Origin of the sequence: Methylocystis sp. JR02 (assembly GCF_030063565.1) — a bacterium.
GTDB classification, from domain to species: Bacteria; Pseudomonadota; Alphaproteobacteria; order Rhizobiales; family Beijerinckiaceae; genus Methylocystis; species Methylocystis iwaonis.
Map to the genome: position 1 here is coordinate 1 of NZ_JASIRC010000003.1, position 57671 is coordinate 57671.

General features: G+C 59.2%; 40 protein-coding genes and 8 pseudogenes (1 of these 48 running past the window's edge). 22 read left to right on the forward strand and 26 right to left on the reverse strand.

All coding sequences use genetic code 11. The features are described 5' to 3' along the window. The coding region (locus tag QNA11_RS19825; protein ID WP_349362231.1) for a YdeI/OmpD-associated family protein at window positions 1-644 on the forward strand (644 nt) is incomplete at its 5' end. An 80-nt stretch (window positions 645-724) separates the two neighbouring features. Here the strand turns inward: QNA11_RS19825 and QNA11_RS19830 are convergent. Then, window positions 725-1216 carry a MarR family winged helix-turn-helix transcriptional regulator gene (locus tag QNA11_RS19830; RefSeq protein ID WP_283484495.1) on the reverse strand — a complete coding sequence of 164 codons (492 nt, stop codon included), beginning with the start codon at window positions 1214-1216 and terminating at the stop codon, window positions 725-727. A 102-nt stretch (window positions 1217-1318) separates the two neighbouring features. Here QNA11_RS19830 and QNA11_RS19835 point away from each other — a divergent pair, with 102 nt between their 5' ends. The 3 genes and pseudogenes from QNA11_RS19835 to QNA11_RS19845 form a co-directional block, all read left to right on the forward strand. Then, window positions 1319-1672, forward strand: a complete 354-nt coding sequence (locus tag QNA11_RS19835; RefSeq protein ID WP_283484496.1) for a DUF1428 domain-containing protein — start codon at window positions 1319-1321, stop codon at window positions 1670-1672. Between the two features lie 203 nt (window positions 1673-1875). Beyond that, window positions 1876-2617, forward strand: a pseudogene (locus tag QNA11_RS19840) (IS6 family transposase). 146 nt (window positions 2618-2763) lie between these two features. Beyond that, window positions 2764-3221: pseudogene (locus QNA11_RS19845) on the forward strand (DDE-type integrase/transposase/recombinase); the annotation flags it as partial. 25 nt (window positions 3222-3246) lie between these two features. Here QNA11_RS19845 and QNA11_RS19850 read toward each other — a convergent pair. Then, window positions 3247-4140, reverse strand: coding sequence for a helix-turn-helix transcriptional regulator (locus tag QNA11_RS19850; RefSeq protein WP_283484497.1), 894 nt, complete (start codon window positions 4138-4140; stop codon window positions 3247-3249). Window positions 4141-4250: 110 nt separating this feature from the next. On the opposite strand from QNA11_RS19850, the gene QNA11_RS19855 reads away from it, so the two are divergent. Continuing rightward, a complete protein-coding gene (locus QNA11_RS19855; RefSeq protein WP_283484498.1) occupies window positions 4251-4760 on the forward strand; it encodes an SRPBCC family protein in 510 nt (169 codons plus the stop codon). A gap of 200 nt (window positions 4761-4960) precedes the next feature. On the opposite strand, the gene QNA11_RS19860 is transcribed toward QNA11_RS19855, so the two are convergent. The 4 genes from QNA11_RS19860 to QNA11_RS19875 form a co-directional block, all read right to left on the reverse strand. Next, window positions 4961-5545, reverse strand: coding sequence for a carboxymuconolactone decarboxylase family protein (locus tag QNA11_RS19860; protein WP_283484499.1), 585 nt, complete (start codon window positions 5543-5545; stop codon window positions 4961-4963). Between the two features lie 912 nt (window positions 5546-6457). Beyond that, the gene (locus QNA11_RS19865) at window positions 6458-7132 is read right to left on the reverse strand and encodes a M15 family metallopeptidase (RefSeq protein ID WP_283484500.1); all 675 of its coding nucleotides are present in this window, start codon (window positions 7130-7132) and stop codon (window positions 6458-6460) included. A 43-nt stretch (window positions 7133-7175) separates the two neighbouring features. After that, complete coding sequence (gene scpB / locus QNA11_RS19870; RefSeq protein WP_283484501.1) at window positions 7176-7865, reverse strand: SMC-Scp complex subunit ScpB; 690 nt, start codon at window positions 7863-7865, stop codon at window positions 7176-7178. Beyond that, window positions 7862-8905 (reverse strand): DUF1403 family protein, encoded by a 1044-nt coding sequence (locus QNA11_RS19875; RefSeq protein ID WP_283484502.1) that lies wholly within the window; start codon window positions 8903-8905, stop codon window positions 7862-7864. Before QNA11_RS19875 ends, scpB begins: the two co-directional genes overlap by 4 nt. Before the next feature lie 233 nt (window positions 8906-9138). On the opposite strand from QNA11_RS19875, the gene QNA11_RS19880 reads away from it, so the two are divergent. Further along, the gene (locus QNA11_RS19880; RefSeq protein ID WP_283484503.1) at window positions 9139-10230 is read left to right on the forward strand and encodes a tyrosine-type recombinase/integrase; all 1092 of its coding nucleotides are present in this window, start codon (window positions 9139-9141) and stop codon (window positions 10228-10230) included. A gap of 229 nt (window positions 10231-10459) precedes the next feature. Here QNA11_RS19880 and repC read toward each other — a convergent pair whose 3' ends face one another. From repC to QNA11_RS19905, 5 genes and pseudogenes are all read right to left on the reverse strand, one after another. Further along, complete coding sequence (repC, locus tag QNA11_RS19885; protein WP_281932556.1) at window positions 10460-11821, reverse strand: plasmid replication protein RepC; 1362 nt, start codon at window positions 11819-11821, stop codon at window positions 10460-10462. A 247-nt stretch (window positions 11822-12068) separates the two neighbouring features. After that, a complete protein-coding gene (gene repB, locus QNA11_RS19890) occupies window positions 12069-13088 on the reverse strand; it encodes a plasmid partitioning protein RepB (RefSeq protein ID WP_281932559.1) in 1020 nt (339 codons plus the stop codon). Beyond that, window positions 13085-14269, reverse strand: a complete 1185-nt coding sequence (gene repA, locus QNA11_RS19895; RefSeq protein ID WP_281932561.1) for a plasmid partitioning protein RepA — start codon at window positions 14267-14269, stop codon at window positions 13085-13087. The genes repB and repA overlap by 4 nt, the downstream gene beginning before the upstream one ends. Before the next feature lie 257 nt (window positions 14270-14526). Further along, window positions 14527-15466 (reverse strand): annotated as a pseudogene (locus QNA11_RS19900) (DUF2493 domain-containing protein). A gap of 379 nt (window positions 15467-15845) precedes the next feature. Further along, window positions 15846-17024, reverse strand: coding sequence for a Fic family protein (locus QNA11_RS19905; protein ID WP_281932563.1), 1179 nt, complete (start codon window positions 17022-17024; stop codon window positions 15846-15848). A gap of 476 nt (window positions 17025-17500) precedes the next feature. Between QNA11_RS19905 and QNA11_RS19910 the strand changes: the two genes are divergently transcribed. Continuing rightward, a complete protein-coding gene (locus QNA11_RS19910) occupies window positions 17501-17734 on the forward strand; it encodes a hypothetical protein (protein ID WP_281932564.1) in 234 nt (77 codons plus the stop codon). Window positions 17735-18214: 480 nt separating this feature from the next. Here the strand turns inward: QNA11_RS19910 and QNA11_RS19915 are convergent. Further along, window positions 18215-20001 (reverse strand): annotated as a pseudogene (locus QNA11_RS19915) (thiamine pyrophosphate-requiring protein). 564 nt (window positions 20002-20565) lie between these two features. On the opposite strand from QNA11_RS19915, the pseudogene QNA11_RS19920 reads away from it, so the two are divergent. Beyond that, a pseudogene (locus QNA11_RS19920) lies at window positions 20566-20751 on the forward strand (DDE-type integrase/transposase/recombinase); the annotation flags it as partial. 631 nt (window positions 20752-21382) lie between these two features. Here the strand turns inward: QNA11_RS19920 and QNA11_RS19925 are convergent. From QNA11_RS19925 to QNA11_RS19935, 4 genes and pseudogenes are all read right to left on the reverse strand, one after another. Beyond that, entirely contained in the window at window positions 21383-21688 is a 306-nt protein-coding gene (locus QNA11_RS19925; RefSeq protein WP_281932567.1) for a hypothetical protein, read from the reverse strand. Window positions 21689-21930: 242 nt separating this feature from the next. Continuing rightward, on the reverse strand, window positions 21931-22146 hold the full coding sequence (locus tag QNA11_RS19930) for a CsbD family protein (RefSeq protein WP_281932568.1): 216 nt from the start codon (window positions 22144-22146) through the stop codon (window positions 21931-21933). Further along, a pseudogene (locus QNA11_RS20860) lies at window positions 22106-22543 on the reverse strand (response regulator); the annotation flags it as partial. The pseudogene QNA11_RS20860 and the gene QNA11_RS19930, both read right to left, overlap by 41 nt. A gap of 27 nt (window positions 22544-22570) precedes the next feature. After that, window positions 22571-23265 (reverse strand): IS6 family transposase gene (locus QNA11_RS19935; RefSeq protein ID WP_281932569.1). Its coding sequence is split into 2 segments (ribosomal slippage): window positions 22571-23172 and window positions 23172-23265, totalling 696 coding nucleotides; the frame shifts between segments, so codons are not numbered across the junction. Window positions 23266-23413: 148 nt separating this feature from the next. Between QNA11_RS19935 and QNA11_RS19940 the strand changes: the two genes are divergently transcribed. Then, complete coding sequence (locus QNA11_RS19940; protein ID WP_281932570.1) at window positions 23414-24811, forward strand: alpha-L-arabinofuranosidase family protein; 1398 nt, start codon at window positions 23414-23416, stop codon at window positions 24809-24811. Here QNA11_RS19940 and QNA11_RS19945 read toward each other — a convergent pair. After that, window positions 24794-25570: an IS6 family transposase gene (locus tag QNA11_RS19945; RefSeq protein ID WP_413661935.1), complete on the reverse strand. Its 777-nt coding sequence runs from the start codon at window positions 25568-25570 to the stop codon at window positions 24794-24796. The genes QNA11_RS19940 and QNA11_RS19945 overlap by 18 nt on opposite strands. 134 nt (window positions 25571-25704) lie before the next feature. Here QNA11_RS19945 and QNA11_RS19950 point away from each other — a divergent pair, with 134 nt between their 5' ends. Continuing rightward, window positions 25705-29727, forward strand: a complete 4023-nt coding sequence (locus tag QNA11_RS19950) for a chemotaxis protein CheB (RefSeq protein WP_281932571.1) — start codon at window positions 25705-25707, stop codon at window positions 29725-29727. Window positions 29728-29949: 222 nt separating this feature from the next. Continuing rightward, on the forward strand, window positions 29950-30150 hold the full coding sequence (locus tag QNA11_RS19955) for a hypothetical protein (protein ID WP_283484504.1): 201 nt from the start codon (window positions 29950-29952) through the stop codon (window positions 30148-30150). Window positions 30151-30226: 76 nt separating this feature from the next. Here the strand turns inward: QNA11_RS19955 and QNA11_RS19960 are convergent, their stop codons facing one another. Further along, the gene (locus QNA11_RS19960; RefSeq protein WP_283484505.1) at window positions 30227-31564 is read right to left on the reverse strand and encodes an alpha/beta fold hydrolase; all 1338 of its coding nucleotides are present in this window, start codon (window positions 31562-31564) and stop codon (window positions 30227-30229) included. Window positions 31565-32164: 600 nt separating this feature from the next. Continuing rightward, complete coding sequence (locus QNA11_RS19965; RefSeq protein ID WP_281932574.1) at window positions 32165-32506, reverse strand: hypothetical protein; 342 nt, start codon at window positions 32504-32506, stop codon at window positions 32165-32167. A 1017-nt stretch (window positions 32507-33523) separates the two neighbouring features. Here QNA11_RS19965 and mgtA point away from each other — a divergent pair. Beyond that, window positions 33524-36301: a magnesium-translocating P-type ATPase gene (gene mgtA, locus QNA11_RS19970; RefSeq protein WP_281932575.1), complete on the forward strand. Its 2778-nt coding sequence runs from the start codon at window positions 33524-33526 to the stop codon at window positions 36299-36301. Between the two features lie 816 nt (window positions 36302-37117). Here the strand turns inward: mgtA and QNA11_RS19975 are convergent. Beyond that, a complete protein-coding gene (locus tag QNA11_RS19975; protein ID WP_349362232.1) occupies window positions 37118-41413 on the reverse strand; it encodes a chemotaxis protein CheB in 4296 nt (1431 codons plus the stop codon). A 671-nt stretch (window positions 41414-42084) separates the two neighbouring features. On the opposite strand from QNA11_RS19975, the gene QNA11_RS19980 reads away from it, so the two are divergent. The 3 genes from QNA11_RS19980 (at window position 42085) to QNA11_RS19990 (ending at window position 43056) form a co-directional block, all read left to right on the forward strand. Beyond that, entirely contained in the window at window positions 42085-42447 is a 363-nt protein-coding gene (locus QNA11_RS19980) for a response regulator (protein ID WP_281932577.1), read from the forward strand. A gap of 221 nt (window positions 42448-42668) precedes the next feature. Further along, window positions 42669-42824 carry a DUF3309 family protein gene (locus QNA11_RS19985; RefSeq protein WP_281932705.1) on the forward strand — a complete coding sequence of 52 codons (156 nt, stop codon included), beginning with the start codon at window positions 42669-42671 and terminating at the stop codon, window positions 42822-42824. An 88-nt stretch (window positions 42825-42912) separates the two neighbouring features. Next, window positions 42913-43056, forward strand: coding sequence for a DUF3096 domain-containing protein (locus tag QNA11_RS19990; RefSeq protein ID WP_281932578.1), 144 nt, complete (start codon window positions 42913-42915; stop codon window positions 43054-43056). An 84-nt stretch (window positions 43057-43140) separates the two neighbouring features. On the opposite strand, the gene QNA11_RS19995 is transcribed toward QNA11_RS19990, so the two are convergent. Then, the gene (locus QNA11_RS19995; RefSeq protein ID WP_281932579.1) at window positions 43141-44208 is read right to left on the reverse strand and encodes an AI-2E family transporter; all 1068 of its coding nucleotides are present in this window, start codon (window positions 44206-44208) and stop codon (window positions 43141-43143) included. A 226-nt stretch (window positions 44209-44434) separates the two neighbouring features. Between QNA11_RS19995 and QNA11_RS20000 the strand changes: the two genes are divergently transcribed. Next, window positions 44435-44626, forward strand: a complete 192-nt coding sequence (locus tag QNA11_RS20000; protein ID WP_281932580.1) for a CsbD family protein — start codon at window positions 44435-44437, stop codon at window positions 44624-44626. Between the two features lie 375 nt (window positions 44627-45001). On the opposite strand, the gene QNA11_RS20005 is transcribed toward QNA11_RS20000, so the two are convergent. Next, window positions 45002-46795 carry an ABC transporter ATP-binding protein/permease gene (locus QNA11_RS20005; RefSeq protein WP_281932581.1) on the reverse strand — a complete coding sequence of 598 codons (1794 nt, stop codon included), beginning with the start codon at window positions 46793-46795 and terminating at the stop codon, window positions 45002-45004. A gap of 529 nt (window positions 46796-47324) precedes the next feature. On the opposite strand from QNA11_RS20005, the gene lysM reads away from it, so the two are divergent. After that, complete coding sequence (lysM, locus tag QNA11_RS20010) at window positions 47325-47765, forward strand: peptidoglycan-binding protein LysM (RefSeq protein ID WP_281932582.1); 441 nt, start codon at window positions 47325-47327, stop codon at window positions 47763-47765. A gap of 196 nt (window positions 47766-47961) precedes the next feature. Here lysM and QNA11_RS20015 read toward each other — a convergent pair whose 3' ends face one another. Next, the gene (locus QNA11_RS20015) at window positions 47962-48258 is read right to left on the reverse strand and encodes a hypothetical protein (RefSeq protein ID WP_281932583.1); all 297 of its coding nucleotides are present in this window, start codon (window positions 48256-48258) and stop codon (window positions 47962-47964) included. A gap of 371 nt (window positions 48259-48629) precedes the next feature. Here QNA11_RS20015 and QNA11_RS20020 point away from each other — a divergent pair. Beyond that, a pseudogene (locus QNA11_RS20020) lies at window positions 48630-49310 on the forward strand (IS6 family transposase). Between the two features lie 347 nt (window positions 49311-49657). Here the strand turns inward: QNA11_RS20020 and QNA11_RS20025 are convergent. Continuing rightward, window positions 49658-50167: an IS6 family transposase gene (locus QNA11_RS20025; RefSeq protein ID WP_283484507.1), complete on the reverse strand. Its 510-nt coding sequence runs from the start codon at window positions 50165-50167 to the stop codon at window positions 49658-49660. Window positions 50168-50530: 363 nt separating this feature from the next. On the opposite strand from QNA11_RS20025, the pseudogene QNA11_RS20030 reads away from it, so the two are divergent. The 4 genes and pseudogenes from QNA11_RS20030 to QNA11_RS20045 all read left to right on the forward strand — a co-directional run bounded on the left by QNA11_RS20030 (window position 50531) and on the right by QNA11_RS20045 (window position 55187). Continuing rightward, window positions 50531-51557: pseudogene (locus QNA11_RS20030) on the forward strand (IS110 family RNA-guided transposase). A gap of 592 nt (window positions 51558-52149) precedes the next feature. Further along, window positions 52150-52767 (forward strand): hypothetical protein, encoded by a 618-nt coding sequence (locus tag QNA11_RS20035; protein ID WP_283484508.1) that lies wholly within the window; start codon window positions 52150-52152, stop codon window positions 52765-52767. A 37-nt stretch (window positions 52768-52804) separates the two neighbouring features. After that, window positions 52805-54160, forward strand: coding sequence for a transposase (locus QNA11_RS20040; RefSeq protein WP_283481505.1), 1356 nt, complete (start codon window positions 52805-52807; stop codon window positions 54158-54160). A 100-nt stretch (window positions 54161-54260) separates the two neighbouring features. Beyond that, the gene (locus tag QNA11_RS20045; protein WP_349362233.1) at window positions 54261-55187 is read left to right on the forward strand and encodes a cytochrome B6; all 927 of its coding nucleotides are present in this window, start codon (window positions 54261-54263) and stop codon (window positions 55185-55187) included. A gap of 836 nt (window positions 55188-56023) precedes the next feature. Here QNA11_RS20045 and tnpC read toward each other — a convergent pair. Then, on the reverse strand, window positions 56024-57559 hold the full coding sequence (gene tnpC, locus QNA11_RS20050; RefSeq protein ID WP_281932585.1) for an IS66 family transposase: 1536 nt from the start codon (window positions 57557-57559) through the stop codon (window positions 56024-56026). A gap of 70 nt (window positions 57560-57629) precedes the next feature. Then, window positions 57630-57671, reverse strand: the 3' end of a protein-coding gene (gene tnpB / locus QNA11_RS20055; RefSeq protein WP_165056354.1) for an IS66 family insertion sequence element accessory protein TnpB. It continues 315 nt past the right edge of the window; the window shows 42 of its 357 coding nt (coding positions 316-357); its start codon lies beyond the right edge, outside the window; the stop codon is at window positions 57630-57632.

The following is a 57671-nucleotide window of genomic DNA, read 5'->3' on the forward strand; positions in this document are numbered from 1 at the left end:
GCATTTTGGATGGATTGGCGACGTGTTATTACGGCGCAATGCCCGCCGACGAACTACCCCTGCTGACTTTCTCAAGCGCACCGGCGTTCACGCGTTGGTTGGCGTCTCAGCAAGACGACTCTCCGGGTGCTTGGCTGAAATTCTCCAAGAAAGGCGCGCCAGAGCCGACAATCAGCAAGTCGGACGCCATAGACCTTGCCCTCGCTTATGGCTGGATTGGTGGGCAGTTGGGAAGCGTGGACAAGTTTTACTTCAAGACGCGGTTCACCCCACGCAAGCCAAACAGCGCTTGGTCCAAAATAAATTGTGCCCGTGCCGAGCGGCTAATCGTGTCCGGCCAGATGACCCAACAAGGGCTGGCACAAGTTAACGCAGCAAAAGCGGACGGGCGATGGGAAGCCGCGTACGCGTCACAGAGCAGCGCCACCCCCCAAGCCGATTTGAAGGCAGCGTTGGATGCGGACCCATGCGCGCGTGAGATGTGGGACGCTTTGGACTCGGCAAACCGCTACGCCATCATCTATCGGGTCCACCAAGCGAAGACTGCCGAAAAGCGTGCAGCGAAGATCATCGAGTTTTTAGCAATGCTTCGTCGCGGCGAGACCATCCACCCTCGCCGCGTCGCTCGTGGCTCAAATTCATAAATTTAGATTTCTGCAATATGTCACGCGTCAGTCAATAGTGTCGGTTTCATGCGGATTTGCCAATCGGCTCGAAGAATCCGTCAGGAATCGGTTTCGTCATCGGAAATATCCTTCTGCTGCGGAGGGTGGTTGAGGATATCGAGCGCCTTGCGGATGTCCGGTCCCAGACCGGCAAGCTCGGCATCGATTTTGGCGTGTCCCACCCGCCAGATCGACAGTGCAGCATGGAGCACGGCATGACCCTTCGCGGTGAGCGCAGGGCGGCGGATGCGCTTATCGCGATCATCGCGACGGACGTCGATCAACCCGTCGCGCTCCAATCCCTTGAGCGCGGCGCTCATGGTGGTCTGGTCCATGCCGAGAAATTCGGAAAGTTGGCCGAGCGACATCGGGTTCGGCGCGTTCAGCGGCATCATCAGCGAGAACTGGTTGTTGGTGATACCCAGCGGGCGGAACATCGCATCGAACCGCCGCGCAAGCCGGCGTGCTGCACGCTGCGCGGCGAAGCACAGGCAGGTATCGCGCACATGCAGCACATCCGCCAAGGAGAGTGGGCCGTTCGGTTCGGTCATCGTGGTTTGACTCGATCTATATATATTGATATCAATGTTTGCTCGGGCAGGCAAGACTCTGCGTGAGATCAAGACAGCCCGCGTGAAACAGGGAGAGTTCTCATGTATATCAGCGGTTGGGTTGTGCCGGTTCCCACGGCGAAGAAGGCCGATTTTAAGGCTTGGGTGGACAGGGCCTGCGCCTTCTTCAAGGCGGGCGGCGCGCTCGAAGCTGTCAACGGCTGGGGCGATTTCGTGCCGGACGGCCAACTTACCTCGCTGCCCATGGCGGTGAAACTGGAACCTGGCGAAACCGTGGTCTTCGGCTGGATCACGTGGCCGGACAAGGAAACCCACGAGAAAACCATGGGCGCCATGCGCGGGCATCCGGAGCTGGGTATGTCCGGTACTCTCCCGCTCCCCGTCGATGGCCGCCGCATCATCTTCGGGACCTTCACTGAACTTAATCGCGCGTGAGGATGTCGGGTCAGGTTTTGTCGCATATTTTTGAGTTTCGCAAACGGCGCAACGAGCGGGAAGGGAACCTAGCGAAGAGGTTCTGGTGCGAACGGCGCATCTCCGCAGCGTGCGTCCGTGTCAATGCTCCCACGCCGTCAACAGCCTACACGGCACCGTCAAGTTAACGCGGTCTGGAGGATCGGCGCGGTAGAAGGGCTGTCATGCCGAACAATCCCACCCTTTATCGCCGCCATCGTTTCCCGCCAGAGGCTATCGCCTACGCCGTTTGGCTCTATTTCCGCTTTCCCCTCAGTCTGCGAATGGTCGAGGAGATGCTCGCCATGCGCGGAATTGAGGTGACTCTCGAAACCATACGTCAATGGGCTGAAAAGTTCGGGCGTCAGTTCGCTGCTGACATTCGCCGTCGCGCCCCGCGGCGAGGCGACAAGTGGCATTTGGACGAGGTTGTCGTCTCGATCGCTGGCAAGAAACACTGGCTCTAGCGCGCGGTCGACTAGGATGGATTCGTTCTTGAGTTCTTGTTCAAAGCCGGCGTGACCGCAAAGCCGCTCGCCGCCTCATGCGCAAACTCCTGCGAAAGACGGCCACAGCGCCGCGCGTCATAATCACAGACAAACTGCTTTCTTATGGCGCGGCGCGCAAGGACATCGCGCTGAAGGTCGAGCATCGCCAGCACAAAGGCTTGAACAACCGCGCCGAAAATTCGCATCAACCCACGCGGCGACGGGAGCGGATCATGAAGCGGTTCAAATCGACGCGACAAGCCAGCGGTTCTTGTCCATTCACGATCAGCTCGCCAATCTCTTGCCCCGCCCTGAACACCAAGCGGCAAACGCCCGTCGAACTCATCGCGCGGAGGCGGATCCGCAGCTCTCGGCGCGCATAGCTTCCTCGATTCGCGCCGTTGCTCTCAACGCTGCATGCGGAAGCGACTCGAAGTAAAATTAATCTTTCAACCGAAGCGGCCGGCTCGACATCACTTTACGACCGGAAATTTCGATGCGGCTGTCATAAAGGGGGCGAGCCGCCAGCTCATGTCGCCTTTTTTGCCAAAAGCTGCAGCAGCGCCGAGGCGATCTATGGCGCGCGTCAATCAGGACGGATACGTTCTCGTCGAAATCGTTCAGCTTCGCCGCAACGCCAAGGCCGCCCAGCGATTGCTAAAGCGCCTTCTCCATAAGCAGGGCTGCTGCCCTCGGCGCATGGTCACCGACAAGCTCGACTCCTATGCCGCAGCGCGACGGAAGATCATGCCGGCGGTCGAGCATCGATCGCACAAGGGTTTAAACAACCGCGCTGAGAATTCCCATGTCCCGTTACGAAAACGGGAGCGCGCGATGCAGGGGTTCCGATCGTGGAGAGGGTTGCAGCGTTTCGTCGATTTCTTCTCCGCGCTCCGCAACCTGTTCCTCCCGCCCGACCTTCTCGCCGCTCCGCCATCGTCTCCATCGATGCAATGGGAAAGAGAAAAACCGTCGCCGCCCGCATCGTCGAAAAAGGCGGAAAAGGTGGATCATTTATAGCTCTTGGCAAGTTCACTTCTTAAAGCGGAGGTATCACGAAATCAAATATCACGCAGCTCCTCCCGCCTGATTCTTGCGAAAGACCGCGGGAGATATGCCAAAAGTCCGTTTGAATGCGCGGCTGAAGGATGCTGCCGATTCATAGCCGCAATGTTCCGCCAAGCGATCAACCGTGATCCCGGTCTCGGCAAGCCTGCGGGCGGCGATCTGCATGCGCCAATAGGTGAGATATTCAATCGGCGACATCCCGATTTCGCCAGAAAAACGCTCCGCGAGAACCGATTTCGAAATGCCTGCCCGTGCGCATAGCTCGGCTATCGACCAGTCAGTCCAAGGTTCCGCATGGATCAAACGCAGCACTGTCGCAAGTCGCCTGTCAGACATGGCCGCGAAAATGCCCCTGCTGATTGCTCCAGTTTCGATCAGGTGCCGCAAAACGAGGATGAAAAAGCCGTCACACAGTCTCTCGATCACCGCTTCATTGCCGAAACGCTCAGCAACTGCCTCGCTGATGACCATCGCGATCAATCGGTGGAGATCCTCCGCAACTATGTGTCGGCGAAAAATGATTTCGGCCGGCAGAGTTTGCCAGAGCAGCGACTGCGGCACTTGCAGTCGAATCTCGCCGCAAACAAAGCCGGCATCTCCGTCAGCTATCCCGGCAATTCTAGTCGTCGAGCCGTCGCGCGGCAGGTGCGTCGGACTGTAGGAAATGAAGTGCTCCGCCGCTTGCGGCAGAAAAAGCATCAGATCGCCTTCTTCGACGCGGACTGGCTCGGCAAAGGCAGATGAGTGAACAAATCCTTCGCCTTTCGTAACGAGATGGAACCAGATCGAGCGGTCGGAATTGTGATCCATGACCCATTCGCCGCATGCCCCGCCCGCATAGGTGAGTTTGGCTCGAAGGTTCAATCCATTAGCGAGTGCGGTCAAGGCGTCCACGGCGAACTCCCGGAAAATCTGACTGGTCTTGCGGATTTCCTGCGATGGGAGCACGCGCGCCGCAGGGGTAGTTTCCCACCATCGAAACAGTCTCCGATGGAGAGGACGAGATGCAAATTATCACTGAAACGGTCATCGAGAAGCCAGCTGACGCCATTTGGGGCATCGTCGGCGACCGGTTCGGGCAAGCTTACGAATGGGCTAGCCTTCTCACTCACAGTACAGGCCACGGCGCTCCGCTGAGCGGGCAGGTTTGCGAAGCCAGAACCTGCGACGTGAAGGGCATGGGCAATATCCAAGAACGGCTCGTCGAGTTCGATCCTGGACGACATGTCCTTAGCTATGAAGTGACGAAGGGCTTTCCGTTCTTCGTCCTGCGCGGCGTCAATCATTGGCAAATAAGTGGGCTTGGCGCCACCCGGTGCCGCGTGACGACGACAGCCAGCATCACGACCAAGGGCGTCGTCGGCTTCATGATGGCGCCGATGATGCGGATGCAAATGTCCGGCATGTTGCGCTCCATGCTGGAAGACTTGAAGCACTATGCCGAGACGGGCCAGCCACATCCGAGGAAATTGAAGTCCGTGCGCGCCGCAAAGATCGCCGCCGCGCGCGCCTGATCGCTTGTTCTTTTTTAAACCGGGCTTTCTTGTGGGCGGCGGCCAGATGATGGCCACCGCCCCCGGAGCGGTCTGGCAATTTCGCGCGAATTGTCCGTTTCGAACCAGCACACTTCTATGATCGATCACGCAATGCGCGGTTTCCGCCGTTGCGTGATCGGCCCTCGGCGCTTCGGCCCGCCGGGCCGGGCTGGGGCGTTTCAAGCCGCAATCATAGGCTGCCAGTTGTATGGCCCGAACGCCTCGTCCACCTCGGTGTCAAAAAGGTGGTTGGTGTAGTTGCTAATGGTCTTCACCGATATCGCCAACAGGATTTCCAGCACGTGCCGCTCGCTGAATCCAGCCACGAGGAACGTTTGCAACTCATCTTTCAACGGGCGGCCGCGCCGGGAAAGCAGAGCGCAGGTGAAAGAGGAAAGCGCTTGAAGGCGTGCGTCTTCGAGGGGCTTCCCGTCGCGCAGCGCTTCAAGAACGGGCGCGCTGAGACCCGACATCCTTTCTCCAACCAGACTGTGCGCGGCCATGCAGTAGGCACAACCGTTCTGGCGGCTGATGGTGAGAAACACTACTTCTTGCTCCACCGGGGTGAAGCCGCTGCTTGTCCGGAAATGTTTGTACCCTGTCAGGTAGGTATCGAGGACGCCCGGCGAATTGGCCATGTTGGCATAGAGGTTGGGAACGAAACCGAGGGACTTGCGCGTTGATTCCATTGCCGTACGCGCCGCCGGATCATCTACCGATTCTTCGGTAAGCAACGGCAGAGTAAGTTTTGCGAGTGCGTTCATAATTCGGATTTCCTGTCCTTGAGTAGCAATCACGACCGGCGTTTCGGCTCACTGCGGCGTGATCACGGGAGCAGGTTAGCGTTCACTCGCAGATTGCCCCATGTTCGCAAGACCGGCAAAACGGTCCAGAAGTCCGGAATATCGTCCGGCGCGGTGTCGGGCGCCAAGCGCGTGGAAATGGCCTTTACAGCCCGAGCCGCCAGCGCCAAGCGGTCATGGCGTCCGCGCTCGATCTCGCGCGCGAGCGCAGCTCGCTTCACCGACAGCTTAGACCGACCGGTTTCCTGCGAGGCAAAATCCAAGAGCCGATTAAGGATCGGCAGATCCTGTAATTCTGATCGCTTCTATGCCGTTGGGTGTCGACGCCGCGCGGGGAATTGGATGGAGCCTCCGGCGGATGATCAGACCTCCGAGCCGAACCGGCAAAAGATGGCGCAGGCCTCGTCAAATGGTCCCGCTTCGGGTCCGGAACCGACGTCCAGTGGAGCCCCAGGATCTCGGGAAGATTCTGCGCTGACCCCATGTTGCGAGCGCTCGAGTTGTCGGATGAGTCCGACTTCCAAGCAGTGGAAGGGATTTTTCGACGGGGCATAAAAAGCAAAGAATGCGGTTTTATACCGGCTGATCAGCTCGTCATCGAGACGAACGCTCCTTTTCCCCGTTTGATCAAAGTGCACAAAAGGGGCGATCCGGATGAATATTGGATAATGCATTGAGGCATGCGCTCGATCCTGAGGATCTGGACGTGCGCGATTGATTGGTATTGTAGGGCAGCTCATCCGTCTTTGTGAAGGGAAACCGGTTGTCCGCCCATCATGCAGACGCAAATGGCCAGCAGCATGGATTGGGGCAATTTGCTTCCTGTGCAGTCCCTCCCCTACGCCCGATCTGAAATCAGCCTCGCGGGCGCCGTCAATGGCCGCCATACGAAAAATGTTGGTAGTCGACCGTATGCCTCCATCTTCCGCCCCAGGACCACCCGCGCCGCGCGAACGCCCGGGTGACCACGTCGCCCTCCAGGATGATCCCCGTTACCCCGATATGACGCTCCTGCGGCTCGTCATAGGCCTTCCCAGCCTCGGGCGCGGTCAGGGCTCCTTCCCGATAGGGGTTCTGCACCGGGTTGATGTCGATTGCGAGACCGAGCGCATGTTTTGAAAGGGCGCCGTGATCGGTTGTGCGGCAGTTGAAGCCACTCGTATTGTTCGCCGCGATGGATTTGTCGTCGTTTCCCTCGAAGTCGTCGACGAGGCGCATCTGATAGATGCGGAACTTTCCGCTGTTGTAAATTTCGTCGAAAATCGCGGCGACGTGCGCAGCAGTTTTCCGCGCGATGACGAGTTCGCCGCTTTGCGTCACACCGTTGAAATCCCGGTAAGGAACCTGCATCAGGACGAGTTCCTCGCGCTGTGCGCAGGGCAGCTCCGCGCGCCATGACCGGCCCTGCATATAGCGCCACACATTATCTGGGATCGGGCCATAACGCGCGCGCGGATTCTGGGCTGTCGCGGGCAGGACGCCGGATAGCAAAGCGGCGAGAAACGTCACGCGCGCAATCTGTCGGCTGCGCCGAAACGTCATCGACATGTCGCGCTCCTGTGGGTCTGTCTGCATCCGATGGCCAGACTGTTCAAGCTTCGACCTCCGTATTCTCGCACGCCTCGTCCTCCGCGCCGTCTGCCTCGATCAGCCCGAGTGCGCCATCAAGCGCCGCTTCGATTTCATCATCGAGCGCCGTTGCGCCAGCGGCCCCGAGCGCATCGAGATCGGGGAGATCCCGCAGGCTGCCGAGCGCGAACATTTCGAGGAAGCGTTGCGTCGTCACCCAGGCGATCGGCGCGCCGGGCTCCGGGGCGCGCGGGCCGGGGGCGATGACGCCGCAATTCTTCAACCGTCCGAGGACGTCGCGGCTGATGTCGTGGCCGGCGAGGCGCGAGAGTTCGGCGCGGGTGACCGGCTGCTGATAGGCGATGGCCGAGAGCGCCAGCATTTCCAGTTTGGTGAAAGCGGGCGGGCCAGCGTCTTTCGTCTCGTTGAGCGACCGTAGCGCCTCGGCGTGGCGCGGGCGCGTGCGGAACTGCCAACCCCCAGCGACGAAAACGATCTCGTACGGGCGCGAGCGCAGCTCAGTGTTGATGTCGGCGAGAAGCGCGTCGAGCCGGCAGGCATCGCCGACGAGGTGGGCGAGCGTCTCGCGCGGGACGGGTTGAGGCGAGGCGAAGATCGCCGCCTCGACGCGCCCCATCCACTCCCGCCAGCGCATCCCCTCTGGCAGGTCGGAAAGGGCGCGGTCGAAACGGGCGGGTTTCGGGCGACTCATAGGCCGTAGATCCTGAAGGTCTCTCGACCGGAGAGTTCGCGCACCGCGCCGAGCGCGACGAGGCGATCGAAGAGACGCCGCGCGGCGCGATCCGACATGCCGACGCGGGCCGCGGCGGCGGCGGGCGTGACGCCGTCGTCGGCAAGCACCATGTCGACGACCCGACCCGCGCCGCGCGCCCGCAAGGACGGCGCCACCGTCGTGAGCTTTTCGGCGCGCCGCGCCAGATCGGCGGCGAGGGCATGCGCCTCCGCCACCGCGAGGCCATAGGCGACAGCGACCGCGTCGAGCCAATCTTCGTCCGACGGGCGCGGCCGCTTGCCATTTGGTCCACGGCGCAGCGATGGATGCAGAATCGCGACGGCGAGTAAGGGAACCGGCCGCGACCAGTCGAGCCGCATCGCAAGCGCCAGGTCAGCGATCCACAGCGCGAAGATTTCAGCGTCGAGCGCTGACCCTGCGGCGCAAAGTTTCATCGCGACCGCGCTGGCGCGGGCCGCCACGGCGAGCGGATCCGGCGCATCGGCCACGCAACTTTGCAAGGCTTTGGCGCCCGAGCCGACATCGAGCGACGCGGACAGGCCGAGAAGCGAAAGAGCGGCCGCGAGCGACGCCGCCTCAAAGCGCGCGGGGCGTCCCGCAAGGCGCCGGAACAGCCTGTGGATGCGCCCCGCCGGGCTGGTCTCACCGCCCCCGGCAAGATGTTCGGCGTCGCGTAAGGCCCCCGCGTCTTCGCGCAGCCGGCAGAGCGTCGCGCAAGATTCGGCGGCGCGCAGCGCGAGGCGCTGGCGCAGGCAGCCGGCATAGACCGGCTCGCCCTCATCGGCGCCGCGCAGGATCTGGTCAAAGAAGGCGAGGCCGGCGCCGGCGACAAAGGCCGCCGCGTCCCGCTCCGTTTTCTGAGGGCGCGCCCAGCGCGGAAGCGGTTGAATTTGCGGATCCTTCACGGCCGCTGGGGCGGCGGCGCGGCGCGCCCGCTTGGGGCCGGATGGCGTGGCTGAGGTCACGTCGGGCGTCGGGTCCGAATCGACAAGCGTCATGGGTAAAATCCTAACCGACGGCGGCGCTTTGTCACGGATTTTTCGCGCGTGTCCGCCGCGCTTGTCTTTCTTGTGTTGTGTCCGATAATGTGCGCTTATCGGACACAAATCGAGAGGCGCGGATTTCTGGGCGGTAAGCCCGCTTTTCGACCTTCCAAAGCCCGCCGAGGCGTCGGATTTTTCCGCCCGAAACCACGCCCAGCGCCCCAAAAGGGCGCTAAAACGAGGACGAGATGGCCAAGAACGACGACACTCCAGACGCCGACGACCCCAGCGGCGCGCCGCTCACCGAGCAGGCCCCCTCGCCCCATCTCGCCGCGCTCTCGGAAAAAGCCCGCGACTACGCCCGCGCCGCGCGCTCGGAAAACACCCAGCGCGCCTATGACGCCGACTGGCGACACTTCGCCTCCTGGCTGCGCCGCCAGGGGCTCGATCCCCTGCCCCCGGACCCGCAAACCGTCGGGCTCTATCTCGCCGCCTGCATGGAAGCGGCCCCAGGCCGCAATCCGTTGAGCGTCTCCTCGCTCGAGCGCCGGCTCTCGGGCGTCTGCTGGCGCTATCGCCAGCTTGGGCTCCCCCTCGACGCCTCGGATCGCCATATTGCAACGGTGCTCGCCGGCATTCGCCGGACCCACGGCCGCCCGCCGGTCCAGAAAGAAGCGATCTTCGCCGAGGAGCTGCTCGCCATGCTGGCGACGCTCCCCAACGATCTGCGCGGCCTACGCGACAAGGCCATTCTCGCCATTGGCTTCGCCGGCGGCCTGCGCCGTTCGGAAATCGTCGGACTCGATTGCGGCGCCGGCCAAAGCGAGGACGGGACCGGCTGGATCGAAATTTTCCGCCCCGCGAACGGCGGCGAGGCGGGCGCTCCAGAAGCCTCCGGCGAAGGCGGCCTGCTGCTCACGATCAATGGCAAGACCGGCTGGCGCGAGGTCGAGATCGGCCGCGGCTCCTCGCCCCTCGCCTGCCCGGTCGCCATGCTGGAGACCTGGCTACGGCTCGGGCGGATCAGTCACGGGCCGGTGTTTCGCCCCGTCGCGCGCAAGAATGGCGGCGTCGCGCCGGAGCGCCTGACCGACAAACATGTCGCGCGCCTCGTGCAAAAAACCGCGCTTGCCGCCGGCCTGCGCGGCGACCTCCCAGAAGGCGAGCGCCGCCTGGCCTTCTCCGGCCATTCCTTGCGCGCCGGCCTCGCCTCCTCGGCGAGGATCGAGGAAGCGCATGTGCAAAAACACCTCGGCCACGCTTCGCCGGAGATGACCCGGCGCTACCAACGTAAGCGCGATCGCTTCAGGGTCAATCTCACCAAAGCCGCGGGGTTGTGAACGACGCGGACCAATCAGCTCGTCGAATGTTTCCCGATGGCGGCCGGCACAGCCGCGCACGGGATGCTCGACCCGCTCGGATCCGCCGAAAGCCTTCTAACCGGCCTTGGACAGGCCCCTACCGGCCGCCGGGACAGCCGCAACTTAGCCGGGTCGGCCGGCCTATCTTGGCCGTCAGCCGCGGCGACGTCCTTGCCGAGCGGCGCTCCTTGGCGCAAATCATCCACCATCACCCCGCCCTTCTCCGCTCGCGCGCCTTGCCGCGCAGCAGCGCCATCAGCACTGGCCCGAGCGAAAACTCCCCTGCCCGCGCCTTGGCGGTCAGAACGCGCAAATAGCCGCCGGCCGATTTGATTTCATCGCCGCGCTGCAGGATCGCCGCAACGACAATCGAGGCGTCATGTTCGCCCAACGCCTTCAGCGCCTGCGACCAGGCGTCTGGCGAGACGCCGAGCGCCGAGCGGACGGTCGCCGCGGTCGAAACCAAGTCGCGCCAACATGAAATCTCGCCGCCCTTGGCGTAATCCAAGATATCCGGACAGGCTTGCAGCACCATCCCCAGCGGATAGGTTTTCGGCGCCGTGGTCGAAGAAGCGGCTTTTGGATTTGAGCTCGAGGTTTCGGGAACGCCGGTCGGGCCGGTGTCCCTTTCCCCGGGTCTTGTCCCCAACGGTTCAGCCCTGCCTTCTTGGAGGCTAGGTTCAAGGTCAGAAATGTTTGTGATTTGATTCTGTATGTGGCGCTCAGTTTGAGACTCATTGGCGCTCTTTTGTTGGCCATTCACGTGAATTTCCAGCGCCTTCTGGATTTCCGCCGCAAACGCAGAAAGATCCCCCGCCAAAATGACAAGATTGGCGCGCGAGAGATTGCGCGCGTAACGGCTAGACAGCGTCACATAACGTTTGTGGAGCCCAGCCCAATCCCGGATTTGGACGCCGTCCCAATCGATCCCGGGGACGGCGACCCCCTCCTCCATCCCCGTTTCGATCATTTTGACAATGTCGCGCCGGACGATCGTGATCTTCTCGCGCAGCAACGCGATGGCGCGGTTCTCGGCGCGCACCTCTTCGGCGAGATTTTCAATCTCTTGCGCGCGCGCGACAAGCGGCGTCAGATCGAAGCCATAGGCCTCGTCGATTTCGCCGCCCTCGCCACGCCGCGCGAAGCGTTTGCCGTTGGGCGAGTCGCGCCGGATGATCAGGCCAGCCTCGACCAACGACGCCAGATGTCGGCGCAAAGTCGCCGGCGCCATCCCATGGGCGCGGATCGACAGTTCTTTGTTGGAGGGGAACACCACAAGGCCGGGGGGCGGCCCATCGTCGCCCTTCCCTTCGGCCTTTGAGTTGCTCTCAGGGAGAGTCAGCGCCGTCTCCTGATGGAAACTCAAGAGCGCATGCAGCACCGATAGCGCGCGGTCGGTGACGCCGAGCGCTGCTTTGGCTTCGGTGAGGGCGCGAAACAGCCGCCATTTATGGACGACGGTCTCGGATGCCTCGGCCTTCGCTCGGAAATCGCGCGTGACCGTCTGCGCCTGCACCATGGCAAGCGACAGCGATCGCCGCCCGAAGGGCGTCGTTGGATATGTGCGCATGATCCTTTGCCTCGTTCAGGCAAAAGAAATCCGCTCGCCGAAACGGCGCCGACCCTTGACAGAAATTTGCGGAAGTGATTCTCTTTAGCTGCTACACTTACAGAGAGGCTTCCGGGCGGGAACGTTTCGGGGGCCTTTTTCTTTTGCGAAAACACCTCGCTTGGTTGATAAGAGAACTAATTACCCTCGACCGGGTAGACGCTTACGAGAAACCGGTCACGCATCGGGTAAGACAGGGATCCTGTTTTCACTCGGCCCCATGTCTCTCCTGATATTCGCGGTAGATATTCGGCAGTTCGTTGAGCAGGAACTCTCCGAAGTCGGGGGCGGCTTTTTCATCGACAACGAAGGTCGTGCGGCCGGGTGAACGGTGGTACGTCGCGATTCGCCGCCCTTCCTGATCGCTCCAGATTTTTTTCTCTGCGATGACTCGAGGTTTTGCATCGAGCGCCGCCAATAAGGATACGAATCGCGCGTCACTATCAGCCGCCATAAAAGCTTGATCGTCGGCGAGTTTTATTAGGAGCGGCCTTATGTCTTGTAAGGCAAGCTTCTCAGCCAACAATGCCCAGCGAGGGCGCCCGGTCCTCGGGGCGGGACCAATCAAACGGACAACTTCGGAAGGGATCGCGCGGCCTATCGAAATCAGCCGGGAAAGTTGCGTTTTTTCCACGCTGAGAGCAGCCATTATGACTTCACGCTCGAACCCACGATCTTCGATTGTCACAGCGAACATCGCGCGTTCAATATAACTAAGTTCCAGGCGCGCCGAGTTCTCCTGTCCCTGCGCAACGACAAGTTCAGAGTCAGAGAGTTCTCGCACAACAGCGCGCACTGGCTTGCCGATTTCGGCCGCCGCTCGCACGCGCCGATGGCCGTAGGCTACTTGATATCGGCCTGCCTTCTCGGAGTGGGGTCGGACCAAGATCGGAACTTGCTGGCCGTGTTCGCGAATCGATGCGACCAAAGCTGCATGCTCATCAGACGGCATTCCCAGCCTGTCTGTTATGAAAGATGACTCAATAAGTGCGGGATCTATCTCTACTACCGTGTCGCCGGCAGCTATAAGCGCTCGGGCTTCCTCGGCAGCATGGGCTAGCTTCCCTAGGGAGCGGCCCATCGCGCCGACGGCACCTGACCGAACCAATTGCTTCGGGGAGTCATCGATGCTTGTGACGCTCGGTTCAGGGGAGCTCGCGGAGTTGCCATCTGGCAACCGCCGTTCCTTGGTCATCAACAGAGTGCGAAGAGTGTCTTTGCGGCTCACGGCTCACGCCTCCACGCTCGTTGCATCAAATTTTCGATTTCCGTATTGACCGCATCCAGCGATTCCAGGGCCCGGTCGTACGTAGCCCGTGTAAAGTTCTCGCGTCCGACTTCGTAAAGCGTCTGTTTAGAAAGGCCGGCATCCGAAATCGCGGTGGATTTCAGCATTGTGTTGGTGAGGACTCGCTCGCGAAACAGCGAACGCATAAATCCCACCATTTGTGTTTGCGGACCATCGGACGGCTCGAAGCGCGTCACGACATAGCGGATAAAGTCGTAGTCTAGGTCAGCACCGGCCTCCTGGACGACTGATAGCAAGTCGGACGCCATCAATAGAAACTGGCACATCGACATCACGTCCAACATTTGGGGATGAACCGTGATGAGGATCGATGAGGCGGCACACAATGCCCCCAACGTCAAAAATCCCAACTGAGGAGGACAGTCTAAAACCATCACGTCATAGCGATCTTCGACCTCCCCCAAAGCGGTCGCGATCCGGCCAAAAAACGTTTCACTTTCACCTTCAACGAGCGCTTTGGGCGTATCGTGCTCAAACTCCATGAGTTCGAGATTCGCAGGGACAAGATCGAGCCCTGAAAAATACGTCGACCGCACCACCTGGGCGAGAGGTCTTCTTTCTCGATCGTAGCGGATTGCGCCGTATAAGGTCTCATTGGGTCCGATGTCGAATTCAGGCTGATAGCCGTGCAAGGCGGTGAGCGACGCCTGCGGATCGAGATCGACCGCGAGCACTCGGTAACCCTTCAATGCAAGGAATTGCGCAAGATGCGCCGCAGTTGTGGTCTTCCCCGAGCCGCCTTTGAAATTAACGACCGAAAGTACTTGGCACCCCTCACCATTGGCCCTCCGGGGGAGATATCGTTTTCCCTTCCCGCCCTCTTCCAAGAGCTTTCGCAATTCGTTGATTTGCTCGAGAGTATAAGAGCGCCGTCCGCCCGGGCCGATATCTGGCTGCGGCCCCTTGCCGCCCAAAGATAGTTGGCGCAGATAGCCGTCTGCGACACCTATCAGTTTCGCAGCTTCGCCCGACGAAAAGCTTCTGAGTGCCTTTTTCGACTCTGGCGGAAACAACGTTTTGCGTAACTCATTAAGCTCTTGCGACAATGCGCTGCCGTCCCCCGCAATGACCGAGGTCATTTTTGGCTTGGTAGCTTCCATGGTCGATCGTTTCTCCGCTTTGGCAACATATCTACGCCGAAATAGCAAATCGCGCGTGTGGTGCGTAACTATGACAACCTGATTCTTTGATTCTTGCAACATTTAAAGGGTTAATAGATCCTTACCGTCTTACCCCGCCTCTTGAGTTGCCAGCTGGCAACAAAATTGATACGCGGGTCGATCAGGACACAGGCGCGGCTCGCGAAGAAGGCGCGGCCAAACCTAAGAGCCTATCATCGTCCTTCGGCCCGGGGGGCTCATACGCCACCCTTCGCAAACCTCCACGCCGGAACCCACATCTTCCGCGCCTTGTCGGTGAGGTTCTCGACGATCCCCGATCCGAGAAAGACGATAACCCCGATGGGAAGCGCTTCGAGCATCGCGTCGTTGCGCTTGAATGGCGCCGCGCTCTTGTGGAGTCCATTCCAGTTTGGAGGCGACCTGCGGAGCTTTGCGGTTGTCCGCCCAGCGAGCGGCGATCCGCTCCGCGCCCCTCGGGTCGGCTTCTTGAAGGAGGATGTCCGTGTGCTACGCACGCACCTTGTCGAGCGCATCCCAGATCCGACGAGATCGTTGCAATCTGCTCCCGCCGGCGAAAACAATGCGAAGACCGGGGGGCAGTAGCACCTGCATGTCTGCAAGCTTTCTGGCGTTCAGGAAATCTCGGCTGTCGGCCGCCGACAGGGCGCGGTGATTGGCTTGCGACCCTGAGCGCGGGCACCGGGAGGAGCCAATCGCGGTCGCGTAGAGCTCCGCGAGATGGTCGCGGAAGAATTCGAAGGCGTTGCGACGCTCGACCAGCGTCAGCCCTTGCGCGATTAATCGCTCCAGTTCGACCGATCCGGATTTCCGAGCCGTCTTGTTCGGCCTGCGAGGCCGTTGCGCGGTTTCATTGTCGTCGAGTTCGCGTTCAATGCGCTCGGCCTTGCGATGGAAGAGATTGACGAAGGATCACAGGAAGTGGGTAGATCGGCCTCGAGGCGGGGTGTCGAGAAGGAGGCCGGACAGAGCGTCGACGGCGGATTCGAGCGCAAGAGACGCGGCATCCGAAGAGGGCAGGGGACGCGGATCAGGCTGGTCGTCCAGGGGGCGGTAGCCATGCAAAGCCAGTTCATCGAGAAGGTGCGACCAAGGCGATTGGACTTCGTGATCCGAAGCGAGCGTCCCGAAGGGCAGGGAGGCGACTTCTTCGTCCATGGCGTGGCTCTTTCGCTTGAGGCCGCGCCGATCCGCGCCCTGACAGCGATTCGGAGCCACGGGCGGATCGCGCCGCACCCGAAGGGTCGAAGCAAAGCGAAGAACGCTCCCCGCCGACTTCTCTGGGTCGCGAGGAATGCCCGAAGCGCTAGCGTAGGGCAGGGGAAAGAAGTCGGCGGGGAGCGTTGCGGTAAGCGAGCCGTTTGTGGCGACATCGCTGCTCTCTCAGGCCGGCGCGCGGCCCTCTCGAAGAAGTCATGCCGAGACGTTGGGTAGAGCACATCCGCCAGCGAGCCATCGCGCGGTCAGGGTAGGTTGAAGCGTTCGCGCCCAGAGAACAACTGCTTCGCGCTGAGCGCCCACTTGGCTCAAGGCTCGATCATCCCCGCAGCGGAGCCGTCCCTTCGCCCAGAATGTCGAGATAAGCGCGGTAGCTGAAAACGCGTCCACGCCGACGGCCGGTTATCTCATCGACGACGCCAAGACGCTCGAGATCGGCCAGCGCGGCATTGACGGTAGGCGCGGTCAACCCCGTGCGCATGACGAGGTCGTTTGCGGTGGCGAATGGATGCTGCTGGAGGAGATCGTGAATTCGCAGCGCGGAACCCGCCCGGTCGCTCTCCATCGCAATGCGCTCCCGATCCTTCGCGAAGAGATCGGCGATGCGCACGGCCGCTTCGAAAGCTTGGTTCGCCGTCTGAGCGACGCCGTCGAGAAAGAATTCGAGCCACGCCTCCCAGGCCCCATTCTCGCGGACCTCCTGCAAGAGCCGGTAATAGTCCGCGCGATGCGTCTTCAGATAAAGGCTGAGATAGAGGAGCGGGTTGCGCAACACGCCATTGGCGCAAAGAAAGAGCGTCACCAAGAGACGCCCCACGCGACCGTTGCCGTCGAGGAACGGATGAATGGTCTCGAATTGGACGTGAAGCAGGCCGGCTTTGATCAGCGGCGGCAGCTGCGATTGGGTTTCATGGATGAAACGCTCGAAAGCGTCCAGGCAGGCGTCGAGTTCGCTCACAGGCGGCGGAACGAAGAGCGCATTGCCCGGCCGGGTGCCCCCGATCCAATTTTGGGAGCGACGAAATTCGCCGGGATCTTTCTTCTCCCCGCGACCGCTTTGCAGAAGACGAGCATGGAGCTCACGGATCAATCGAAGCGACAGCGGAAATTCCTTGAGTCGCTCCAAACCGTACATCATCGCGTCGACGTAATTCGAGACTTCTCGAATGTCGTCGATCAGCTGACCGGACTGAGCCTCCGTCTCGAAACGCAGGAGGTCGGCGAGGGTCGACTGCGTGCCCTCGATTTGCGACGAAAGCACCGCCTCCTTACGGACATACATATAGAGAAAGAGCTCCTGCCGCGGCAGCAAGACCGCGGCGCCGTCGAGCCGGCCGAGCGCGCGCTCCGCGGCGCTCAATCGACCGAGCAAGGGGAGGAGGTCGATTTCCGGGTTTGGCGGCAACGGAGGGGGAACGAAGGCGCGTACTATTTCGCCGCCGACGGGCGTCTCCACGTGGCGGCCGAGGCGGGTGATTTCAGGGGCTTGAGCGCTCATAGTTGGAACATGCCCGAGTCGCGTTATTTAAGCAAATACCATTTCGATTAAATAAAGAGCCGCCATATTTAACGCTCCTTACTTTGGCGCCTCGCCGCTCAGTTTCTCCAGCCTTCGCCGAGGTTGTCCGGCTCTGGTGCAAAATTCCATGAAAGAGACGAAGTGGTGTTTGGTCGTTCCATTTAATCAGGCGGCAAGCACGGCGGTCCAAATTTCCGGCACCGTCTTGCCTGCTACTCGGAGCTTACCCAACGCGAACTGACATTTACGAGTCCGATGCATGAGCTCGACGCCTGCGATTGTGATTGTGATTGTGATTGACGCATTACGAAATCTCTCACGAGCGCTGGGTCGAACTTAAGCAAAAAGCTCTTCACGTCATCTCTGTTGACGCTGGTTAAAAGCGCCTTCTGATGAAAGGGCCTCTGAAAATATCTCTTACGCGCTCCATTTTAAGGGAAGGCGCGGAGAGTACGATGGCAAATGAAGTGACGCTGAGTCTAAGTCAGACGGATGCGGCTGAGCTTTTACGGGTTTTGCAGCTGCTGGCGGAAAGACTTTCCGATATTCGACAACCACTCTGCGAGACGGAGCCAGCCGACGAAATGGAACGCGAGGAGGCCGGCTTTTTCAAGGTCGAAAGCGCAGTCGTAGAGCGCACGATGGTGGTGTTAAAGGATATCTTGAAAAAGAGAGGCGTTGAGAGTTAGCCCAAGGCGGCGGGCCTGGTTGCCAAGAACGAATTCAAAGTTCCCAGCTGTGAGGCCCTTGGGTAAAAGCCAGTGATGTCGGAGTTACGCTAGGCCCATCGCCTTTGCGTATCAGACGAGGATGAAATGGCGCTTGGATCGCGCCGAGAAGCGGCTAGCGCCAGAGCCACGGAACTCTCCGGGCCCGACCTGCCACTGTTTCCCTTAATCGGCTTCAAAGGCCTTTAGGGAAACCCCGCTCAGGGGGCGCATTGCAAAAACGGCACGCTCAAAGACGCGGGCCGTTTAGCGTTCATGACAACCCGGGTAATTTAGCGGTCCCCCGAGTAGAAACCATAGAGCGCGCGCGCGTCCGGAAGGGACTCCGCGCGAGACAGGCTTTCCCGTTACCTCTGGCATCTGTCTCGCGCCGCTGCAGGCATATGCGTCAACAGCGCACAAACACAAGGGTGCCGAGCAGGCACGGGAACGGCTTCGTTCTCATTCTCTCTCGCTCGGCAGAATGCTCGCGAAGACCTGTCGCGCCGCGCCGACGATGAGCGCGCCCTCCTTGGGGTCACCCTTAAAGAGCGTGGTCGCGAAATTGCGCGCCTGCTCGAAAGAGATATGCGCGGGCAGCGGCGGTACCTCGGGGTCCGTCTTCACTTCGAGCACAACGGGCCGATCCGAGGCCAGCGCTTCCTCCCAGGCGCTCGCAACACGCGAAGGATCGTCGACGAAAATGCCCTTCAAACCGATCAGCTCGGCGAAGCGGTGATAGGGAACGTCCGGAATGCTCTGCGTCGCCTCGTATTTAGGATTTCCCTCCATGATGCGCTGCTCCCAGGTAACTTGATTAAGGTCTTCATTGTTGAAGACGCAACAGACCCATTTCGGGCTCTCCCAGTCGCGCCAATATTTCGAAACCGTGATCAGTTCGGCCATATTATTCATCTGCATGGCGCCGTCGCCCACGAGCGCGATCACCGGCCGTCCGGGATGGGCGAATTTCGCGGCGATGGCGTAAGGCACGGCGGCGCCCATGGAGGCGAGGCCGCCTGAAAGCGAGCACATCATTTCGCCCCTAATCCTGAGATCGCGCGCATACCAGTTGGCGCAGGAGCCGGAGTCGCAGGTAATGATCGCGTCCTCCGGCAGGCGGGGCGAAAGCTCCCACGCAACCTTCTGCGGATTGACCGGATTGGCCGGAGCCAACGCGCGGTCTTCGAGCAACTCCCACCAGTCGCTGACTTTGCGCTCGATCCAGTCGCGCCAGCTCGCATCGGTCTTTTCGTCGAGGCGAAGCAGCAGTTCGCGCAATGTGACGGCGGCGTCTCCTTGAAGATTTACCTCCATGGGATAGCGCATGCTGAGCATGGATGCGTCTATGTCAATCTGAACGCCACGCGCCTGTCCGTCCAGCGGGAGGAACTCCGAATAAGGGAAGCCCGAACCGATCATTAAAAGCGTGTCGCACGCCATCATCATGTCATAGCTCGGCTTGGTGCCGAGAAGCCCGATGGAGCCCGTGACCCATGGCAGCGTGTCAGGCGCCGCCGCCTTGCCTAGAAGGGCCTTGGCGACGCCTGCTTTCAGCTTCTCCGCGACGGCGATGACTTCTTCTCTGGCGCCAAGAGCGCCGGCGCCGATCAGAATCGCCACCTTTCGCCCGGCGTTCAGCACGTCAGCGGCACGACGGATATCCTGAGAACAGGGAACCACCAGCGGACGCGAATAGCCCACACCCGTTTGCACGGCGCCATGTTTGCGGGGGGCTCGTCATATTCGAGATCCTGCAAATCGCCCGGCAGGACGATGACGGAAACGGCGTTTTGCGCCTTTGCTATCCGGACCGCGCGGTCGGTGAGCATCCGCACTTGCGAGGGCGTCTCCGCCTCTTGCACAAAGGCCGCGACATCGGAGAACATGCGATCGAGATTGAGTTCCTGCTGATAATGCGCTCCTCTCGATGCACGCGGTGCCTGGCCTGTGATGGCGAGGACCGGCATGTGATCGCATTTGGCGTCGTAGAGTCCAGTGATGAGGTGAGAGGCGCCTGGGCCGCCGGTCGAGAGGCATACGCCGATCTCGCCCGTGAATTTCGCGTGGGCTGAAGCCATGAAGGCGGCCATTTCTTCATGACGCACCTGAACGAATTCAATCTTCTCCGTCGCTCGCTGCAAGGCTCCGAGCACGCCATTGATGCCGTCGCCCGGATATCCGAAGATGCGGCGGACGCCCCATTCATAGAGCCGGTGCACAAAGAAATCGCCGACGGTACTGCTCATGGTGAAGCTCTCGACAGGCGGGGATAAGCGCGACCACTTTACTGAAATAACAGGCGGGATAGCCCCTCGTTCCAACTGCGAAGGCCGTCAGTCATTGGCTTTGGCGCCCCGCCGCCCGCAAAGTTGCAAGCCTGTCCCGGACGATGCGGAACCATGAGGTCCGAATGTCAGCAGGCCAACAACGGAACGCAAAGAAAAAGACACGCTGCGACGCTCGCGATCTCCCACTCGAACGACCTTGCAAACGCCCCATCGGCAAAGACTTGTGTTTTGCGCCTCATGGAGTTTAGCCAGCGCTGCCTCACGGGCGGCGACTGGTATCGAGCTCATTCATCAAATTCGGAAACGTCAGTTCGTATTAGCTTCGAGTAGCAGGCAAGACTGGGTCCGAGATTTGGACCGGCTGCTTGCTGCCTGATTAAATTGAACCGCCCAGATACCACTTTGTGTCTATGCGTGGAATTTTACACCAGAGCTGTCGGGAGCCATCTTGGCTTGAGAATACGCGATGTCAGGCTAACTCCAACGTAGGTAATTCCGGGCGATACGGTCTCGAATGAGCGACTCAGCTCCTACGGCGCCGCCCGGCGCAAGGTCATGCCGAAAGTAGAGCATCGCCAACACAAGGGCCTCAACAATCGCGCGGAAACCTCGCATGTTCCCATCCGAAAACGCGAGCGGGCGATGCAAGGTTTTCGTTCACGGAGCGGACTCCAGAGATCCGTCGAAACCTTTTCCGCCGTTCGCAGTCACCGCCCCGCAGGGCTCCTTCCTTATGAAGAGGTAGGGGTGGCTGCAAGAAGTTGAACGACATCCGGATACGCGACGCGGGAGCAGACTAGTCTTCGAAGCGCTGCCGTCGCTAACTTTACCGCCAAACACCAGCTTTAGTCTTTTGATCCCCCGGAGCGCCACAGCACCCCGAATACGAAGCCGGCGCCCACCGCCACAAGAATTGTCATTAAGGGGTTCTCGCGCGCGGACGTTTCCACGGCTTGACGGATATTGCCGGCCACGTTTGTCGCCTGATCGACTGCCTACCCGCCAATTTCTTTGGCCGATGTGACAGCCGCGTTAGCGGTCTGCATCGCGGCTTTCGTACCTTTGCCGATTTGCTCGGCTGCATCACCGGCACGCTCTGCTACAATTGAGCCCGCTTCGTTGATCGGATTCTCAGCACGTCGGACTCGTTCGTGCCTGTACTGGTTGCCATTGGTTGGTTTCCCTTGACCCGGTTCCGTTCGATCGCCGCGGCGCGAGAACGTCGCGCCACCTGAATTTCACGCGAAGTATGCGGTTACATTATCCGGGCCTCTAACTGACGTAGCCCGGTGGCCGCACCCACGTGCAATTACAGCGCTGGGCCAAGCGGTCGTTTTTATCAGCAGCGCCACACCCAGCCGGCGATGGAGTCCCACTGATAGCACGGCCCGCCGCCATACGGGGCGCCAGAGCCAAAGCCCCCAGCGCCGTAGCTAGGATAGCCGCTGCCGTAGCCCGAGGCGCCCGCGATCCCGGCGCCGAGAAGACCAGCTGCGGCGCCAGCGACGGCCGCCCCGGGGCTATATCCATAGCCTCGCTGATAATAGCCGCCGTAACCTGGATAATAACCGCGGCGATTGCCCCGATAGTATGCTCTTTCGACCGGCGTGGTTATTCCCAGGCTCCCTGGGGGCGCCGCGGTCATGGGTCCAGCCAAAACTTCAGTTGGTAAGACAGCCAGCGCGGTCGCCCCGCACAAAGCGGCAGCCAGGGCAGATTTCACATTCTTCTGCATTTTAAACCTCCGATTCAGAGAATCGTGCATTATCGTTGTCATGAGTGATCCGTTCGGGTTTCCTGATTAGCTGCTTCGAATTTCTCTAAAGGACGCCGTGCGCAAAGGATCAGTAAACGAGCGACGCATCGCCCGCCGACATTCCGTATGAGTTAACGGTTCTTTTTGATCGCATCGGCAACCTTGTCGGCTCCAGCCTCAACGGCTGCCTTAGCCTCGCCAATCCCCTTCTGCACAGCGCCCTTCGCTTCTTGCGCCACACCTTCCGCTTCCAACTTGTCGGATCCGACGAGCTTGCCCGCCTCCTGCTTCACATTGCCAATCGCCTCATTGGCCACGCCCTTGGACTTCTCGGTCATACTGTTCATGTGAGCTCCTGAGTCGTATGCAAACGAGAGGGAAAGAACCACTCGCACGGTGACACTCAACGAGTTTCGAGTCCGGGATTTTCTTCGGAAGTGGAAGGCTCAAGCCTCGAAGTCGCCGACTTGCACGTCGCTGTCCCACCTTTAAGCATTTGAGAAGCAAATTGTTCCGTATCCGTTTTGCACGAAGCGCTCTATGCCTAGGAAGCCGAGCAGCAGCACGTTGGGGTCTTTGCCTTGCGCCTAGATTGAACCCAGCCTTCAACGCTCGTCGACGGACCTCTTCTTGACCCCAGTCACTGAGGGCGATCAGAACGAGATTCGGGCCGTTAGGAAGCTTCCGGATTTCGCGCGCCAGCTCGTAACCGTTCATTCCTGGCAACCCGAGGTCCATGATGACTTTCTGGGGCTTTGTCGCAAATTTTGTTTATGGAATGAGGATGACGTGGGCTCGCGCGGCCAAGGCGCAGAACTGCTGTGCTGGACGCAATATTCCCCTGGCCCGCGACTGTCCCTTTCGGATCATATGCATGAGCTCAATCCCAGAAAGTGTCGCAGCAGCCGATCGAAATGATTTGAAACCCAACATCGGTCGCGTCACTCGCTTCACCGCTGGATGGTCCTGTTCGACAATATTATTGAGGTATTTGATGCGGCGGATTTCAATCGCCGTTTCATGCTCCGCACTGTAGCTTTCGATCGCCGCGGTGTTGGCGCCGCTCTTGTCGAACGTGATCTTCTCCGGCGCATCGTGCTGGCCGATCACCTTGCGCAAAAAGCGCAACGCGGCTTTGCAGTCCCTCTTGGCCGTCAACAAGAAATCGACTGTCGTGCCGGCCTGGTCCACCGCCCGATAGAGATATTTCCAGCAGCCTTTGACTTTCACATAGGTCTCATCGAGACACCAGCTCGACCCGACCCCACGCTTGCATGCTCGAAACTGTTTCTCCAGCATAGGCGCATATTTGACGGCCCAGCGGTTGAGCGTGGAATGGTCGACTTCGACGCCTCGCTCTTCCATCATTTCTCGAGTTGACGATAGCTCAGCGGATACGCCACATACCAACGGACGCCCCACAGGATCACCTCGCGTTCAAAATGGCTCCCCTTGAAATCGATCATCGCACTATTCCGCCTGCCCCACGCCCGGCGAGCATAGCCCATACCGACCTGCGAAAAAATTGCGACAAAGCTGACCGAGCATATAGGCCTTGTCTCGCGAGCGCTTCGGCGGGTGGACCAAGTCCGTGATCGCGCACTATCATGGAAGATGCTTTCCCGCCGCGAATTCACCGCCGCCGACGCCAACGCGATCGTCGTCGATCCCAAGCCGCTGTTCGAGATCTCGCCGTGGCTCTACATGCAATTCATGGAGCCACTTGGCGCTACTGATGGCTCGGTCGAAGCCTGTTGGGACTATGATGCCGATGACTGGCGCGAGGATTTCGTCGAAGCTATGCGCGATCTCGCTCCCGGCGCCATCCGCTTCGGGGGGCTCTTCAGCCGTTACTATAAGTGGCGCGAAGGGATCGGCCCGGCTACCAAGCGACCGCCAATGCGCAACTATGTCTGGGGCGGGTGGGAGAGGAACCGCATCGGCACGGACGAGTTTGTCGATCTCTGCCGCCGCGTCAACGCGGAGCCGTTCTTCTGCGTGAACTTCCTCAGCGACGGGGAGAAGCGCTATGCCGCGCGCACCGGCGGCGCTAAAGAGGCGGCGGAGTGGGTGCGGTACTCGAAGCTGAAACTCTGGCAGATCGGCAACGAGACTTCGTACGGAACGGGGTGCTTCACCAGAGAGGAGGCGATCGCACACACAATCGAGTTCGCCAGGGCGATGCGGCAGGTCGATTCGTCGATCAAGCTCATCGGGTGGGGCGACCGGGGCCGTGACGGAAAGCTCTGGGCGACGGACATGGAGAAGCAGGCGGGCGAGCTCCTCGACTTCGCCGCCATCCACATGATGGGGCAGAGCCCGACGCGGCCGGATACGGTGCTCAAGGGGCTCCGCTATGAGCAGGACCCGGCGCGCGCGTGGGAAGAGCTCGTGGAGCTATCCGATGCGGTGGAGCGGCGCGTGGTCGAGATCGAGCAGGCGACGAAGAAGCCGATCGCGATCACAGAGGGGCACCTCAGCCTGAGCCCGCACAACACGAACCCGATCCTCTATGAGTGGCTCTCGGCGGCGTACCACGCGCGGTCGATGAATATTTATCAGCGTCACGGCGAGCGCATCCGCATCGCCACCGCGGCCGACCTGCAAGGCAATCGCTGGACGACCACGGCGGTGATGACGCCGACGCCGCGCGGCAGGAGCTATTTGATGCCAGCCGGGTCGATCGCGCGGCTGTTCCGCAAGCACAATGGCACGCACGGAGTGGCGGTGACGTCCGCGCCGGCGGGGCTGGACATCGCGGCGAGCCGCGCGGGCGACAAGCTGTTCCTGCATGTCGTTAACGTCCAATACAACCGGGCGGTGGAGGCGAGCTTCCCGGGAATGAAGAGCGGCCGCGTGATCGAGATCGCGCCGGAGAACCTCAGGAGCTATGTCAATCAGGATCAGCCGGACGTGTTCTGCCCGCGGGAGACGGAGTTGAAGGCGGCGTCCTGGCGATTCTCCGCAGGCTCGGTTTCAGCCGTCGAGTTGGAGCTATCGGCGGCGGGCTAACGGGCTCTGGTGCAAATTGTGGAAACGGCCATGCGATGTAGGATGCGTCATAGCGTTGGGATCAGGCAGCGAGCACCGCGCTCCAGATTTCCGGCGAGGCTTTTCCCGCGGTTCCAATTTGAATTGACCTTTCCTGATGCGATGCATGAGTTCGACGCCCGCGATGGTGATCGCGGCGTGTCTGAAGCGCTTGAACCCGAGCATCGGGCTCAAACGCAGCTTGACGGAGTGGTGATCCTGTTCAATGAGATTGTTCAGATATTTGGAAGATCGAATACGCATGCGCTGGCCGCCTTGACGCTGCGCCAGTAGTTCACGCGCCGCGCGATGCGACGCCTGATATGCGTCGAGCGTGATTTTCTGCGGCAAGCGTCCGTGCTTCGCGAAGGCGCGACGGAAAAACGCTTTGGCGGCGGCGACGGCTCGCTTGGCGCGCAGCAAAAAATCCACGGTCTTTCCCGCTTTGTCGACGGCGCGGTAGAGATAGGTCCAACGGCCCTTGATCTTGACGTAGGTCTCGTCGACGCGCCAGGAGCCGCCGGCCGGGCGCGCGAAGCGGTTCCAGCGCTTTTCGAACTCGGGGACATAGCGCTGAACCCAGCGCATGATGGTCGTATGAGCAAGCGACAAGCTACGTTCGGCCATCATTTCCATGAGATCTCGGAAACTGAGCTTGTATCGCAGATACCAGCGCACGCAGAGAATGATGATCTCGCGCTCGAAATGGCGGCCCTTGAAAAGCTCGTCGACGCTCAGCATCAAAATCACCCGGCCCAGCTAACCCTGCCGACTATGCCCCGTTCACTCCCTTCGCACCAGAGCCGGCGACAGCGCGGATTTCTCAATTTAAATGTGCTACTAGATCCTGTTCACAGGGGCGCATAGGGAGACGCATGTCTGATATAGTGACTGAACCTTTGCTGTTCGTCGGCATCGGCGCTTCCGCGGGTGGTCTCGATGCGCTCAAGACGCTCCTTCCCGCATTGCCAGGCGACAGCGGCATCGTTTTTGTTATCGTCGTTCATTTGAGCCCTGACCAGCCGAGCCTCATGGCGGAGGTCCTGACTCCCTTTTCTCCCATGCCGATCACTCAGGTAGCCGAGGAACTCGTCGTCGAGCCGAACCATATCTACGTTATTCCGCCCGGAAAGGATCTCTCTTTCGTAGACGGTCGCCTTCGACCTTCGAAAATCGATCGGCGCAAGCAGGAGCGATCGGCGATTGATCATTTTTTCGAAACGATGGCGAAGGTCCACAGCGACCGTTGCGTCGGCGTCATTCTCTCGGGAACCGGGGCGGACGGCAGTTACGGGGTGCGGATCATCAAGGAATTCGGGGGGTTCACAATCGCACAGGAGCCGAGCGAATCGCAATTCGGTTCCATGCCCCAGAGCGCGATCGCAACCGGACTCGTGGATCTCGTTCTGCCGGTCGAAGAGATGCCGGCGCACATTATGCGTCTCGCGACAACGCGACCGCGAATCGAGCTTCCAGACAGTCCAGACGCGATAGAAAAACACAGTGATCGCCAATTCCTTCAGGAGATTCTCACCGAAGTTCGAGCGCGCACAAATATCGATTTCTCCCAGTACAAGCATTCGACCGTGGCCCGCAGGATACGACGTCGAATGCAGCTCAATCAGAAAGAGCTTCTCGAAGACTATCTCCAATTCCTGCGCAGCGATCCATACGAAGCCAGCTTGCTCGCGGAGGAGTTTCTTATCACCGTTACGCAATTTTTTCGTGACGCCGACGTTTTCGTCTATCTCCAGAAAGAGATCGTTCCCGAACTGTTCAAGGGGAAGACATCCGCCGACACTATCCGCGTGTGGTCGGTCGGATGCGCAACGGGTGAGGAAGCCTACAGTCTCGCGATGCTGCTGCTCGAGCATGCAGGACTCGTCACCGATCCGCCCCGTATCGAGATTTTCGCGACAGATCTTCACGAGCCGTCGCTACGCCTTGCGCGTGATGGCTATTATCCCGAATCGATCGACGTGGAGATCCCTCCGGAGCGTCTGCGACGGTTCTTCGTCAAGGAAGACAGCGGCTATCGAATCCGGAAAGAAGTGCGGGAAGTCGTCGTCTTTGCGGTTCACAATCTGCTGCGTGATCCCCCTTTTTCGCGGCTACACCTTATCGTTTGCCGTAACCTCTTGATCTATCTTCAACGTAATTTGCAACACGACGTCATCGACCTTTTTCATTACGCGCTCAGGCCTGAAGGGTTACTTCTTCTCGGTCCGTCCGAATCCATGGATCGAGGCGGGCTTTTCCATCTGGAGAGCAAACAGCATTGTCTGTACCGCCGCCGTAATGTGCCGGCGCCGGAGCCGAAGCTACCAGTGTTTCCGCAGACGTTGCGACGCTACGGCTCCGTCGAGGCTGCAAACTCGCGAGTCGAAGGAGCCGGAAGCTACGGCGTGCTACACCAGAAAATTGTCGAGCGTTTTGCGCCGCCGAGCATCCTTGTCGATCAGGATTTTCGTCTTGTGCATGCGTCTGAACGCGCCGGCCGATATTTGCGTATCCCCGGAGGCGAACTTTCGGGGAGCGTTTTCAGGCTCGCGCGCGAGGAATTATGCGTAGAATTGCGCGCGGCGTTACACGCCGCGGTCGAACACGGCGAAAGCCGTAGGACAGGGCCTATTCCGATCCAGATTGAAGGCAGGCCAAAACAAGTCGTTCTCTATGTTCAGCCCTCTACGGGCGCCGACCTCGGCAACCTGAATATGGTCATTTTCCTCGAGTCCGAAGCGTCCGAAGGAGTGCCAGCCGTCCCATTAAGTCAAGACGCAGCGGAGGCGCGCGCCGAACTCGAAGAAACCAAAGACCGTCTGCATACGGTCATTGAGCAATATGAGACCTCTCAAGAGGAAATGCGGGCGACCAACGAAGAGCTGCAATCCGTCAATGAGGAGCTACGCTCCACGATGGAGGAGTTGGAGACCAGCAAGGAAGAACTGCAGTCGATGAACGAGGAGCTGCAGACGGTCAATCAGGAGAACCGAGACAAAGTTGAAGCGCTGAGCCAGCTCACCAGCGATCTGCAGAACCTGATGGCGGCGACGGAGATCGCAACTCTCTTTCTAGACAAGGATTTGCGCATTATGCGCGCGACGCCGCGAGCGCAGGGGCTGCTCAATATTCGCACGAGCGACCAGGGGCGTCCGTTCGCGGAATTGCGCCATGGCTTTGGATACGACGTTCTCGACCAGGATGCGATGCGAGTCCTCGAAACGCTGACGCCCGTTGAGCGCGAGATCCAGAGTCGGGGGGGCGAATGGTATCTTAGCCGGGTCAATCCTTACCGATCCTCCTCCGACGAGGCGCAAGGAGTCGTCATCACTCTGGTGGACATCACTCAGCTCAAGAAAGTGGAGTTCGACGCGCGGAACAGCGAGGAAATCTTCCGGGTCCTCGTGGCTGCTTACGCCCAGACAGTCTGGACCGCCGACGCCGAGGGCAAGGTTGTCGAGGACTCGCCGAGCTGGCGAGCGTTCACCGGTCAATCTGCAATGGAAAGACGGGGAGAAGGGTGGCTCGACGCGGTGCACCCCGACGACCGGACGGCATTCCTCTCTGAATGGCGCCGCCGCATGAAGACGCACCAGCCACTTGAAGCCGAATTTCGCATGCGACAGAAAAGCGGCGATTGGCGCTGGACCCAGATACGCGCCGCACCTTTGAGTTCGGAGACCGGCGCCCTTCGCGGCTGGGTCTGCATGAACACGGATATCACGGAAAAGCGACTTGCGGAGAACTCCCGGCGTGAGGCGGAGATGTTGCGCGAGGCAGACAGGCGGAAAGACGAATTTCTGGCGATGCTTGGACACGAGCTGCGCAATCCGCTCACGCCGCTTCGCAACGCGTTGGCGATCATCGAAAGACGGCTGCCGCAAGACCCAGAGTTTCGGCGCCTGGAGGAGATCTGCGAACGTCAGTTGACGCATCTCGCGCGACTTGTGGACGACCTGTTGGACATCGCCAAGATCAGGTCGGGCGAGGGGATGAATCTCACAAAGGAGCGGGTCGATCTTGGCGAAGTCCTCAAGGCGGCGCTGTCCACGGTCAAATCTTCGATCGATCAGCGCGGCCAGGAACTTGCCATTGAACAAGATTCGCAGCCGCTCTTCGTCGATGGCGACGAAGTGCGGCTCGTTCAGATTCTTACGAACCTGCTCGACAACGCGAATAAATACACGCAGGAAAAGGGTCGAATTTGGGTAGCCTTGCGGCGGGACGGCGGCGACGCGTTCTTGTCGGTGGCGGATAATGGGATCGGGATCGCGGCGGAGACTTTGCCTCAAGTCTTCAACTTCTTCATGCGAGCTGATCCTTCTTCTCAAAACCGGATCGGCGGCCTCGGCCTCGGCCTCTCATTGGTGCAGCGTCTCGTCGAACTGCACGGAGGCTCCGTCATCGCGAGAAGCGAGGGGCCCGGTAAAGGAGCGGAGTTCATCGTACGACTGCCGCTCTCAAATTCGGGTGAAGAGAAGGTCGAGCCTCCGCGCGGAGGCTCGATTGCCGACAAGCCTGGCGTAGCTCGACGCATCCTTCTCGTTGAAGACAATTCCGACGTGGCAGAGACGTTGAAGTGCGTGCTGGAGCTTGATGGCCATCAGGTCTTCCTGGCGCGTGACGGACAAAGCGCCTTGAAGACCGCGGCCGAGAAGCGTCCTGATATTGTCCTGCTCGATATCGGCCTGCCTGATATCACGGGATACGAAGTCGCAAGACATCTGCGCGCTGATCCCGCGACGGCGAATGCCACGCTGATGGCCATCACCGGACATGGTACGCCCTCGGACGTCACTCATGCAAAGGAAGCGGGAATCGATCACCATCTGGTGAAGCCGGTGGAGATATCGGCCCTCCTGGCGCTCATTAACGATGTTCAGCCAACCCGCCGATAGATAAGAGCGTCGCGAGACTTTTTCGCTCGGTTAGCGCGGCGCTACCGTTAGCAGCCTGACGTCCGCGTAGCAGCCTTGCTAAGCACAGTCCCCAATAGAGAAGGACCAGCCTTTCCATTATCGTGCACAAATCGATGGGCTGCATAGAATAAGCCCCGGGCAACTCCCCAACTTGGCGCCGCGGGATGCAGCGGTCTCTGTTCTCCATGAAGGGACAAAACGATGCCTACGAATCCAGCGTGGCGCTATTACGAAGGTGACGACGTCCTACAGCAGCTGATCAGGGACGGCGTGCCGATCACGGTCGAAAATTACATATCGGCGGTATGGCGGTCGGAGCTGCCTGAAAGCCTCGCCCCTGAAAGCGCGGAGTTTCTCGCTGATTTGTCCAAATATGAGAAGAGTATGCGCGAGCACGTTTAAATCCGACGGGCGCGGGCAAGCGACCCCTTCCGCCCAGTCGGGAATGGAGACGGGCGCAAAGACGCCCGCCTGAAGTTCAGCTGAAACTCGACCAGGAAGAGGCAGCCTCCTGCTTGCGATCGGTCGTCGCCGGCTTCCTCCCCTGGCTCCCCACACGATCGACCGCTGACACGACCTGGTCTGGCGCGGTATGGTGCGCCATGTGGCCGGCGCCAGGGATCACGATAAGTTCGCTTTGCGGCACCTCATCGTGGAAGCGCTTCGACTGGCGATCGATATCGACCATCTTGTCGCCATCTCCCACCAGGATGATGATCGGGAGCTTCAGCTCGCCATAGCGCGCTTCCAGCTTCATCGCCGAGGCCACCATCAGAACGCTGTCCTCCGCTTCCGCGCCAATTTGGACCGGGCGCGCAGCGAAGGAATTGGGGAAACCCTTCTCAAATCGCTGCGTAACCGGCGCTGGCGAAAAGAGCCACCTCAAAACGCCCGGCAGGAAAAGCCGCGTGAGCGGCGGCGTGATCGTGTAGCGCATGATGTCGCCAAGTCCGGGGATAGCCGCAAAGGACATGAAGAACACATCCGCTCGCGCCGTCGGATAGTAATAGCCCGCGATCAGCACCAGCCCTTCGACCAGCGCCGGATATTGGAGCGCGAGGTCCAGGGCGATGAGCGACGCGAAAGAATGGGCGACGACCGTCACATGTTCGACTGCGAGCTGCGAAAACGCCTTCTGCAACAACTCCGCATAGGCGCTCGGCGTCCAAACACGATGGGGTCTCTCGCTGTACCCAAAGCCTGGCCTGTCGAAGACGATGACCCTGTAGCGCTCCGCAAGCTTGTCGACGATGCCGCTCAGCAGGAAATCCTCCGCCAGCGTGAGATTGCCGTGTACGAGAGTCACGACATCGCCCTTGCCCTTGTCGATGTAGTGCAGGCGCATGCCGTCGACGTTGATAAACTGACCAATTGGCGGATGCTCCATTTCGTCCTGGCGCGTTTTGCGGATATTGTAATAGGCGAGCGCGCCCATCGCAGCCGCGACACCAAGCGCGGCCGAACCGAGGACAGAAGGACGACTCCAACTCGGCCGGGCTCCTCCAGTAAGCGCGGACCCGGCGCGCGCTACCGCGTTCTTGACAGGCCCACGTCGATCGAACCACTCCGAAACACCGGCCCCGACTGCGGACGCTGAGTCGGTCACGTCTTTTTGAATCGATTTCATTAAGCCCATGATTTTCTCCTCTGCTCGAATGCGCTTAACGCGCCCGGCCCGACGTAGTTTCAAACTACCGTTGTGAAATGGGCGCCGCGCGTCATTAGGCTCGATGACGATGTTCGACGAACTCGTGCTCGGAGTTTGCTGATCGTGCTCGCGTTCCATAGACCGTGAAGGGAGCCGCGCGGCTGTCAAGCATAAGAACGGGTCAGCTATACGCGAAGCGGAACAATCGGTATCAAGCGAGAGGAGCGCGCATGAGCCGGCATTGGTGGACTTGGCTTGGGTACACTGTGATTTTCCTGTTGATATGTACAGGGCATGTCGCGTGGTTCCTCGCTACTTATGAACCTGAGATCGGGTCGCGTTTTGGTGCAGCCGTGACATGCTTGGGAGTCATTGTGACCGCACGGCCATTCTTTCGGACGGGCCTCCAGGAAACCGTCGATCGCCAGTTGCCAACTGGCTTGCTCGACGCCGTCAGCCCTTCGCCTCAGGCTCCCTCGTCGGGTTACTCTTCACGTCAATTTTTGCAGCGGAAGCGAGCGGAACACAAACTTGTGCGCCGGGGCGTTGTGCATGACGTTATTGCCGAGAGGGTCGTCGGCGTCGCCGTCATCCTACTTGGGACACTGACGCACGGTTATGGTGACTTGGCGCTGAAGTGGATGGTCGAAAGGTAGGCCAGCTCTGATCTTCATGCCCGCTCCCATCCTTCGTAATCGCCTATAGAAGCGTATAGTCGTGCTTTGCGCCACCGAGCGGCGTTTGGCGTATGGACGAGAACCTCGGCATTTAATGGCCCTTGTCAAAGGGGCAAAGTTTCTCAAGCATATTAGGTCCGGAGTGTAGCAACGTAAATGTATTTATGCCCGCCTCTCCGGGAGAGGCTTTGGCCAAGTCGACGAGTATATCAGGTATTTTTTTGATAGCATCCTGTTGAATCTCTCGCAGCCCCTCATCTTTCGAGGGCCAAGGCTCCATTCCAGTTGGCAAACGCCACCCCGGGTGCGGGTCGTAGACGATCGCGCTCACAGCTGCCACAAGGATTTGTTGCACTTGCTCGGGCACCCTGACGCCGCTTTGCTTCTGCCACTCCCTAATTTCTTTTCGTATTTGTTCTGTGATGTCAGACATGCCTGCACCCAAGCATTGGCGGTTGGCCTCATTATCGCGGCGGTGTCGTCTAAAGCAGAGATTGGTCGCTTGAATTTCCGTAGGATAGATATAGGTTTCAACCTTGCTCGCGCCAAGTGCGGGGAGGGCGCATCCCTCGAACGCTGAAGTGGTCCGCAGCGAAGTCCGCGCTGCCTTCTTTGGCTGTAATCGGGAATGCAATTTGACGGCTCCGCGAGAGGACGAGTCTTCACGCGTCTCCTAATCGCCGAATGCTGCGGTTCTTTTGACGAGTGCTGCGCGGACATCGACTGGTCGAACGCTCGTTTCAGCAGATCCGCAGTGGGCGCTGGTAAGACGTTTCGGAAAGTGCCCCACAGATGCCGCGGTGGCCTGGCTCTCTCCTCATCTGCCGGGGGCGAGGGCGGTTCTCTTCGGCAATGCTTTCTTTAGGAACGGCGCTAATCGAGAGCACTTTGCGCAGCCCCGAACGCGGTCGTCCTGAATCTCATGAATTTCAACGGCGATCTCAGATTCGCCGATCCGGAAGTTCATAATCCTAGGCGTAGCCGAACGGATTCGGCCAACTCCTCGGCAAAGCGAAGCGTAGATCGCAGGGCAGCTACTTCATTCCGCTCCGCACTTCCTTCATCCTGCACCGCGATCGGAAATTCCATCCTACCCCCGCTAGCCTGCGCCCGAACGCTAAAAAGCAATCTTCCGTTTGGATGCTGCTCGATATTCGCTATTTGGATATCGGCCATGGGTCACCTCTTAGGGATATTTGTCGGCGTGCGCACGCTCGCCTTAATGAGACACTACCAGCCGGGCCCTTTCAGCGTCTAGACGTGTTTGTGCCGAAAGCCCTTATGGCCGGCCTTGAGGTAAAACGGATTGCGCCTCAATATGTAGCACCTTGACGCATATGAACAAATGCCCGTCGACTCACGGGGCTTCTGTGAGGGATTTATTCGCGCGTCGGCGGGGATCGCCGGCGTCTCCAGGCCAGGCTGCGGCGTATCCAGAAATGGGGCTCTAATGACTCTCACCAGTTTCGCCGTCGTGCCGATCCACGCGGGCTTGATCGTGCCTCGATTCCTCTATTACTTTGTTGGCGTATATTTCGTAGCCTTCGTTGCCTTGTGGGTGACTCATCGACTCCTTCTCTGGAAGAAATCCAGCGCAACATCCAAGGTCCAGCCTGAGGAAGCTGCTTGGTGGCTGAAGCCACTTGCGAACCACGAGGCCGAATTGGCTACCGACGCGGCTGGCTTGACGAGCGCAGAGGCGCGTTCGCGTCTCGCCGAGTTTGGCTCCAACCTATTTCGCGACCGTCAACAACAGTCACTGCTTCTGCAATTTCTCTCTCGCTTCAAGAACCCTCTCGTCGTTCTTTTGCTCGTGGCCAGCGCGATTTCAGCGCTGACCGGCGAAGTCGCCAACTTTCTAATCATCTCGGCGATGGTGCTGTTCAGCGTGACGCTAGATTTCGTTCAGGAGCACCGCGCCGGTAAAGCAGCAGAAAGCTTGCGTCAGTCCGTATCGCTGCGGGCCACGGTGATACGCGACGGCAAACCATTGGATACGCTGGTGACCGATGTGGTTCCAGGCGACCTCGCCGTGCTCTCCGCCGGCGATATGATCCCGGCGGATGGCTTGGTCCTGGAAGCGCGCGATTTATACGTCAAGCAGGCGCTGTTGACCGGGGAGCCCTATCCTGTCGAAAAGCGTTCCGGAATTCTATCGGGTGATGCGGTCGATCTGCAAGACGCCGCCAATGCTGTGTTCATGGGCACAAGCGTCATCAGTGGCAGCGGCAGAATGCGCGTGGTGAAGACAGGCGCCAACACGGCCATTGGGGCCATTGCGGACAGCATTAGTCGCCGGCCGCCGCCCACCGCCTTCGAGATCGGCACGCATCGTTTCGGCCTGCTCATCATGCGCCTCACGATCTTGTTGGTGCTGTTTGTGCTGCTGGTTAATGCGCTACTGCACAAGCCTTGGCTTGAATCCTTTCTGTTTGCAGTCGCGCTTGCGGTGGGCTTGACCCCGGAACTCCTGCCAATGGTGGTGTCCGTCACCTTGTCGCGGGGCGCGCTGCACATGGCGAGGAAGCGCGTCATCGTCAAACGCTTGGCCTCCATCCAAAATCTTGGGTCGATGGATGTCCTTTGCACGGACAAGACCGGCACCTTGACTGAGGCGAAGATAAAGCTCGAACAGCATGTGGATGGGGAAGGGAAGTCTAGCGACCGTGTTTTGGAACTTGCCTATCTCAACAGCTTTTTCGAGACCGGCCTGAAAAGCCCCCTCGACGACGCGATCCTCGACCACCACGACATCGACGTGAGCGCGTGGAAAAAGATCGACGAAGTTCCCTTCGACTTCGAGCGGCGCCGCATCTCTGTTTTAGTTGAGAAAGGCGACGACCGATTGCTGGTGGTCAAGGGCGCTTCCGAGGAGATAGTGGCTCTTTGTAATCGGTATGAAGAACAGGGGAATAAGACCCAGCCTCCACTCGATGCTACCGGAATTGGACGGATTCAGGGACTACGCATCGCCCTCGAAAAAGAAGGCTTTCGCCTCTTGGGCATCGCTTGGCGGCAGGTCCCGAAGGACCATCCTCATGCCGTTGTCGGCGACGAGGCGGAGTTGGTATTCGCGGGGTTCGCGGGATTTCTAGACCCGCCAAAGGAAAGCGCCGGCGCGGCGCTCTCGGCGCTGGCCCAAAGCGGCGTAACGGTGAAGATCGTCACCGGCGATAGCGAATTGGTCACCCAACACGTCTGCACGACCTTGAACATCCCCGTTACGGGAGTTCTGACGGGGAAAGAGATCGGAGAGATGGATGATTCCGCCTTGCGTGTCCGGGTCGGACAAGCCAATTTGTTTTGTCGGGTCAATCCATCGCAGAAAGATCGAGTAATCCTCGCGCTCAAAGCCCGCGGTCATGTCGTCGGGTATCTGGGCGACGGCATCAACGATGCTCCGTCCTTGCACTCGGCCGATGTAGGCCTGTCGGTGGATTCAGCCGTCGACGTCGCTAAAGAAGCAGCCGATATGATCCTGCTGGATCAGGATCTGCATGTCGTCCACGACGGCGTGTTGGAAGGTCGTCGCACCTTCGCAAATATCATGAAATATATAATGATGGGCACCAGCTCCAACTTCGGCAATATGTTCAGCATGGCGGGCGCGGCGCTGTTTCTTCCCTTCTTGCCGATGCTGCCAACTCAGATCCTCCTCAACAACATTCTCTACGATATTTCGGAGGTGCCGATCCCTCTTGACGAAGTAGATACAGAGGACGTACGCAGTCCGCAGGTCCTGGACATGAGCTTTATTCGCAACTTCATGCTCGTCATCGGACCGATCAGTTCCGTGTTCGACTTTCTAACTTTCTACGTTATGTTAGTCGTGATGAAGGCGAATGAAGCGTTGTTCCAGACCGGCTGGTTCGTTGAATCGCTATCCACTCAGGTTTTGGTGATCTTCATCATTCGCACGCGCGGCAATCCTTTCAAAAGCCGTGCGCATCCCGTCCTCGTCGCGACATCCCTCACTATCGCTACGATGGGCGCGATACTTCCCTTTACTCCTTTGGGGCCCTATTTCGGGTTTGAGCCGCTCCCTGGTCGATTTTATTTCATATTGTCCGCGATGGTGATTGTTTATCTGGTGATTGTCGAATTCGCCAAGAAAAGCTTTTATCGCTGGCTTGGTGGAACCGGTGGTTCGAAACGCGACGAGTTCCTCCGTAATTTAGCGCTCGCTTCCGGTGGGTTGTCGCGAGAAAAACTCCAAGAGAAGAGCTGAAGCGAAACAGGGGAATATCCACAATGACTGTCGTGGGGCGTATAAGGATATGGATGCGGACCGAATGGAATACGCGCTGCTGCAACGGCCAGAGTATGGAATATGCCCCTGAGATAAGCTGGGTATTCTTTTTCGGAGGATGTATCGAATGTCGCGAGGAGCTTTCCTGACCATCATTGCGGCTATGATCACTGGGGCGATCGGATTTGGAATAGGCGTCTATGCGGTGCCGCTCGAAGAGATCGTCCAATTTCGTGCTCTGGTTAACGCCGGAATTGCCGCGATCTTTACTACTAATCACCCAGCTAATGACGATACCACTGTCGAACATCCAACAGCGCCATCGAAGGCTTCGACAGAATTCGACTCACCCGAGCGAGATCGGAGTGCTGCTAGTTCAAGTTGTGATCCACACAACACGAACTGCGTCGGCGGGTCTCCCACCAAGGGACCTATGCCAGACGAGGTTCCTAGCCGCGATGAAGCTACGCAAAATAGACCAACAAATGAAAGTGGCGGTGCCCTGCAAGCTCCGACTCCGACAAATGAGCCTGCGAGGGTCCCGTCTTCGTCGCCAAACTCAGGGAGCGAGAAGGCGCACGTAGAACCGGGCGCTCATTTAAAACCGCGCGCGAAAAAGGCCGGAGTGAAAAATTCTACACCGCGCCTCTGAGAAGTGAGGGAAGGTCGTGAGCCTCAAGAAGCGGGCATGCTCCGCGCGCATTGAGATAGCGTCAAAATTAATCGTCGCCTATAAGTGCTACGGGGTCGTGGAGGCCATTGCTCGACGCGCAATTATGGACATGTCGCCCGCCATCAGCCTTTCGAAGTAGCCGCAAGCGCTAAGCGGGTCAGCTCCGGAAGAGATTTAGCGCCCATCTTCTTCATGATCGAAGCGCGATGGTTCTCGACGGTGCGTTGGCTAATGCCAAGATCGGCCGCGATATTCTTGCTAGGGTGCCCAGCGAGGACCAAATCGAGGATCTGGCGCTGTCGCTCGGTCAGACCAGCCACGTGAGCGGCGGCATTCTCTTGCCATTCCGCCAACTTGTTCGCATCCCGCGCGTGTTCGAGCGCGCGCTTGACGCAGGCGAGCAGGTCGTCGCGGCTGATCGGCTTCTCGACGAAATCGAACGCTCCTGCCTTCATGGCCTCGACAGCCATCGTTACGTCGGCGGCGCCAGTGAGCATGATGGTCGGCGGATGCGCGCCGCGCTCCTGCAGCCGTCTCAGCAAGTCGAGTCCGTTCATCCCAGGAAGATAGGCGTCGAGCAGGAGACAGCCCTCTCGGCCCGGGTGATAGGTTTCGAGAAACTCCTCGCAGGCGTCGAATTCTTTGACGACCCGGCCATCGTCTTCGAGCACTTCCCGCAGCGTCTCGCGGACTCGCTTGTCGTCATCGACGACGGCGATGACGCCCAGCTCCCGGCCCTTGGTATCTTCGCCTGTGTTTGGAACAGGCGTGGGTGGCGACGCTGCGAAACCGGACTGCGCGAGAAGCCGTTCGGCGACCCGCATCAACTGGGCTGATTTTACGGGCTTGTTAAGCTGGACACAGTCTCCGATCGCGATCTTGTGCAAGGCGCTCGTCGATATGTCGCCGGTTAAAATAATGACCGGGATCTGGCGTTGAAGTCTTTTCCGAAGTGTCCCGGCGGCGTCGAGCCCGTCCATGCCGCTTGGAAGATTGTAGTCCGCGACAATGAGATCGGGGTGGAAGCCTTCGAGCAAAACGAGATCGAGCGCCGCAATTCCATCGGGCGCCGTCATTGTGCGATAACCCTCGTCTTCAAGGAGAAGTTTGAGGAGGTCGCAAACCTCTGGATCATCCTCGATGACCAGAACCGCGCCTGTGTGCGGAGCGCCTTTGGCTACTTCGATAATCTTGTCGCGAACGCCCCCTCCTGGCAGCGGCGCGGACTCGTCTGTCGGGACTGTGACCTCAATGGCAAAGACCGAGCCCTTCCCAATTTTAGAGGCGACGCGGACCTGATGGCCGAGCAGACCTCCTAGGCGCTGCACGATGGAAAGACCGAGCCCAAGTCCCCGTTTGCGTTCGCGCGCCGCGTTGTCGATCTGATGATACTCGTCGAAGACCGCCCGAAGTTCGCCATCGGGGATCCCGATTCCGGTGTCCCAAATCTCGATGCTCAGCATTCCCTTCCGCCGACGGCAACCGAGCAACACTTTGCCTTTTCGGGTGTACTTCAGGGCGTTAGACAACAGGTTGCGGATCATCTGCTCGAGCAGCGCCGGATCGGTGCATATCGAAAGCTTGCATGAGACCATCCGGAAGGAAAGTCCCTGCGCTTGCGCGTGAAAGACGAACTCTCCTTTCAGCCGCTCGAGAAGATCGCTGATCGGAAAGCAGACGATTTCCGGTCGGATCGTGCCTGCCTCGATTTGGTTAATGTCGAGCAGCGCGTTCAACATGCCGGACATGGCGTTCAACGTTTCGTCGAAGCGCGCGACCAGCCTCTTTGCCTTCTCTCCCTTGACGGTCTTGGCCAACAGCCCCTGCAGCAGCACGAGCGATTGTAGCGGTTGACGGAGATCATGACTTGCAGCGGCGAGAAAGCGCGACTTTGCCATATTCGCCTGTTGCGCTTGACGTTTTGCTGCTTCCAGCGCTTGCAGCGCCTGACGTCTTTCGGTGACATCGGTAAAGGTGACCACAACGCCTTCGACACGATCATCCTGGGCGCGGTAAAGCATGATCCGGCGGCTATACCAGGAGCCGGTCTGAGCCTCTATTTCTCGTTCGATCGGCAAGTGGTCTTGCAGCACCGTTTGTGCGTCCGCTAGAAGCGCGTCATCCGCCGCCAGAGACCGGAGGTCCGCCAACGGCCGGCCAACGTCTGTGGGGATGACGCTGAACAGCAGTTTGGTGGTCGGTGTAAAGAAGCGGATATTGAGATTGGCGTCCAGAAAGAGCGTCGCCACATCAGTGCTGTAGAGAACGTTTTGCAGATCGTTGGATAATATGCGCTGTCGTTCCAATGTTTCTTGGAGCTGGGCGTTGAGGGCAGTCAACTCTTCATTGAGAGATTGCAATTCCTCCTTGGAGGTCAGAAGCTCCTCGTTCGTGGATTGCAGTTCCTCATTGACGGACAACGCTTCTTGGTTGGCCGCTTTCTGCTCGTCGCTGGAAATCTCCAAATTGTGAATCGCGCCCTGAAGCTCGATTTTCGTGGCCTCGAGTTCTTGCTCAAGTTCAGCGATCCGTGAAAATTCTCCGGAAGCCACTTGGTGGCCTTGCCCGGGAGCGGGCTCAGGCTGGTCGATGAAGCAAACCAGCAGCAGCTCTTCCCCTTCGCTCACAACCGGCTGTACGTCGATGCTGAATGAATGCGTGTCACCATTTCGCTTCATCTTCCCGCCGGCGACGAAGATGCGTCTATTCTCCTGACCGGCCCGTTGAAGCGCGGCCCTGAGCTTGGTCCGCAAGCCCTCGCGCGCCATCGTGAGCAGGTTTTGAACGGGATGACCGGGCGCGACTTTCAGATAGCTGTCCGTCGGCCCGAGAAAATAGAGACAGTCATACTTGCGATTGATCAGCACAGCCGCCGGCGCGTAGGTCTCGATGACCAACCGTTGGCAAAGGTCGGCTAGGGCCGCTGGGCGCAACCCTTTCTGCTCCTGGTCCTGACGCCGGGGCGGCCCGCCTCCATAGGCGGCGCCTATCAAAGCGCTGAGGTCGCCCGGTCGGCTCCGACCGATGCGCCGATAGATTCGGTCGGATTTGGAGATCGCCTCGAAGCGACCGTCGACGTTACCAATCGTCTCGGCGCCGCCTAGGAGAACGATGCCCCCGTCGCGCAATGCGAAATGGAGCAGCGCAATCACCTTCTCCTGCGCCTCTGGACGTAGATAGATTAGAAGATTGCGACATGAAATGAGATCGAGACGCGAAAAGGGAGGATCGGCGAGTATATCCTGAACAGTGAAAACCACTGTCGAACGCAGCTCTGGCGTCACCCGGTAACAATGATCTTCGCTTGTGAAAAAGCGTGCAAGACGCCCTGCAGACACATCTTTTTCGATGGCTTCAGAGTAAAGACCTTCGCGCGCGCTGGCGACCGCGTCTGGGTCGACATCGGAAGCAAAAATCTGGAGCTTGAGGCTGCGGTTTTCTGCAACGATCTGCTCCAGGAACAGCATGGCGAGCGAATAGGTTTCTTCGCCCGTGCTACAGCCTGCGACCCATATGCGAATGTTTCGATCAGGCGCATGGTTCCTGACAATATCCGGGATGATCTTCTCGGCCAGCAGCGCGAACGTCCGAGCGTCACGAAAGAAACTCGTTACGTGGATGAGCAAGTCCTTTGCCAGAAGATCAAGCTCCTTGGCGTCGCCTCGAAGCAGGTCAAGATATTGATTCATGTCGGCGGCCTTGCCGCCAATCATCCCCATCCGCCGCTCGATCCGGCGCTCTAGCGTGCCCGGCTTGTAAAGCGTGAAGTCGTGGGCGGTCTTTGTGCGCAATAGGTCGACGATCTGCCGAAGATAATCTTCTGGGCCAGCTCGGGAATTTCCGGATTGCTCGTTTAAACCAGCCAGCCGCTGGTCATATGCGACGAGCGCCTCTCCAATCGTCGCTACAGGAAGCACCAAGTCAACCACGCCGGTCATAATCGCGCTGCGCGGCATCCCGTCAAACGCCGCTTCCGCGGGATCTTGCACGATAACGTGGCCGCGATTTTCCTTGATCGCATTCAACCCCAGGCTGCCATCGGTTCCGGTTCCCGAGAGGATCACGCAGACAGCGCGCGGGCCGAAATTCCTGGCCAGCGTATGCAGCAAAAAGTCGAAGGGCAGACGCGCGCCATGAGGCGCAAGCGGTTGCGAGAGGCGCAGGACTCCCTCGTCGACAGCCAGATATGACCCCGGAGGGATCACATAAAAATGATTGGGATTAATCGGCATGCGGTCGTTTGCCTGCACGACGGTCATCGAGGTGTGTGCCGAAAGCAGCTCCACCATCATGCTTTCGTGCGTGGGATCGAGATGTTGGACCAGGATAAACGCCATGCGATCTGAGGCGGGGAGGTTGCCCAGAAGCTTCTTGCATGCGTCGAGGCCGCCCGCCGAAGCGCCGATCCCGACGACCAAAAAATCTCCGCTTTCGCGGGGGGAACTTGGAGCCGAAGGGATGTTCTTCTGCGGCTGTGTTCGAGTCGTCATGGTGTCCTGCGGGTGAATTTACGGGATTCCCTCTTCTGGTCTTGCCACACGACACAACTGTTTATGCTTATCATGCCGCATCTTTTGCGTCGACTTGCGACGCCTAGCGCGTCCATTGAAACAGGCTGGCGGGCGGTCGTCATTTGCTCCACGTGGTCTGGTTGCCATACCGGGCGATAGTCTGAGTAGTTTCCGTGCCTTCTCTTGGCACAAAGCATTTGGCTATCGTCGAGACACAAGACTGTGGGATTTCGCTCGTGTCATCTGCGGCCACGACGCCGCCAAGTCGCAAATGGTCCCCAAGCCCTCGGAGCTTCACCTGTGCGCCAGGCCCATAACACATTAACCCAAAACATTCCGTCCCGGTCCGTTGAACTTCTCAACAAGCATCCGGCGGCAATGGATTTGCGCGCCAAGGTGAAGCAGCCTCATTGGAATGCGCCCGGAGCTGGTTTCATTGCGACCCACGAGCCAATCGACAGAGTCTCGGAAGAGGTAGAAGGGGTTTCCGATCTCATTGCCGAGCGCGCCGGCGTCATCGGAGCCGAACGATCGAGGCGAAATCGGGGTGAACGAAGGCGGAACGGGAGGCGAGACCGATGAAAGCACTCCGTATCCTCCTCGTCGAGGATGACCCAATGCTCGGCGATCTGCTTGCCGAAACGCTCGAAATGATGGGCCACGAGGTCTGCGGCATTGAGAGCACCGAAGCGGACGCAGTGGCAGCCGCCTTTCGTTGCAAACCAGAACTGATGATTATCGATGTAGGGCTGCGCGATGGAAGCGGCGCCTCCGCAGCGGAGCAAATATGCGACACCGGATTCATCCCCCACTTTTTTGTGAGCGGGGATATTTCAAGAATTAAAGCGTCCAGGCCTACCGCTGTGGCGGTTCAAAAGCCCTTTGGCGAAGCCGACCTCATATACGCCATTCAGCGTGCGCTCGAAGGCTTGGGAGCATGAGCTAGGCAAACACGACACTTTCTCCAAACTTAAAACGTCCTGAGGCGGCCTAAGGTCACGACGCCGGTCAATGAGTATTTTCCGAATCTTGTCGGCCTGCACATCGGGGATCGATCATGCGGACACAAAAGCCTGTCGCCGGGGTTCAATTCGGCCGCCAGGCGGCGCAACGTCACATTTGCCCGAGCATTACAACAGGCAACAAATGGAAAGGCATTCTCATGCTTGGAACAATCGTCCTTGTGCTCCTCATCCTGTTGCTCGTCGGCGCACTTCCGAATTGGTCGCATAGTGCGAGTTGGGGCTATGCACCTTCGGGGACATTGGGAACTGTTCTCATCGTCGTCCTGATCCTCGTTCTTCTCGGCAAAATCTAGGCGCGCCGCCTCGCTTCAAAGGTTATCGCGTCAAGGCCATGCCATATTCCGTCGGTAAATGGATTCCTCCAATCTGCGGAGAGTGATTATGACTGTAGGCTTAGCGCACCTTCAACCGATCGTATCCTTGATCGCCGGCATCCTCATCCTGATCATGCCGCAATTACTCAATTATATCGTGGCGATCTTTTTAATCGTCTCGGGCATATTGGGCCTGGGGCTCATTAAATGATCAAACTTTTCCGTTTCACAATTCGACTGGCCGAGACGCGCATCGCCTAGCAACAACCGTTAATCATGTTGTGGACGCCAGAGATCATCGGTTGGCAGATTCTGGGTGCGCTCCCGGCCGCGTTGCGGAATAAATATCCCAAGCCGCTATGAACATTGCCGCGATCACTGGCCCGCTGACAAAGCCGTTGAGTCCGAACATTTCGATGCCGCCCAATGTGGAAATCAACACAACGTAGTTAGGCATCTTGGTGTCTTTGCCTACCAGGACCGGACGAAGAACGTTATCCGCAAGCCCCATTACGAATGCGCCATAAACAATCAGAACGATACCCTGCCAAATTGCGCCCGTCGTCAGGAAATAGATGGCGACCGGGCCCCAAACCAAGGCGGCGCCTACTGCTGGGACCAGAGATAGAATAGCCATTGATGCCGCCCATAACAGCGGGACGCTGACTCCGAGGATCCAGAAAATGAGGCCGCCGAGCGCTCCTTGCAGGAGCGCCACGAGCAGATCCCCCTTTACCGTAGCCCGAATGACGACCGCGAATTTGCGGAAGAGAGCATCTTTCTCGTCAAGGCGAAGCGGAATCGCGTCCCTGATTTGACGAGCCAGCGCCTCTTCGTCGCGTAGCAGGAAGAACAAAAGGTAGAGCATCACGCAAAGATTCACGATGAAGCTCAACGCACTTTGTCCAATGACGACCGCCTCTGCCGCAAAAAACTGGCTTCCCTTGATAAGGGCGGCGGACAACCTTTCCTGAGCCTCTCCTAGGCTCGTCAGACCAAAGCGCCGCAGGAGATCCGCCGCCCATGAAGGCAAGGCGTCGAAGATTTGCCGAAAGACGCGTACGAGGTCTAGATCGCCTGATTGGAGTCGATCGTATACGCCGGATGCCTCTTGCGCCATTGACGCTGCGAGCAGACTCAATGGAAGGATCACCACTAAGACAATGATCATCACCGTCGCAACGGCGGCGAGATTTCGCCTTTGCTGCCATGCCTTCGAAAGGCGCCGATACATTGGCGCAAACACGATTGCGATCACGGTTCCCCAGAGGATCGCTCCGTAGAAGGGCCAAAGTATCCAGGCGAAGGCGACGGATACCGCCAACGTCAAGGCTAGAAACGCTGTGTCTTCAGTGGCGCGCATCCGCATGGTCCGTCATTGTGTGGCCTTGTATAGCGGACACTTTATCGAAAGTTTGGCGGAGAACGTTCGCTTCTTTAGAATGCGCCTGATTTATTCGTAGGTGTTTTCCGAAGCTACCGATGCCTCTCCTTCGCGAATACACTTTTGTCGTCGAGAAATCGACCGACGCAATGCCGGTCCAGTGCCGATCAATGCACTGGTCATCTTTTCCATTAGGAGACGACCTATGAGCGGTACAACAGACAAGATCAAGGGCGCAGCGAATGAAGCGGCCGGCGCGGTCAAAGAGGCGGTCGGGAAGGCCTTCGGCAATCCGAGGCTCGAGATCGAGGGTGCCGCGCAGAAGCTCAAGGGCGAGGCTCAAGGGGCTGTCGGTAACGCCAAGGAAGCCGTTAAGAAGATCATAGATAAGGCCTGATTTTCCTTTCGGCTCGAGTAAGAAAACGCCTTTCAGAGCGGGCCGAGGGGATCGGCTTTGAAGGGCGCCGAGGATACAGTCCCGCCGCAGTGCTTCAGCTCGGCCGTGGAGAAGGCATAAGGAGGGCGTCCGCGCCCGACCAGCTTGACCCACCTCGCAAGCGGATCCCGATAACAACTTATTATGAACGGCATCATCTACCTCGTCGGTCTGATCGTGATCATCCTGGCCATTCTTTCGTTCCTCGGCCTGCGCTGAGCAGTGACGCAGCTAGGTCAGCGCTTTTTCCGGAGCGAAGCGTACCTCAGCGGCCAAGTCTTAATGACTGCCTTTTGCTCCGCCATTGGCCCCTCGTTTGTCTCACCTTCCATCATTCTAGCTGGTCGGCGCTTCGCGCAGATCCTGCAATACATCGGATGACAACGCTCGACGAAAATCTGCAACTCCTTGGCCATTCGAGGCGGGTTTCGCTTTAAGCTGAATCTCGCGGTCGTAGAAGCGTTCGTCGACGTTTCGTCTTGCGGCGTGGATGATGGTCGAGTTGGGTGCTTCTTCGCTAAGCAGTTCCATCAGCCGAGTCTGACTGAGATCGTCGAGGGCCGAGGCGGGTTCGTCCATGATGATGATGTCGGGTGGCTTCAACAGCACACGCGCGAAACCAAGCTGTTGCTGTTCGCCGCCCGAAAGCACATCGGACCAGTTCTGTTCCTCGTCCAATCGCGACACGAGATGAGCGAGCCCGCAGGTGACGAGGATTTTTTCTATGCGCGCGGGGTCCGGCGGGGTGGCGTCATGGGGATAGTTGAGCGCATCCCGCAGAGTGCCCCGCGGCATGTAAGGCTGCTGCGGCATGAATGCGACGCGCGCGTCCCTCGGACGAAGAATGCTACCGCTGCCCCAAGGCCACAATCCGGCAATTGCGCGAATCAGCGTGCTCTTGCCGGCGCCGGATTCTCCCTCCACGAGTATTTTCTCGCCGCGTCTGATCACTGCATCGGTGTCAGCGAGCATCTGCGCGCCATCATGCTGGGCGATGGATAGTCCACAGAGATGCAATGCGCCATCGTTGCTGAAGGCGAGATCGATCATCTTGTCCTCGACTCCGATGGCGAGCTTGTCGAGATTGTCGAAGAAGAGGTCGAGGGCCGCGACGCGTCGCGCCGAGGCGAACCAGTCGGCGAGGCGCATCGAGTTGTCGGCCAGCCAGTTGAGTGCTAGTTGCACTTGTATAAAGGCCGCCGCCGCTTGCATGATGTCGCCGAGCGACATGTCTCCGGCGAGATATTTGGGCGCGCCCAGCATGAGCGGGATGACGGGCGCGAGAACGTTATTGCCACTCGACAAGAACAACATGCGCGCCTGTCGTCCAATTACCGCAACCCAGCACAGAGCGACTTGATCGAATCGCGTGCAGTGACGCTCCCGCTCTGTGTCGTCGCCGCCGATGAGTGCGATCGTTTCGGCGTTCTCGCGCGTGTGCGAGAGCTCAAAGCGAAAATCTGCCTCAGCAACAGCCTTCCCCTCGACGCGCGAGACGAGCGGCCTCCCCAAAAGCAACATGCCGTAGGACGTGCATGCGGAATAGAACACGACGGCGATCACAAGATAACCGGGGACCGTTACGCCCCAGAGGGTTAAAGAGCCGCCGATGAACCACAAAACGCTGACGAAGGAGGCCGCCATGAGTAGAGCATTCGTGACGCCGGTCGCAAAATCGACGAAGAGCTCAATGGCAATCCGCCCGTCCTCAGCGATGCGCGCTTCCGGATTATCGACAAGCCGAAGGACGGTGAGCTGATAAAAGCGGCGGCGCTCCATCCAGCGCCTCACAAGCGTTCGCGTCAACCATTCTCGCCAGCGCAACTGAAAGCGCATGCGCATTTGCAGCAGCGCGACGCTCGTCATTGACGAGGTCAAGGCAAGCGCCAGCATGAGGCCCATGCCGAGAAGGAGCAGGCGCTGGTCCTTGCTCTGCAGCGCGTCAAAGAAAAACTTGTTCCACCGGTTCACGGCGATAGCAGGGAGGAGATTCAAGACCAGGCAGCCAAAGAGGCCAAGTACAAACAGGGCAGCCTTGCCGCGTGTTGACCCTGTCCAGAAGCCGGACGAGAGAGATACGAAGTGACGTAGGAGCCATGCGTCAGCGGTTGAACGAAGAGCTTCAGACATAGAGAACCTCAAACGCACGCGTGGTCTGTCATAAGCTCAACAGCTGTTGTCATGCGGCGCTTGCGATGGCGCCTCGAAAGCACGTTCAATTCCGATTTTCTCGCTTGCGCTCCTGTCGTTCGTTGGAAATGCGACACAGCGGAAATTGATATGGCTGACAGCGCGTCCCTCTGACGGTCTGAGAGCGGCAATGTGTCATGCCCGGACGTCAGTAATGATCATGGTGTCAGAAGGCTTCTCATAGGGTTCGCCTGACAGTGAGGAATCGAGATCCTCCACTGCAAGAACGACGGCCTTCGCCATCGGTTCGGACATAGGAGGGATTGGTTTCACCATAGACGACACGAAGTGACGATTCAGCCTCGGAATCTACCTACGGCCGCTACGCTGTGCCTTAGCGTTCAGAATGGCCTCTGAGCTGATTGTCCAGGAACGACTTTACGGTCTCTAGAGTTGTGCCCGTGGCGAAAAGCCAGTGATATCGGCGCTGCGCGAGGTCAATCGCCTGTGCGAGGCAGAGGAGGCTAAAATGGGCCTTTTGGATTTTATAACAGGCAAGGGTAAAGCCGCGCCCACCGCAACAGGCGCCATCACTCCGGTTGCTGCCGAAGACCTGAAGAAAGAAATCGCGAAGCAGGGTGTCGATGCATCCAAGATCGACATTAAGATCGACGGTGACAGGGTGACGCTCAGCGGCAGCGCACTCACGTCGGCAGATGTGGATAAGATTGTTCGCGCTGTCGACACAGCCAAGGGGGTGGCTAGGGTCGAGAACAACATTGTCGCCGCGAACGCCAACGGCGAATCCAAATTCTATACCGTGCAACGAGGCGATACGCTCTGGAAGATCGCTGAATCGCATTATGGCCACGGCAAGGGCGGGAGATATAAAGAGATATTCGCGGCGAATAAAGAACTGCTAAAGGACCCCGATAAAATTTATCCGGGGCAAAGGCTCCGCATCCCCTGAGCTCGAGGTGCGAGCTTGCAATCGGCGGTCCGTCCGAACGGAACAGAGGAAAGTGGAGTTGTGAAGCTTCACCTTTTCCCAGAGGTTCGGACGAATTTGCGCGCGGGTTCTGGAAGGCGGACGATCAGTCAAGGTTGGCGCCCTGGACGATGCAGTATGTCACGGCATCGCGCTCGGGCGCCGAGCGATCAAGGGCCTAATAGCGAGGGCGATCGTAACCGCGATCGCGACGTCCGTAATAATCGCGGTCCCGGTCGCGACGTCCATAATAATCGCGGTCACGGTAGCGGCGCCCATCATAGTCGCCGTCTCGGTGCCTGTTAGAACCCCCAAGACCTCGAATAACCCTACCGGCGATGTCACCTGCGTCGTCGTCGCGCACCTGTGTTGCAGTCGTAACACCCGGCACGCTGAAGATCGGCAATGCCGAGGCGCTGGTGATAAGACAGGCTCCGCTGAAGGCAACAGCGAGCATTACGTTTTTGACATTCATTAGAGAACCCCATGAATTTGTGCGCGCGCTCGCGATGGCAGATGCGCGGTCGTCCGATATATGGGCGCCTGGTATTGGGTTTCCATAGTATGTAAGCAAAGCACGCGGTCGTTATCCGGCGAGGGGGCGAAAGCCGTGCGCGTTGTTTTCCATGCCGCAGAACACGGCCTAACTTCCAGCTTGCTCTTATCTCGATGGCTGCTCTCCAGCCTTGGCGTAAGCATTGCGGTCCGTGAGCCGTCGTTCCACGCGGGGTTCAGAAACATTGCCGCCCAGGCAGGTTATCCACCGCAGGGGTTCTGTTGCGTTAGCGGAGGCGGCGCGGTTTGGGTAAGCTGTGGGCTCGCCCAACACCGTTTAGATCGGCCCCCATGATCAACTTCAAAGGACACCGCTTTGAAAAGACCGTCATCCTGCTTTGTGTCCGTTGGTACCTCGCCTATCCCCTGAGCGACCGAAACCTGAAGGACATGATGCTCGAGCGGGGCGTTAAAGGTGATCATTCCAACATCTACCGCTGGGTCCAGAAGTTCACGCCGCAGTTAGAGGTCGCCTTCCGGAAAGGCGAAAAGCGGGCGGTCGGCAACAGTTGGCGGATGGACGAGACCTACATCAAGGTCAACGGTCAGTGGAAATACCTCTAGCGAGCCGTCGACAAACACGGGCACACCATCGACTTCTTGTTGGCAGCCCATCGCGACAAAAAAGCCGCTCTGCGCTTTTCCAAGAAAGCGGTGGGGCAACACGGTCTGCCGGAACAGATCACGATCGACAAGAGCGGGGCCAATGCCGCAGCCATCGATGCGCTCAAGGAGAAAACCAGCCAAGAGATTGAGATGCGGCAGAACAAATACCTAAATAACATCGTCGAACAGGACCACCGAGCCGTCAAGCGAGTGGTGCGGCCGATGCTAGGTTTCAAATCTTTTCGCTCGGCCCGAACCACCTTGCAAGGTATCGAACTCATGCACATGATCAACAAACGCCAGATGATTTCCAATGCGGGCGGAAATCTTTCCGTCGCAGAACAGTTCTATTCGCTTGCCGCCTGAAACACCCCCGAGGAGCAACCTGACTACACGCTAAAAAATTAACGCAACAGAACCCTTTTTTCTGAGGATACAAACCTTGTCACTTGCCTCCCAAGAGAAGCTCCTCGGCGACATTAGGGCGCTCATCAATGCAGATGCCGCCGAACTCAGCTCGTGGCGGAGGGGAAGGGGCCTCCGGCGCAGCCGAATAACCGGCGTACCTACTCCCTCGAGGACATCGAAACCTTGCGTTCCGATCTTGACAGGGCCGGGAAGGGATCTCGGCGCTACGTTCCGCCGGCGAGCGTCGCCGCGGCCGAGCGAAAGGATTTAAACCCCAGCGCCGGCCGCACCACCCGCTTGATCGCTCAGTGGTCCTGTTCGACGATGTTGTTGAGATATTTCCTTCGCCGGAATTCGATGCCCGCCTCGTGCTCCGCGTTGTAACTCTCGATTGCCGCGGTGTTCGCGCCGCTCTTGTCGATCGTGATCTTCTTCGGCGCGCCGTTCTGACCGATCGCTCGCCGCAGGAACCGCAACGCCGCTTCGCGATCCCGCTTGGTCGTCAGCAAGAAGTCCACCGTGGCGTCAGCCTTGTCGACGGCCGGATAGAGATATCTCCAGGAGCCTTTGATCTTCACATAGGTCTCATCCAGCCGCCAGCTGGAGCCGACAGGCCGCTTGTGGGAACGGAACCGACGCTCCAGCTCGGGCGCGTATTTGACGACCCAGCGATTGAGCGTTGAATGGTCGACCTCGACCCCGCGCTCTTCCATCATCTCCTCCAGCTGCCGGTAACTGATCGGGTAGGCGACATACCAGCGCACGCCCCAGAGGATCACGTCACGCTCAAAATGGCTCCCTTTGAACTCGGTCATTGCGCTGTTCCGCCTGCCCCGCCAGCCAGCGTAACCCAGGCCGACGTCAGATAGAAATTTGCGACATGTGTGGACGCCCGCTTCAGCGCAAGAAAAATCTTCCGGATCGCTACGGCGCGTAGTCAGGTGCTGACATGTGTCCGGCCTCGAATGCGACTTTTCACATGGACGCCTCCCTCGAGTGAGATTCAACACCTCCACTCTGGCACATCGAGGCCGTCGGGGGGCGTCCACATGGGGTAATCGCGGGAGCGAGTCGTCCCAGGCTATGCGGATACTGCAACGTGGTGGCTGTTCTCCGATAAGATCGAAACACGGGCTCACGACCGCACGCCGGGCCCAAGCATCTGACGGAGAACGGCCTTGGAAGAATATATTGGTCTGGATGTATCGATAAAAAGATACGGCGATTTCCATTCGGCGCGGAGGCAAACGCGTCTGGCGCGGGAAATGCGCCTCCGACCCCAAGCTCATCGCCGACATTGTTCGCAAGCGGGCGCCTGCGGCGCGGCGTATCGTGTTCGAAACAGGCCCCTTGTCCGTGTGGTTTTATCATGCCCTTCAAGAAGAAGGATTGCCGGCAATCTGCATTGATGCTCGTCATGCGAAGGCAGCTCTAGACATGGCCACGAACAAGACCGATGCGAATGATGCTGACGGCTTGGCACATCTTGCCGAGGTGGGCTTCTTCCGTGAGGTTCGCGTGAAGGGGTTCGATAGTATGCTTTCCCGCACGCTCGTAGCAGCACGCACCCGCCTGGTCAGGATCGCCACTGAACTTTCGAACCAGATCCGTGGCATCATGAAGACGTTCGGTTTAATCGTGCCACCAGGCAAGGGCAGCTCATTCGAGAAGAATATCCGTCCCCTTCTTGCTGATCAGGACGGGCTGGCGTCGATCGTGCTGCCGATGCTGGAGGCATGGCGAAGCGTTCGCATCCGCGCCGCCGAACTTGGACGTCAGCTCATAGCGGCAGCACGACAAAGTCATGCTTGCCGTATCCTTATGTCAATTCCTGGCGTGGGCACGATCACAGCGACCTCCTTCGCGACTGCAATCGAGGATCCGAATAACTTCAAGAATTCGCGCTCGGTTGGCGCTTGGCTTGGGTTGACGACCCGACGCTATCAGTCAGGTGAGGTGGACTATGACGGCCACATATCCCGACGCGGCGATCGCCATTTACGAGGGCTTCTCTACGAGGCGGCGACAGTCATCCTGACGCGCAGCTCAGCCGACAGCGGCTTGCGGAGATGGGGGCTCGCGCTCAAACAGAGGCTTGGCTTCAAGCGAGCTGCAGTCGCAGTCGCGCGCAAGCTGGCGGTCATAATGCACGCAATGCTCAAAACCGGGACCCTCTTCGACCGAATGGCGGGGATAGCCGCATGACAGTTTAGAGATAGCGTTCGCACCGAGCGCGCCAGAACGTCCCTGCCGGGACGTGGGCCGAGCCATTCCGTCTGATGGGATGCACCGCTGCTTCAGCGAAGTGCGTCGTCCACAATTGAAGGCTCTTCCCGCGAAGCCCCATCGTGCGGCGACCGATGTCGACCGCGAAGACGACCCTGCACCCGGCATACGCGTTCGACGCCTCGCAAAATCGCTTGACTCTACAACCGCGATTAGACGACCCCATCAGAACCCTATAAAGCGCATCAACCACCGTCGCCGTTTGCTTCAGGGAGGCGGTCCCATACGCCTACGGCTCTGATCTCACACCGAGCTTTCTTAAGCATGTTCTTGCGAATGCCAAACATGCGGTCTCACCCTCATGACGACGACCTGCGCCATATTCTTCGAACGCGCCCGCCGGCTGATAGCAAGCGACGGAGCCCCGCTGGCCCTTTGCCTCGAAGCGCTTCACCCATTTCCGGGCGGTTCGTTCGCTGATCCTGGACCTGCGTCAGCTGAAATCCGGAACCCCGGTACAGGTGGAGCGTTCCAGTGAGGAATCTCGAGTTACGTCTCACAGGGGTCTTCAATGTCACTCGATTTGAGAAGAAAATACGGGAAACCCGTGGCGGGGATCACTCCTGCGGTCGCACTCGGCGCTCTGGTCGGCAGCGTGGCGCTACTTACCGCTCCCCAGAGCGCGAGATCTCAATCGCCCACTGACGCAGCGCGCGCCGATGCAATCGCAGTGGCGCAGACTCCCAAGGAAGCTCCGGTGGAGCGGCCGGAACAGAAGAAAACGGCCCACGACCTCTCCGATGTCTTCAAACCGAGCAATGCGGCGCCCTCGTCGGAGGCATTGGTTGGCCAACAAGATCGCGGACAAATGCTCGGTTTCGACTTCTACCGTGATCCCCTTGGCGCGATGAAGCCTGGGGTGACGTTTGAGGACATTTATAAGGCGGGCGTCGCGATTAAGCCAAAGGTCATGGCCGCCCAACGCAAGCTTCTCGAAAGCCGTTACAACCTTGAACCGAAACTCGACCCGGCTGTCACAATGTCGCGCGGCAAACCCCTCGCGGTGGGTCCTACGGCGAAATTGTCGGCGGGAATGAAATGGGAAGCGCTGGCCGAGTTGAGCCCGGCCGAGATTCGCGAGCGGGACATCTTCCCTTACCAGCCCGTTGACGAAGTCGCGTCTGACTGATTCCGTTTCCAAGTGAGATTCGGCCGAGGTTGGTTCGATGGCGATGCGGCGTGAGACGGGGACGCAGGAAGATCTGGTTGTCGGCTGGGCGGATCTGCCGCGCTCTCCGGGGCACGCATTTTACGACGAGCTTCAGAAGGTTCTACTGGACGCGGGCTTCGACGTTTTCGTCGAGAACGCCTGCAAGCCCTACTACGCGGCGAAGATGGGCGCGCCCTCGTTGCCACCAGGGCGCTATTTCCGCATGCACATGGTGGGCTACTTCGAAGGGCTCGACAGCGAACGCGGCATCGTATGGCGCTGCGCGGATTCCTTTTCGTTGCGGGATTTCTTGCGGCTATCGACGCGCGAGAAAGTCCCGGATCATTCATGGCTGTCGAAGACGCGCTCGCGTCTGCCGCATGAGGTTCACGAGAAGGTATTCGGTTTCATCTTGAAGCTCGTCGCCGAGCGCGGCCTCGTGAAGGGCGAGCGCATCGGCGTCGACGGCTCGACCATGGAGGCGAACGCGGCGCTGCGCAGCATCGTGCGGCGCGACAATGGCGAGACCTATCGCGCAATGCTCGAGGGCATGGCGAAGGAAAGCGGGATCGCGACGCCGAACGCCGAGGATTTGGCGCGTTTCGACCGTAAGCGCAAAGGCAAGAAGCTCTCGAACGACGATTGGACGAGCGCCACGGACGCCGAGGCGAAGATCGCGCGGATGAAGGACGGAACGACGCATCTCGCCTACAAGCCGGAACATGCGGTCGACCTCGACACAGGCGTGATCGTCGCCGCGCCGATCCACGAGGCGGACAAGGGCGATACGACGACGCTTGGCGACACGCTGGAGACGGCGAAGGCCAATCTCTCGGCTGTCGGCCTCGCGCCGACGCCGGACGATCCTTGCGAAATCATCGCGGACAAAGGCTATCATTCGCGCGAGGTTTTGAAAGGCCTTGACGACGGCGAGTGGAAGAGCCGGATCAGCGAGCCTTTGCCGGCGAAGGGCTATTTGCGCTGGCATGGAGACGAAGAAGCGCGCGACGCCGTTTACGCCAACCGCGCACGGCTGAAATCGGGCGTTGGACGCGCCGCCATGCGCAAGCGCGGTGAGCTGGTCGAACGCAGCTTCGCCCATGTGCTGGATGGCGGCGGCATGCGCCGGGCTTGGCTTCGCGGTCGCGAGAACATCGCCAAGCGCTATCTGATCCACGTCGCAGGCTTCAATCTTGGCGTCCTGATGCGCGCCCTCGTCGGCTGCGGGACGCCAAGAGAACGCGCCGAGGCGGCCAGAAACGCCTTTTTGTTCGTTATTCGGACAGATAGCGCCACGGGCATCGTCATCATCGCCGACATCGGCGGCGCGCCGGCCTTGCTCGCCGTCATCGCCGCTCCGGAACCCGATTAATCAAGCTGCGACTTCGTCACCGCGCTGTTACAGGGCGCTACCTCACGTAGCGCAAGGAGGTGGGCTGGGCGGCCAAGTCTTTCCCCAGATGCAAATCAAAATGTTTCCGCGGTTGGAGCGATACGACGTCGAGTTCGATCTTCCCGAGGCCTTTCTGCCCGAGTTTCCTCCGGCGATGTTTCTGCAGAACCGGCCGGAGCTCGGCGACGTCTCAAGAGGTGAAGTGGTCTCTATCAACAATTACTACAACTTATTCAAAGACATCTTGACGCCCGTGCAGCTCGATGGCTTGCGTCTACTGCTGACGCCGTTCCCTCAAGAAGAGTTCAACCCAACGGACGATCGGAAGACTGCTCAGCCCACCTTGGGAGTGACGTGCCTTGATTGCCATGTGAACGGCCACACGAGCGGTCAGTTCCACATTAATCCAGACATACGGCCTGAGCAGCGGCGCTTGCGGCTCGACACAGTCAGTCTGCGCGGGCTGTTCAATCAACAAATTCACGGGTCGAAGCGTAGCTTACGTTCGGTGGAGGACTTTACCGAGTTTGAGCAGCGAACCGCTTACTTCAATGGCGACGAAATTCACGCCATCAAGAAGGGCATGAACATCCTGGACCGGATCCAGGTGTCGCATATGGCCCAGATGCAGAACATGTTCGATTTTCCGCCAGCTCCGAAACTAACTGTGACGGGCAGACTCGACCTCGCGAAGGCCACTGCCAGCGAAATCGCAGGTGAGAAACTGTTCTTTGGCAAAGCGCAATGCTCCACCTGTCATCCGGCGCCGTTTTACCTCGACAACCAGATGCACGACCTCCACATTGAGCGATTCCTGAAAGAAGAAGCTGGAGATGGACCAGTCAAGGCGTTCACACTGCGGGGCATCAAGGACAGCCCGCCGTATTTCCACGACGGCCGGCTTTTGACCCTGGAAGACACAGTGGAGTTCTTCAACCTCATCCTTGAACTCAAACTCACTCCCGAGGAAAAGCACGATCTGGTTGACTTCATGCGACAGCTGTAGGCTCGCTCAAGAAATAATTCAGCTGGCGTTACATTCGCGATTAGCCGACCCGATCAGATCAGATCACGGAAAAATAAAAGGACTTGTGTCAGCTTGGGCCTCGACAGCTTCAAGTTTGGGCTTAGTTATCTAATTTCGGGCGCAGAAGCGGCGCTCGGCTTGCGTACGGGGGGAGGGGATCGACCCGGCGCGCGCCTGAAAAACGGAGGTTGAAAATGCGTAAGAGTGTGACGTTTATCGCTGCCGCGTTATGCGGAGCGACCGCGCTCGCGGCTCTACCGGCCGAAGTTTTTGGCGGCCCCATGAGCGCTGCGAGTCCGACGAGCGTCGGCCTAACCGCGTCGCTCGAAAAAGCTTACTATAGGGGCTATCGCCGGGGTTATTATCCTCGTTACGGTGGTTATTATCGCCGCGGCTACGGCCTCCCGGGCGCGGCGGTTGGCGCCGCCGCTGGCGTTGCGGGTGCCGCAGCTGGAGTTCTGGGCGCGGGAATCGCAGGGGCCACGGGCTACGGCTACCCCGGCTACGGCGGTGGGTATGGCGGCAGTTCTTGCTGGCAGTGGGACCCCGGTGCTGGTTGGGTCTGGGGCTGCTAATAAAACGACCTCCGACCCGCAATTATCGCCCCATTGTGAGGGCGCGGGTCGGTAGCTCTTTCCAATAATAAGTTAGCTTTCAAGATTATTTCAATGGCGTAGATGAGACTGGAATGCCTGCTGGGGCACTTCAATTGAGACGCGCTCAAGCTTTTTTGGATCGGCGGAGGGCTAGCGGACGTCTATGCGTCGCCTTGCGCTGCTTTGCGATCGTATTGCGCTTTTGCGTAACCGCTGTTTTCAGGCCACCTCTTTGAAGGCCGCGGCGGATTGTGCATAGGCCCAAGGCATCAGTTCGTCGAGCTTACTGGCGAGATGGCCGTTGACGATCTTAGAAAGAGCGTCAGCGATGTAGGCCAGCGGATCGACGCCATTGAGCTTGCAGGTCTCGATGAGCGAGGCGACGATCGCCCAGTTTTCGCCGCCTCCGTCCGAACCCGCGAAGAGAGCGTTTTTCCGATTGAGGGCGATGGGACGGATTGCACGTTCGACGACATTGGAGTCGATCTCGATGCGCCCGTCGTCGATGAAGCGTGTCAGGCCGTCCCAGCGCGAGAGCGCGTAGCGGATCGCCTCGGCGAGCTTGGTCTTCTGGCTGATCAGCGCGAGTTTTTCACGCAGCCATGGCTCGAGCGCGTCGAGGATGGGGCGGGATTTCTCCTGCCGCGCGTCCCGACGTTTGCCGGCGCTTTGGCCGCGGATGTCGCTCTCGATGGCGTAGAGTTCGCCGATGCGCGCCAGAGCCTCGCCGGCGATCGGCGCGGGACCTGCTGCGGCGAGTTCGTAGAAGCGCCGGCGGACGTGAGACCAGCAGGAGGCCAGCGACACGCTGTTCTTCTGCGTCAGCGCGCGATAGCCGGCGTAACCGTCGACCTGCACGACGCCCGTGAAGCCAGCAAGATGCGTGAGCGGCTGCTCGGACTTTCGGTTTTGCGCATAGACATAGACTGCGATTGGCGGATCGGCGCCGCCCCATGGCCGGTCGTCACGCGCATAAGCCCAAAGTTGGCCAGTCTTGGTACACCCGCGCCCGGGGTCGAGCACCGGCGCCCTTGTCTCGTCAGCGAAGATTTTCGTCGACGATCTGATGTGTTCCAGAAGCCGCTCGTGCACGGGCCGCAAATGCCAGGCGGCGCGACCAACCCAGTCGGCGAGCGTAGAACGGTCGAGGGCGATCCCCTGCCGGGCGTAGATCTGTGCTTGGCGATAAAGCGGAAGATGATCGGCGTATTTGGAAACGAGCACATGTGCGACTGTCACCTCCGTCGGCAAGCCGCCTTCGATCAGCCGCGCCGGGGCCGGCGCCTGCACGACCGCGCCCTCGCAGGCGCGACAAGCGTATTTGGGTCGACGCGTCACCAGCACGCGGAACTGCGCCGGCACGACGTCGAGCCGCTCAGAGACATCTTCGCCGATCGGGTGGAGCGCGCCCTTGCAGCAAGGACAGGCTTTATCCTCGATGTCGACGATGGTTTCGATGCGCGGGAGATGGGCAGGTAGCGCGCCACGGTTCGTGCGGCGCTTTCTGGCCGCCTTTTCACGTTCGGCGGCGGACTTGGCTTCCCCCTCCGCCGCGGCGCCCGCTTCCGTCTGCTCGACCTCTTCGAGCGCGAGCAGCATCTGGTCTTCGGGAAGGGTCTCGGCGCGCCGTCCAAAGCGATGGCGCTGCATCTCCTTGATGATCTGAACGAGACGCTCGTTGCACGCCCGCTCGGCAAGCAGCATCGTCTTCAGTTCGTTTGGATCGTCGGGAAGCGTCTCGATCGCCTGCGCCATAGTCGCAGAAGACCATATTTTCCACCGCCTTTCGCCGTTCTTCGATGCCCTTGATTCACTGTGTCGCGGCTTATCCCGGCAAGGTCGGCGCCGCCGTCTCTTTCGCTGCGCG

Bases quoted from the DNA above. Each gene is read 5' to 3' on its own strand.
- QNA11_RS19930 (WP_281932568.1), bottom strand. From the start codon at position 22,146: ATGAACAGTATGACCGAGAAGTCCAAGGGCGTGGCCAATGAGGCGATT.
- mgtA (WP_281932575.1), top strand. From the start codon at position 33,524: ATGACTCTCACCAGTTTCGCCGTCGTGCCGATCCACGCGGGCTTGATC.
- QNA11_RS19865 (WP_283484500.1), bottom strand. From the start codon at position 7,132: ATGTCGATGACGTTTCGGCGCAGCCGACAGATTGCGCGCGTGACGTTT.
- lysM (WP_281932582.1), top strand. From the start codon at position 47,325: ATGGGCCTTTTGGATTTTATAACAGGCAAGGGTAAAGCCGCGCCCACC.
- QNA11_RS19965 (WP_281932574.1), bottom strand. From the start codon at position 32,506: ATGTCTGACATCACAGAACAAATACGAAAAGAAATTAGGGAGTGGCAG.
- QNA11_RS19945 (WP_413661935.1), bottom strand. From the start codon at position 25,570: ATGCTGAGCGTCGACGAGCTTTTCAAGGGCCGCCATTTCGAGCGCGAG.
- QNA11_RS19880 (WP_283484503.1), top strand. From the start codon at position 9,139: ATGGCCAAGAACGACGACACTCCAGACGCCGACGACCCCAGCGGCGCG.
- QNA11_RS20005 (WP_281932581.1), bottom strand. From the start codon at position 46,795: ATGTCTGAAGCTCTTCGTTCAACCGCTGACGCATGGCTCCTACGTCAC.
- QNA11_RS19830 (WP_283484495.1), bottom strand. From the start codon at position 1,216: ATGACCGAACCGAACGGCCCACTCTCCTTGGCGGATGTGCTGCATGTG.
- QNA11_RS20015 (WP_281932583.1), bottom strand. From the start codon at position 48,258: ATGAATGTCAAAAACGTAATGCTCGCTGTTGCCTTCAGCGGAGCCTGT.
- QNA11_RS19950 (WP_281932571.1), top strand. From the start codon at position 25,705: ATGTCTGATATAGTGACTGAACCTTTGCTGTTCGTCGGCATCGGCGCT.
- QNA11_RS19955 (WP_283484504.1), top strand. From the start codon at position 29,950: ATGCCTACGAATCCAGCGTGGCGCTATTACGAAGGTGACGACGTCCTA.
- QNA11_RS20035 (WP_283484508.1), top strand. From the start codon at position 52,150: ATGTCACTCGATTTGAGAAGAAAATACGGGAAACCCGTGGCGGGGATC.
- QNA11_RS19860 (WP_283484499.1), bottom strand. From the start codon at position 5,545: ATGAACGCACTCGCAAAACTTACTCTGCCGTTGCTTACCGAAGAATCG.
- QNA11_RS20045 (WP_349362233.1), top strand. From the start codon at position 54,261: ATGTTTCCGCGGTTGGAGCGATACGACGTCGAGTTCGATCTTCCCGAG.
- QNA11_RS19985 (WP_281932705.1), top strand. From the start codon at position 42,669: ATGCTTGGAACAATCGTCCTTGTGCTCCTCATCCTGTTGCTCGTCGGC.
- QNA11_RS20000 (WP_281932580.1), top strand. From the start codon at position 44,435: ATGAGCGGTACAACAGACAAGATCAAGGGCGCAGCGAATGAAGCGGCC.
- QNA11_RS19940 (WP_281932570.1), top strand. From the start codon at position 23,414: ATGCTTTCCCGCCGCGAATTCACCGCCGCCGACGCCAACGCGATCGTC.
- scpB (WP_283484501.1), bottom strand. From the start codon at position 7,865: ATGAGTCGCCCGAAACCCGCCCGTTTCGACCGCGCCCTTTCCGACCTG.
- QNA11_RS19925 (WP_281932567.1), bottom strand. From the start codon at position 21,688: ATGACCGCGGCGCCCCCAGGGAGCCTGGGAATAACCACGCCGGTCGAA.
- repA (WP_281932561.1), bottom strand. From the start codon at position 14,269: ATGGAAGCTACCAAGCCAAAAATGACCTCGGTCATTGCGGGGGACGGC.
- repC (WP_281932556.1), bottom strand. From the start codon at position 11,821: ATGCGCACATATCCAACGACGCCCTTCGGGCGGCGATCGCTGTCGCTT.
- QNA11_RS19875 (WP_283484502.1), bottom strand. From the start codon at position 8,905: ATGACGCTTGTCGATTCGGACCCGACGCCCGACGTGACCTCAGCCACG.
- QNA11_RS20025 (WP_283484507.1), bottom strand. From the start codon at position 50,167: ATGACCGAGTTCAAAGGGAGCCATTTTGAGCGTGACGTGATCCTCTGG.
- QNA11_RS19855 (WP_283484498.1), top strand. From the start codon at position 4,251: ATGCAAATTATCACTGAAACGGTCATCGAGAAGCCAGCTGACGCCATT.
- QNA11_RS19995 (WP_281932579.1), bottom strand. From the start codon at position 44,208: ATGCGCGCCACTGAAGACACAGCGTTTCTAGCCTTGACGTTGGCGGTA.
- QNA11_RS20040 (WP_283481505.1), top strand. From the start codon at position 52,805: ATGGCGATGCGGCGTGAGACGGGGACGCAGGAAGATCTGGTTGTCGGC.
- QNA11_RS19910 (WP_281932564.1), top strand. From the start codon at position 17,501: ATGGCAAATGAAGTGACGCTGAGTCTAAGTCAGACGGATGCGGCTGAG.
- QNA11_RS19980 (WP_281932577.1), top strand. From the start codon at position 42,085: ATGAAAGCACTCCGTATCCTCCTCGTCGAGGATGACCCAATGCTCGGC.
- QNA11_RS19905 (WP_281932563.1), bottom strand. From the start codon at position 17,024: ATGAGCGCTCAAGCCCCTGAAATCACCCGCCTCGGCCGCCACGTGGAG.
- tnpC (WP_281932585.1), bottom strand. From the start codon at position 57,559: ATGGCGCAGGCGATCGAGACGCTTCCCGACGATCCAAACGAACTGAAG.
- QNA11_RS19990 (WP_281932578.1), top strand. From the start codon at position 42,913: ATGACTGTAGGCTTAGCGCACCTTCAACCGATCGTATCCTTGATCGCC.
- QNA11_RS19835 (WP_283484496.1), top strand. From the start codon at position 1,319: ATGTATATCAGCGGTTGGGTTGTGCCGGTTCCCACGGCGAAGAAGGCC.